The organism is Streptomyces sp. NPDC091682, from assembly GCF_044756625.1.
Lineage (GTDB): Bacteria > Actinomycetota > Actinomycetes > Streptomycetales > Streptomycetaceae > Streptomyces.
The window spans coordinates 56,769-111,417 of record NZ_JBIVTH010000018.1; the positions used below are offsets into that span (position 1 = coordinate 56,769).

A 54,649-nucleotide genomic window follows, 5' to 3' on the forward strand; every position below is an offset into this window, starting at 1 on the left:
GTCGGCGACGCCGCCGCCCGCCGATGCCGCTCCCTCGGCACCGGAGGCCCCGCGGTCCTGACCCCGCCGGGGCTCCGCCCCCGGACCTCGCGCCTCAAACGCCGGCGGGGCTGAAGGATCGGGGATCCGCCCCGGACCCGCGCCTCAAGCGCCGGCGAGGCTGGGAGAGCCGGGCTTCGCCCCGTGCCCGCGCCTCAAACGCCGGCAGGGCTAGTTCTGACGGGCGATCGGGGCCAAGGTGGCCGAGGTGAGGGTGGTCAGGTCCGACGGGGAGAGTTCGATCTCCAGGCCGCGGCGCCCCGCCGAGCAGCAGATCGTGGGGTGCGCCGAGGCCGAGGCGTCGATCACCGTGCGCAGCCGCTTGCGCTGCCCCAACGGGGAGATGCCGCCGAGGACGTAGCCCGTGGTGCGCTCCGCCAGGGTCGGGTCGGCCATCGCCGCACGCTTGCCGCCGACCGCCGTCGCCAGGGCCTTCAGGTCCAGTGACCCCGAGACCGGGACCACCGCCACCGTCAGGACCCCGTCCACGTCCGCGACCAGGGTCTTGAAGACCTGCGCGGGCGAGACGCCGAGCGCCTGCGCCGCCTCCTCCCCGTACGAGGGATGGGCCGGGTCGTGCTCGTACGCGTGCGTGGTGAACGGCACGCCCGCAGCCGTCAGGGCGACGATCGCCGGGGTGCCCGCCGCCTGCTTGGACTTCTTCGCCATGTGTGTGCTCAGTTCGGGCTCGTCGGGGCACGGGTCAGGTCCACCGCCGGAAGGGACGGGAGGTGACGGATCACCGCCGTCTCCGTACGCAGCAACTTCAGCTCCTCCGCCAGCCGGGTCGCGGTGTCCGGGGCCTGGAGCAGCCGCTGCTTCGCCGGGATGTCCAGCACCGCCGCCGCAGCCACCAGGTAGGAGACCACCGAGGGCTCGTCGGGGAGCTCCGCGCCCGTCAGGGACCGCTCGCGGGCCCCTGCCAGCCGCTTCTGGTAGTTGCGGAAGGCCCGCAGCACGCCCTCGGCCAGGACGCCCGCGCCGTCGCCCGCGTCCTCCGGGAGCTCTTCCAGCTCAGCCGTCAGGAAGGGGCCCGAGGCGTCGACCGAGACCAGGCGGACCCGCGTCGTACCGGTCGCCAGGACCTCGAAGCTGCCGTCCTCCCGCTCCCGGACGGTCGCCGCGTCGGCGATGCAGCCCACCCGGTGGAAGGCCTGGATCGGGTCGGGGCCGAAGCCCGCCGCCGGGCCCCGCTCGGGCAGGGACGTCTGGTCCGGCAGGCCGGGCGCGGTCGGCGCGACCTCCCGGCCGTCGCGGATCGCGACGACCGCGAAACGGCGCGGCTCGTCCTCACCCGCCTTCAACAGCTCGCGCATCATGGCGCGATAACGCTCCTCGAAGATGTTCAGCGGGAGGACGAGTCCCGGGAACAGCACCGAATTCAGCGGGAAGAGGGGCAGGCGAACGGTGGTCACGACGCACAGGGTAATCGCCCGGGCCACCGAGGGTGTCCGGCGTTTGAGGGGCGGACGGCGTCACGTGCCCCGTCCGCCGGACGACCCCCGCCCCCGTCACCCCCGCCGCAGGAGCCGGGAAGCCCCCGCCGCCACCGTCGTGGCCAGGATCCAGCCCATGACGACCAAGCCCGCCGCCCCCCACTGCCAGCCGCCCTCCAGCTTCCACTGACCCTGCTGACCGAGGTCGATCACCGGAAGCAGCAGGTCCAGCGCGTACAGGGCGGCGCTCCACTGCGGATGCTCGTCCTCCTTGATCGCCGGCGGGTGGAGCTGCGAGAACAGCAGCGCCCCCGCCGCCCAGAGCACCGCCATCCACAGCGCGGCCCGGCCCGGCCGGTAGCCGTAGACCACCGTCCAGTCCTGGAGGTACCCCCACGCCTTCGGCCCCAGCGGCAGCGTGGCCCGGCGCCGCCGCTGCTTGGCCAGCAGCACCTCGCGGGCGTCCTGGTCCTCGCCGCTCGCCCGCAGTACGGCGGCCAGCCGCTCGTACGGCTCCGGCGAGTACTCGGGAGTGGCGGCCTCCAGCCACTCCAGGCGGCGGGAGAGCGGGAAGTGCCCCCGGGGCGCGAGGTTCTCGTAGACGAAGCCCTCGATGGACAGCCCGCCCGGGCCCGGCCAGCTCGTGGACGTGTCGACCAGCTTGACCACCTTGGCCCCGGACACCACCACCCGGCCCTGCTCCGGCCGCTCGCCGACGAACCGGAACTCGGGGGTCTGGATCCGGCGCAGCGATATCTCCTGCTCGGGCGTGAGCGTGAACCGCGCCCCGTAGAAGTCGATGGCGTCACCGAAGCGGCCGTCGTCCAGCCGCAACCCGCCCCGGCACTCGAAGTGCTGGGCCCGCCGGCCCCGGGTGGGCGTCGGCCCCAGCCCGTACGGGGGAGTGGAGGAACCCCCGTACGCCGCGTAGTCCAACGCGATGGAGGTCAGGTACAGGGTCCGCTCGACGGTCAGCTGCGGGGCGTTCAGCGCGAACCGTCCCTGCGGGTTGCGCAGGCGGGCCCCCCGCAGGTTCATCGACACGCCGACCTTCGCGCCGCGCAGGCTCACCTCCCCGTACGTCTCCAGCAGCTCCCCCTGTAAGTCCTGCGCCACCGACATCCCGTCCGCGGAGATCGCCCGGCCCTTGTTGTCGCGCTGCACCACGGCCTGGCTGACCAGCAGGTCGGTGCCGATCTGCGCGTCGGTCAGCCGGATCCCGCGCGCCACCCGGCAGCGCGGCAGGTGCAGATCGCCCTCGGTGTGCAGCCGGGCCGCCTCCAGCCGCGGTATCGCGCAGTTGATCAGGCGCAGCGTGCCGAAGCGGGCCTCGGACAGCTGGATCTCGCTGTCGAAGCGGCAGGACTGGAGCTCCACGTACGGGGCCACCGCGCCACCGGACAGTTCCAGCCGCCCGCTGATCCGCACCCCGCGCAGCTTGAGGGAGGCCACCCGGCCCGGCACGGGCGGCGGACCGTGCAGCAGCAGCCGGGCGACCACCCGGGCGCGGACGCTGCGCTCGGGCCCCCAGACGTGCTCGGCGTGCGGATCGTCGCGGTCGGCGGCGCGGGCGCTGAGATCGCAGACGCTGCCCGTGCGGTAGGCGTCCCACATGCGGCGTTCGGAAGCGGTGAGATCCGCCGGTTCCTCGTCCGTGCGCGCCTCGGTCACGGCGGCCCCCCTCCGCTGTCATCTCCGTGTACGGGGAAAGCTATCGGGCGCCTGTGACATCCGGGGCCCGTATCAGCCAGTGATACGGGCGAACGGTGGCGCGAAGCGGTCTGAGAGAATTGTGGGGTGATCTCTCGTATCGACCTGCGCGGTGACGCCCTCCCCGAGGGCGGCGCCCTGCGCTCCCTGCTGCCCCGTGCCGAGTTCGACGTAGAAGCCGCCCTGGAGAAGGTGCGGCCCATCTGCGAGGACGTCCATCATCGTGGCACGGCGGCGCTGATCGAGTACGCGCAGAAGTTCGACGGCGTCGAGCTCTCGCAGGTCCGGGTACCCGCGGAGGCCATCAAGGCCGCCCTGGAACAGCTGGACCCGGCCGTCCGCGCCGCCCTGGAGGAGTCGATCCGGCGCGCCCGGATCGTGCACCGCAATCAGCGCCGCACCGAGCACACCACCCAGGTGGTCCCCGGCGGCACCGTGACCGAGAAGTGGGTTCCCGTGGAACGCGTGGGGCTCTACGCCCCGGGCGGCCGCTCGGTCTACCCGTCCTCCGTCGTCATGAACGTCGTACCGGCCCAGGAGGCGGGCGTCGAGTCGATCGCGCTCGCGTCCCCGCCGCAGCGTGAGTTCGGCGGACTGCCGCACCCGACGATCCTCGCCGCGTGCGCGCTGCTCGGCGTGGACGAGGTGTACGCGGCCGGCGGCGCCGTGGCCGTCGCGATGTTCGCGTACGGCACGGAGGACTGCCTGCCGGTCAACATGGTGACCGGCCCCGGCAACATCTGGGTCGCCGCCGCCAAGCGCTACTTCACCGGGAAGATCGGCATCGACACCGAAGCCGGCCCGACCGAGATCGCCGTCCTCGCCGACTCCACGGCCGACCCGGTGCACGTCGCCGCCGACCTGATCAGCCAGGCCGAGCACGACCCGCTGGCCGCCGCCGTGCTCGTCACGGACTCCGCGGAGCTCGCGGACGCCGTCGAGCAGGAGCTGGCGCCGCAGGTCGCCGCGACCAAGCACGTCGAGGACCGGATCAAGCCGGCGCTGGCCGGTAAGCAGTCCGCGATCGTGCTGGTCGACAGCCTGGAGGACGGCCTCAAGGTCGTCGACGCGTACGGCGCCGAGCACCTGGAGATCCAGACCGCCGACGCCGCCTCCTGGGCCGCCCGCGTCCGCAACGCCGGCGCCGTCTTCGTCGGCCCGTGGGCCCCGGTCTCCCTGGGCGACTACTGCGCCGGCTCGAACCACGTGCTGCCCACCGGCGGCTGCGCCTGCCACTCCTCCGGCCTGTCCGTGCAGTCCTTCCTGCGCGGCATCCACATCGTCGACTACACGCGCGACGCCCTCGCCGAGGTCACCCACCACGTGGTGACGCTGGCCGAGGCCGAGGACCTGCCCGCGCACGGCGCCGCCCTGAAGGCACGCTTCGGATGGAAGGTCCCGAACCAGTGAGCATCGGAATCGACGACCTCCCCATCCGGGACGAGCTGCGCGGCAAGTCTCCGTACGGAGCCCCGCAGCTCGACGTGCCCGTCCAGCTGAACACCAACGAGAACCCGTACGAGCTGCCCGAGGAGCTCGTGCGGCGCATCGCCGAGCGCGTCTCCGAGGCGGCCCGCACCCTCAACCGCTACCCCGACCGGGACGCGGTCGAGCTGCGCACCGAGCTCGCCGCCTACCTCACCCGTACCGGCAAGCACCCGGTCGCACGGGAGAACGTCTGGGCCGCCAACGGCTCCAACGAGGTCATCCAGCAGCTGCTGCAGACCTTCGGCGGACCCGGCCGCACCGCGCTCGGCTTCGAGCCCTCCTACTCGATGCACGCGCTGATCTCCCGCGGCACCGGCACCGGCTGGATCTCCGGGCCGCGCCGCGAGGACTTCACGATCGACGTGGAGGCGGCCGAGCAGGCGATCACCGAGAACGCCCCCGACGTCGTCTTCATCACCTCGCCCAACAACCCCACGGGCACCGCGGTCGACGCCGAGACGGTCCTCGCCCTCTACGAGGCGGCGCAGGCGGCCAAGCCTTCCCTGGTGATCGTCGACGAGGCGTACGTGGAGTTCAGCCACCGCGACTCGCTGCTGCCCCTCATCGAGGGCCGCCCGAACCTGGTGGTCTCCCGGACCATGTCCAAGGCCTTCGGCGCGGCCGGCCTGCGCCTGGGCTACCTGGCGGCGCACCCCGCCGTCGTCGACGCCGTCCAGCTGGTGCGCCTGCCGTACCACCTGTCGGCCGTCACCCAGGCCACCGCACTGGCCGCCCTGGAACACACCGACACCCTGCTCGGCTACGTCGAGCAGCTCAAGGCCGAACGCGACCGCCTGGTCGCCGAACTGCGGGCCATCGGATTCGAGGTCACCGATTCCGACGCGAACTTCATCCAGTTCGGGAAGTTCGCGGACTCGCACACCGCCTGGCAGAAGATCCTCGACCAGGGCGTCCTGGTCCGCGACAACGGCGTACCGGGATGGCTGCGGGTCACCGCCGGCACCCCGGCGGAGAACGACGCGTTCCTGGGAGCGGTTCGCGCACTGAAGAAGGAGCAGCACGCATGAGCCGCATCGGACGGGTCGAACGGACCACCAAGGAGACTTCGGTCGTCGTCGAGATAAACCTCGACGGCACCGGCCAGGTCGACGTCTCGACGGGCGTGGGCTTCTACGACCACATGCTCGACCAGCTCGGCCGCCACGGCCTCTTCGACCTCACCGTCAAGACCGAGGGCGACCTGCACATCGACAGCCACCACACCATCGAGGACAGCGCGCTCGCGCTGGGCGCCGCCTTCAAGCAGGCCCTCGGTGACAAGGTCGGCATCTACCGCTTCGGCAACTGCACCGTGCCGCTCGACGAGTCCCTCGCCCAGGTGACCGTCGACCTGTCCGGCCGCCCCTACCTCGTGCACACCGAGCCCGAGAACATGGCGCCGATGATCGGCACGTACGACACGACGATGACCCGGCACATCTTCGAGTCCTTCGTCGCGCAGGCCCAGATCGCCCTGCACGTCCACGTCCCGTACGGCCGCAACGCCCACCACATCGTGGAGTGCCAGTTCAAGGCCCTCGCCCGGGCGCTGCGCTACGCCGCCGAGTTCGACCCGCGCGCGGCCGGCATCCTGCCCTCCACGAAGGGCGCCCTCTAGCCGTGAACGGCCTGAACACCATCCTGATCGTCCTCGGCCTGTTCCTGGCCGGGGGCGTCTACTCCTTCCAGAAGCAGAAGATGCCCAAGTCGGTCATCATCCTGCTGGCTCTGGCCTCCGCGATGTGTCTGGCCGCCGGAGTCCTGCGAATCCAGGGAATTTGGGAATGAGCGCAGTCCGCCCCACCAAGAACGTCGTCGTCTTCGACTACGGCTTCGGAAACGTCCGCTCCGCCGAGCGGGCCCTCGCCCGCGTCGGCGCGAACGTCGAGATCACCCGCGACTACGACAAGGCCATGGACGCCGACGGACTCCTCGTCCCCGGCGTCGGCGCCTTCTCCGCCTGCATGCAGGGCCTCAAGGACGCCCGCGGTGACTGGATCATCGGCCGCCGGCTCTCCGGCGGCCGCCCGGTCATGGGCATCTGCGTCGGCATGCAGATCCTCTTCGAACGCGGCATCGAGCACGGCGTCGAGACCGAGGGCCTCGACGAGTGGCCCGGCACGGTCGGCCCGCTCAAGGCCCCGATCGTCCCCCACATGGGCTGGAACACCGTCGAAGCCCCGGCCGACAGCCAGGCCTTCAAGGGAATGGACGCCGACGCCCGGTTCTACTTCGTGCACTCCTACGCGGCGCACGACTGGAGCCTCGAAATCACCAACCCGGCGATCCGCGCCCCCAAGGTCACCTGGGCCACCCACGGCGAGCGCTTCGTGGCGGCGGTGGAGAACCGGGCCCTGTGGGCCACGCAGTTCCACCCCGAGAAGTCCGGCGACGCCGGCGCCCAGCTCCTCACCAACTGGATCGAGACCCTGTGATGACCGCACCCACGCTCGAACTCCTGCCCGCGGTCGACGTCCGCGACGGACAGGCCGTCCGCCTCGTGCACGGGGTCTCCGGCAGCGAGACCTCCTACGGCTCCCCGCTGGACGCGGCCCTCGCCTGGCAGCGCTCCGGCGCCGAATGGCTGCACCTGGTCGACCTGGACGCCGCCTTCGGCACCGGCGACAACCGCGCCCTGGTCGCCGAGATCACCCGCGCCATGGACATCAAGGTCGAGCTCTCCGGCGGCATCCGCGACGACGCCTCGCTCGCCGCGGCCCTCGCCACCGGCTGCACCCGCGTCAACCTGGGCACCGCCGCCCTGGAGACCCCCGAGTGGGCCGCCAAGGCCATCGCCGAGCACGGCGACAAGATCGCGATCGGCCTCGACGTGCGCGGCACCACCCTCAAGGGCCGCGGCTGGACCAGCGAGGGCGGCGACCTCTACGAGACCCTCGCCCGCCTGGACTCCGAGGGCTGCGCCCGGTACGTCGTCACCGACATCGGCAAGGACGGCACGCTGACCGGCCCCAACCTGGAGCTGCTGAAGAACGTCTGCGCCGCCACCGACCGGCCCGTCGTCGCCTCCGGCGGCATCTCCTCCCTCGACGACCTGCGGGCGCTGTCCGAACTGGTTCCGCTGGGCGTCGAGGGCGCGATCGTCGGCAAGGCCCTGTACGCCAAGGCCTTCACCCTGGAAGAAGCCCTGAAGGTGGTATCCGCATGAGTTCCGACGCCGTACGCCGCATCTCCTCCGGCGGCCCCTATGAGGACGTCATCGCGTACTCCCGCGCCGTGCAGCTGCCGAACGGCCTGGTCCTGGTCTCCGGCTGCACCGCGGCCGACGCGGGTGGCCCGTACGACCAGACCGTCGCCGCCTTCGGCGTCGCCTTCAAGGCGCTCGCCCAGGCCGGCCTCGGCCCCGAGGACGTCGTGCGCACCCGCATGTACCTGACGCACGCCCGGGACGTGGACGAGGTGGGCCGCGCCCACAAGGAACTCTTCGACGCGGTCCGCCCGGCCGCGACCATGCTCATCGTCTCCGGCTTCGTCGACCCCAGCATGGTCGTCGAGGTGGAGGTCGAGGCGTTCAAGGCGGTGGCGGAATGACCCTCGCCGTACGCGTGATCCCCTGCCTGGACGTGGACAACGGCCGGGTCGTCAAGGGCGTCAACTTCCAGAACCTGCGCGACGCGGGCGACCCGGTGGAGATGGCCAAGCTGTACGACGCCGAGGGCGCCGACGAGCTGACCTTCCTCGACATCACCGCGTCCTCCGGGAACCGCGAAACCACCTACGACGTGGTGCGCCGCACCGCCGAGCAGGTCTTCATCCCGCTCACGGTGGGCGGCGGCGTCCGCACGGCCGACGACGTCGACAAGCTGCTGCGGGCCGGCGCGGACAAGGTCGGCGTGAACACCGCCGCCATCGTCCGCCCCGAGCTGATCCAGGAGATCGCGGAGCGCTTCGGCCGGCAGGTCCTCGTCCTGTCCGTCGACGCGCGCCGCACCGCTGCCGGAACCTTCGAGGTCACCACGCACGGCGGCCGGCAGGGCACCGGCATCGACGCGGTCGAGTGGGCGCACCGGGCGGCCGAACTGGGTGCGGGCGAGATCCTGCTCAACTCGATGGACGCGGACGGCACCAAGGACGGCTACGACGTCGAGATGATCGCGGCGGTCCGCAAGCACGTCACGGTCCCGGTGATCGCCTCGGGCGGCGCGGGCCGCCTCGCCGATTTCGCCCCGGCGATCGAGGCGGGTGCCGATGCGGTGCTCGCGGCGTCGGTCTTCCACTTCGGCGACCTGCGCATCTCGGAGGTCAAGTCGGCCCTCCGCGAAGCGGGCCACCCGGTCCGCTGATCCCGCCCGGGGGTTGCGGTTCCGGGTGCGGGCCGGTGGCCGCGCCTCAATCGCCGGCGGGGCTGGGTTTGGCTTCGGGTGGGGCGGGGCCCCTCCGGGGGCTCTCCTCGGCTCGCGCCAGGCGGCCGTGGTCCTGCCGTTCGGCCTGGGTTGCGCGCTCGTCCTGCGGGGAGCCCCCGGAGTGTCCCCGCCCCACGGCCCGGTGTGAGGCGGCCGGGGTGGGGGTGTGGGGACGGTGGGGGTGTCCCCGCAGGACGAGCGCGCAACCGCCGGGTACGGCCGAGATGGCCCGTCAGGCGCGAGCCGAGGAGACACCCCCCGGCGGCCCCGCATTCCCACCCCCCGGTCCCGACCCCGCCCAGGGGGCCAAACCCAGCCCCGCCGGCGTTTGAGGCGCAACCACCGGCCCGCACCAGCCCGGCCCGGCCCGCACCAGCCCGGCCCGGCCCGGCCCGGCCCGGCCCGGCCCGGCCAGGGCAACGGCAGGCACCGGGCCGCACCCGGAGGGGACCCGCACCGCCCGGCCAGGGCAACGGCAACCACCGGCCCGCACCAGCCAGGCCTGGCCAGGGGACTGGTTGAATGGGTGGGTGATCGAGATCGTGGGGGTCGTCGCCGGCGGCGTGGTGGCCGGGTGGCTGCTGCGGCGCAAGCACCGTGCGCGGGTGGCCGCCGGGCCCGCGGCCGGGATTCCCTGCATGGGCAGGACACCGGCCGGTGAGGGCCGCTGGCGGGTGGGCCGCGTGTACGCGGACCAGGGCGCGGCCCGGTGGGTTCCGCGGCGCGGGGAGTCCGTGGCGCTGCCCGGCGGGCGGGCCACCGGGATCCGGGTCCCGTCCGTGAAGGAGGGGATCTCCATCAATCCCGGCTCGCGGATCGTCACCTGTTCCTATGACGGCGGCGGGAGCATCGAGATCGCCGTCATGCCGTTCGACGTGCGGGAGCTGCTGGAGGCCGTACCGCAGGCCGAGTCCTGACGGCCGCGCTCAGCCGTTGAGCTCCGCCAGGACGCGCAGGGTGTGGGGGTCCGGGGCCGTCAGGAGGAGGTCGGTGACCGGGCCCTTGCGCCAGAGGTCCAGGCGTTCCGCGATCCGTTCCCGGGGGCCGATGAGCGAGATCTCGTCGGCGAAGGCGTCCGGTACGGCCAGGACCGCCTCCTCCTTGCGGCCCGCGAGGAACAGCTCCTGGATGCGGCGGGCCTCCTCCTCGTAGCCCATGCGGGCCATCAGGTCGGCGTGGAAGTTGCGGGCCGCGTGGCCCATGCCGCCGATGTAGAAGCCGAGCATCGCCTTGACCGGGAGCAGTCCCTCCGCGACGTCGTCACAGACCTTGGCGCGGGCCATCGGCGCGATCATGAAGCCCTCGGGGAGGTCGGTGAGGGAGGCCCGGTAGACGTCGGTGCGGGTCGGGGACCAGTACAGGGGGAGCCAGCCGTCTGCGATCCGGGTGGTCTGGGCGATGTTCTTCGGGCCCTCCGCGCCGAGCAGCACCGGCAGGTCCGCCCGCAGCGGGTGGGTGATGGGCTTCAGGGGTTTGCCGATTCCGGTGGCGTCGGCGCCCCGGTACGGGTGGCCGTGGAAGCGGCCGTCGAGCTCCACCGGGGCCTCGCGGCGCAGTACCTGGCGGATGACGTCCACGTACTCGCGGGTGGCGGTGAGCGGTGAGGAGGGGAAGGGGCGCCCGTACCAGCCCTCGACGACCTGCGGTCCGGACAGGCCGAGGCCGAGCATCATCCGGCCGCCGGAGAGGTGGTCCAGGGTCAGGGCGTGCATGGCCGTGGCGGTCGGGGTGCGGGCGGCCATCTGCGCGATGGCCGTGCCGAGGCGGATCCGCGAGGTGTGCGCGGCGATCCAGGTCAGCGGGGTGAAGGCGTCGGAGCCCCAGGCTTCGGCGGTCCACACCGAGTGGTAGCCGAGGTTCTCGGCCTCGGTGGCGAGGTCGAGGTGGGCGGGGGAGGGGCCGCGGCCCCAGTAGCCGAGTGCGAGTCCGAGGCGCATGTACGGTCCCTCCAGAATCTGACAAGGCGTCAGGTGACTGTAGGGCAACGGCCCCCCGCCCGGAAGGGCGGGGGGCCGTCGGTGCGGGTCCGGGCGGCGGTCAGCCGCGCTGGATGCCCGAGGTGTCGTTCAGCACGCCGCGGCGGCCGTCCTGGGTCTGGGCGATCAGGGTGGCCGCGCCACGCTGCTCGACGGCCAGGTACCAGGTGCCCGGGGCGAGTTCCGCGATCGGGGTCGGGGAGCCGTCCTCCGCGTACAGCGGGCGGGCCACCGGCACCGCGAACCAGAACGGCGTGAAGTCCGCCGCCGGGGCCGGGGCCGGGGTGTGCTGGGAGTCCTGCGGACCGGGACCCGGGGTCGGGTTCGGCGTGCCGCCGTACGGCGGGACCGGCTGCGGCGTGGAACCGTACGGGGTCTGCTGCGCGCCGGGGTAGCCGTACCCGGCACCCGGCTGGGGCTGGCCCGGCTGGCCGCCGTACGGCGGGACGGCGGCGGGACGCGGCTCCGGAACGAGCTGGCCGGCGAGCGCCGGGATCTTCGCGCCGGCGACGGCCACGCCGGCCAGGGCCAGCGTGCCCAGGAAGGCGAGGATGGAGCCCGCGCCCAGGTCGAGCACGTCCGGGCAGGCGATGAGCGCCCACAGCGACGACCAGGCGGCGGAGACGGCGAGCACGGTGCCCCACGCCGTCAGCGGCAGGCCGGCCAGCTTGCGCTCCGGCTGGAAGCGGGACGCGATCAGCAGGCCGGCGGCGATGAAGGCGAGCAGGAAGATGCTGGGGAGCGCCAGGTAGTTGGAGTCGAGGTCCCACACGCTCGGCCGGTCGATACCGGTCGCGGAGTAGAAATCGAGGAACGAGGCGATGAACAGCAGCGCCGCTGCTCCGATCACCACGCCGTCGCCTCGAGTGAGGGAGCGGATGTTCACGTCTTAGGTGTCCTTCTCGGTCTCGGTCGTCGTCTCGTGGTGCCGCGGTCGCAGAACGTGCCTGCAGCAGGGCGGGCGGCACCATGGTACGGAGGTTTCCCACGGCCGAGATGATCGGGGCGGCGGGTGGTCCCGCCGGACTCCCGAGGGGTACTACCCGCCGAGGAATCCGACGATGCCGTCCGCGATGCCCTGAGCCGCCTTCTGCCGCCACTCCGGACTCGTCAGTTGCGCCGCGTCCTTGGCGTCACGCATGTTGCCGCATTCGATGAACACCTTGGGCTGGGTTGACAGGTTCAGTCCGCCGAGGTCGTCACGGACGACCAAACCGGTACCGCTGCCCAGGTAGTTGGCGGGCGCGGAGCCGGTGGTGCGGGCGAAGTTCCCGGCGATCCGCTCGCCCAGCTCCCGGGACGGTCCGACGATCTTCGCGGTGTCCGCGGCGCCGCCCTTGACCTTGGCCGGGAGGATGACGTGGAAGCCCCGGTTGCCCGCCGAGACCCCGTCGGCGTGGACGGACACGACGGCGTCGGCCTTCGCCTCGTTGCCGATGCGGGCGCGCTCGGTGATGCAGGGCCCCCACGGGCGGTCGGCCTGGTGGGTGAGGACCACCTTGGCCCCCTGGGCCTCAAGGGCGGTCCGCAGGCGCCGGGAGACGTCGAGGGTGAAGTCGGCCTCCTTGTAACCGGCGTTCGTGGTGGTGCCGGTCGTGTCGCACTCCTTGCGGCCCGTGCCGATGTCGACCTGCTGGTCGATCTCGTCGGTGTGCTCGAAGTTCCCGGCGTTGTGACCGGGGTCGACGACCACGGTCTTGCCGGCGAGCGGGCCCCTGGCGGGTGCGGGTGCGGCCGCGGTGGTGCTCTGACTGGCGCTGGGGCTCGTGCTCGCGCTGGTACTTGCGCTCGCGCCCTCGGCGGGCGCGGAGCCCGGCTTCGAGTCCCGCTGGCCCGGCGACAGGGTCGAGTGCGAGGCGGACGGCGGCGTCGAGCGGGACGGTCCGTCGGACCCCGTCCCGGCGAACGCCTGGGTCAGGACCCAGCCCGCCAGAGTGGCCGGGGCGAGCGCGGCAACCCCGACGACGAGCGTGGCGCGTCGGGTGAACCAGGACCGGTCCGGGTCGATGGAGGAGCCGGACTCGGGGGGCGGGGGGCTGTTGTCGTTGCGCACGCCGCGATGCTAGACCCGCCTCCCGCCGCTCGTCCGGACCGTAGGCCATCCGAAGGCGTGGTGCGATGGTATGCCCGGCGTTCATAGGGGCGGATCAGGTCCGGCGTTCACGCCCGCGCGCCGAGCGCACCCACTCCCACGCCGTGTGCCCCACGAGAGCCAGGGCGGCGAGGACGGCGATCACACGGATCGTGCTCCAGGTCATTTCGACGAATCTTCCCGCGGTGGCCGCTTCCACTTCCAGCCGGGTAGACGTTTCGAAGTAGACGATGAGCGGAACGAGGAGGCGGAACGGAAGCCCGCCGATTCCGGGGATCCGCGCCAGATTTCCGAACAGGCCCAGCGGGGCGCCGAATAAGAAAGCGGCAATTCCCCAGAACAGGATTCCCGACGAGACGCCGTCCCCGACCGTCCCGTCGGCCGTCATCCCGATGGGCGCGACGGGACTCAGCCATTTGAGCAGGTAGTAGACGACCACACCGACGGCCAATGCCGAAGACGCCAGACAGGCGGACTCCACCTTCGATTTCCTGGTGTACCCGACGAGGAAGGCGAAACACGCCCACGACCATCCTCCGGAGAACACGATGTTCACCACGTGAAAGATCGGGCCGTCGAGTTTGCCGGCGAGGGCGCCGAGGGCGCCGATCAGCGCACCCGCTCCGAGAGTCAAAAATGCGGACATGGTGCGAGTGCGCAGAACATTCACGTCATGCTCCCCTGTCTGCGGGTCACCGGTAGAAGAGATCTGAAGGGCTCCGAAGGGAGCGACCTAGAAAGGCGGCCAGTCGGATCCCGGAGGCGGGGCGGGAGAGACCCTGTTGTCGTTCCGCATGTCGAGGGGCCAGCGCTCGTCGATGACCGCAACGGCCTCCTTGCACGCCTCACAGGCATTCGGCCACTTGGCCACGAACGGGTACGGCGAGGCGTCGAGGCCCTCGTGGGCAATGCCGCACAGCGTCGCACCGACGCCATCGGCGGAGTACGCGTACGCCGCGTCGTACGCGTGGGCGACGTCCTCCGGGAGCTGCGGGGATTCCGCCCGCCCCCACGATATGTAGCCGTACTGCGGTCGCGAGACTTCGCGCGGGTCGTATCCGAATTCGGTCCAGGCGTAGCACCAGGGGCAGAACCAGCGTTCCTTCACCTTCATGTCCCACCGCGTCGGCGGTTCATTCACCGGTATTCGGCGCATCTCATGGTCGCAGACATCACAGATCACACCGCATAGTGCCTCGTTGCGCGCGGTGCCGGGAAGTCCGGGTCCGGCAAGAGCCGGAAGACAAGGCCTAGATTCCGGCGCCCGTGCGCCGCAGGACGCGCAGCGAGTCGGTGACGGAGATCTCCTCGAAGGCGCCGGAGGCCAGGGCCCGCAGGTAGATCCGGTACGGGGCCTGGCCGCCGTCGGCCGGGTCAGGGAAGACGTCGTGGATGACGAGCGTGCCGCCCTCCGCGACGTGCGGGGCCCAGCCCTCGTAGTCGCCGCTCGCGTGCTCGTCCGTGTGGCCGCCGTCGATGAAGACGAAGCCGAGCTTGCCGCCCCAGGTGGCCGCGACCTGCGGGGACCGGCCGACGATCGCGATCACGTGGTCCTCCAGCCCGGCCTTGTGCAGGGTCCGGCGGAAGGTCGGCAGCGTGTCCATCAGCCCGACCTCCGGGTCCACGACCGTCGGGTCGTGGTACTCCCAGCCCGGCTGCTGCTCCTCGCTGCCCCGGTGGTGGTCGACGGTGATCGCCGCCACGCCGGCCTCGCGCGCGGCGTCGGCCAGCAGGATGGTGGAGCGGCCGCAGTACGTGCCGACCTCCAGCAGCGGCAGCCCGAGCGCCCCGGCGGCGGTGGCCGCCTCGTACAGGGCGAGGCCCTCGCGTACGGGCATGAACCCCTTGGCGGCCTCGAAGGCGGCGAGGGTCTCCGGCTTGGGGGTGGCCATGGTTCCTCCGGCGGTGATCGTGTGTGGCGGCCCATGGTGCCCTACCCGCTGGTAGGACGCTACGGCCGGGGTGGGGCTCGTACGCCGCCGCCCGGTCAGCGGCCGAACAGCCGGGACAGGCCGCCCGTCCCGCCGCCCGTCCCCTCCGCCCGCCGCTGCTCCCGTACGGCCCGCCGGAAGTCCGCCCGGGTGTCGGAGACCTCGTCGGCCAGGTCCTGCATGCCGGGGAGGAAGGGGAGCCGGCGCAGCAACGGGTTCAGGTGTGCCAGGGCGGCCGCCGGATCGCCCGCCTCGCCGATGGCGCGGAGCACCCGGTGGGCCACCTCCGGATTCCCGCGTTCGGCGAGCTCGGCGAGGTCGGGGAAGAGCCGCCAGTACAGGAGCGCGGCTCCGGCGGCGTCACCGACCAGCCAGGCGTCGTGGGCCAGCCTGCGCCGCACGTCCAGCAGGACGGGACTGTCGGCCGTCAGGGCCCATTCCAGGTCGGGCAGCAGCGGCCCCAGCCAGGCGCGCTCGCTCAGCGCGCGCTCCCGGCTGCGCGCGTCCCACTGGGCGTCGCGGGGGTGGGCGCCCCGGTGCATGGCCGACGCCAGGTGGTAGCGGGCGGTCAGCGTGACCAGGTCGTGCGAGCCGAGCACCCGCGTCGCCTGCTCGATGATCTCGCGCAGCTCCTGCTCGCTGCGGCGGCCGTCCCCCGAACCGAAGGCCGCCGCCTCGCCGACCCAGGCGGCGCGCCCGGTGATCGTGTCCGGATGCTCCAGGCCCAGGACCCGCACCATGCGCGGCAGCAGGCGTTCCAGATCGGTCGTCCTGGACCGCCCCGGGAGCCGCATCACGCGGTGGTAGGCGGCCCGCACGGTCAGGGCGTCCTGCGCGCCGAGCTCCTCGGCCAGGTCGCCGGTCAGCATGCGCAGCCGTTCCACGACGTCGGCCGGTTCGTCCTCCAGCAGCTGCGTCAGCCTGCGCTCCAGCAGCGTGCGGACCGGATCGCCGGCCGCGGTGTGCACGGTGGGGGCGTACGACGGCGGGGGCGGGAAGGCGGCCGCCGGTGCGGGCGGCTCGGGTACGGGTACGGGGGCCTCGCTCCGGGCGATCTCCGCCAGCCGCCGGGACACCTCGACGGCGTCCCCGGGCCGGTCCGCCGGGTCCTTCGCGAGCAGCTCCAGTACGAGGGAGTCCAGCGCGTCCGGCAGCCCCGCGCGCAGCGAACTCGGCGCGGGCGGCGCGGTCGTGAGGTGCTGGGCGAGCAGCTCGTGCATCTCGCGCGCGGCGGCGAAGGGGCGGGAGCCGGTCGTCAGCTCCATCAGCACGCAGCCCAGGGCGTACAGGTCGGCCCGCCCGTCGACGGGCACGCCGTTCGCCCCGCCGGTCCACCGCTCGGGGGCCATGTAAGGGAAGGAGCCGATGACCATGCCGGTGGCCGTCAGCCCCGTCGTGGTGGTGGCGGCGCCGGTGCCGCCACCGGCCTTGGCGATGCCGAAGTCGAGCACCTTCGTCAGCCCGCCGTCGGTGACCATCACGTTGGCCGGCTTGACGTCCCGGTGGACGATCCCGGCCTCGTGGGCCGCCCCCAGCGCGTCCGCGATCCGTCCGGCCCATTCCAGGGCGTCCGCGAGCGGCGGAACTCCGGCTTCCAGCACCTCGGCCAGACTGCGGCCGCGGAGCAGCTCCATGACGAGGTAGACGGCGTCGCGCCCCTCGCGTTCGGTGCGCCCGAAGTCGTGGATGGTGGCGATGTTGGGGTGCGCGAGGTTCCCGGCGAGGCTGGCCTCCCGCTCGAAGCGGCGGGTGTCCTCCGGCGTCTGCGGATAGCCGATCTTGACGGCGACCTGGCGGCCCACCCGGCTGTCCTCGGCCCGCCACACCTCGCCGAAGCCGCCCCGGCCGAGCAACTCGGCCAGCGCGTACCGGCCTTCGATCACTTCCCGCACCTGCCAGGCCCCCGTCACCACAAGATCAGTCCGGCAGAGCATTATCCCCGCACGTGAGCGGACCGGCTGCCGACTGCTTCTGACCGACCGTGACCGAGTGTGTGATTCACCCCACCGGAGCGCATGCGGCTGATTACGCTCGGCTACAGGGCGAAACGAACGCCGAACAGCGTGAACTTGGGGGGCGACCACCTCATGGTCAAGATCCGCGAACTCGATCCCAGCGCCTCGCCGCTGGACTACTACGGCTACGAACTGCGACGGCTGCGAGAGGCCGCCGGGCTGAAGCAGGCGCAGCTGGGCGAGATCATCTTCTGTACGGGCTCCCTGATCGGCCAGATCGAGACGACGAAGCGGGTCCCGACCCGGGACTTCTCGGAGCGGGTGGACGCGGCGCTGGGCACGGACGGGTTCTTCTCCCGGCTGGTGGGACTGGTCCTGCGGAGCGTGCTGCCGACGTGGTTCCAGCCGTACGCGGAGATGGAGGCCAGGGCCTCGTACATCTCCACCTTCCAGGCCCAGTTGGTCTACGGGCTGCTCCAGACCCCCGCCTACGCGCGGGCCGTGCTCGGGGTGCGGACCGAGGGAGACCTCGACGCGAAGGTGGCCGCACGGATGGAGCGGCAGCGGATCCTCGACCGCGAAGACCCGCCACTGATGTGGGTGGTGATGAGCGAGGCCGTACTGCACCAGGAGATCGGCGGGCGCGAGGTGATGAGGAATCAGCTCGCCCACTTGCTGGAGCTACAGCGGCGGGAGTGGGTGAAGGTGCAGATCCTGCCGTTCGAGGCGGGCGCCCATGCGGGGCTGCCTGGCACGTTCAACCTCCTGCGGTTCGAGGACGAGCCCGACCTCGTCTACACCGAGGACTTCGTGCAGGGCCATATGACGGCCAATCCGCAAGCTCTCAGGGAGGGTTCGCTCCGATACGATCATTTGCAGGCAGCCGCCCTGTCCCTGGAGGACTCGGTGGCACGGATCGCCCGCGTAATGGAGGAGCGTTATGGACACCATCCGGAACCTGACGGGCGCGCAGTGGCGTAAGTCCTCGTACAGCTCCGACACCGGCGGCGACTGCATCGAGTGCGCCCCGCTCGGTGACACCGGCTGGCTCAAGGCCTCGTACAGCGGCGACACCGGTGGCCAGTGCGTCGAGGTCGCCGCCCAGCCCTGCCTCGTCGCCGTCCGGGATTCCAAGAACCCCGAGGGGCCCGTCTTCACCGTTCAACCGGCCGTGTTCCAGGCCTTCGTGAAGTCCCTCTCTGTATGATCCGCCCCTGACGACGGGGAGGGAGTCGGGGGGACATGGAGCGCGTAGGACCGGCCGGTCCGACGCACGTGGGGCCGTTCAAGGTGGCCGGCGTGCTCGGGCAAGGGGGCATGGGACGGGTACTGCTGTGCGCGGGGCCTGACGGGCGGCTCGTCGCCGTCAAGCAGGTGCTCGCGCACTTCGCCGACGACGAGGGCTTCCGGGCCCGCTTCCGGCGCGAGGTCGCGGCCTCGCGCAAGGTCTCCGGTGCGTACACGGCGGCCGTCATGGACGCCGACCCGGACGCGCCGACGCCATGGCTGGCCTCGGTGTTCGTGTCCGGGCCCTCGCTCGGGGACGTGGTCAAGGCGGACGGGGTGCTGGAGGAGGCCGTCGGCCACCGGCTGGCGGCCGGGCTGGCGTCGGCGCTCGTGGAGATCCACCGGGCGGGGCTGATCCACCGGGACCTCAAGCCCGACAACGTGCTCCTGACCGAGGACGGGGTCCGTGTCATCGACCTCGGCATCGCGCGGGCCACGGAGGGCGAGGTCGAGGGCGACACCGGGCTGACGCGCACCGGCTGGGTGATCGGTTCGCCCTCCTTCATGTCGCCCGAGCAGGCGGAGAGCAAGCCGCTGACCCCGGCGAGCGACGTGTTCTCGCTCGGATCGATGCTGGTCATGGCGTTCACCGGCAGCAGCCCCTTCACCGGGGCCTCGACCCTCAAGACGCTCTACGACGTCGTGCACTCCGCCCCCGACCTGAGCGCGGTGCCCGACGGGCTGCGCGGGATCGTGGAGCGCTGCCTGGCCAAGGACCCTGCGGCCAGGCCCACCCCGGCGCAGCTGCTCGAACTCCTCGGGCCGGTCGCTCCCGCGGGCATGCAGTGGCCGCCCGCCGTGTACCGGATGCTGGCCGAGCAGCGGGCGGACATCGACCGGCTGCTGTCCGGCGACACGGTGGACGTGGAGGTGCCGCAGGAACCGCAGCCGGAGCCGGAGCAGGTTCCGGCGCCCGATGCGGTGGTGGAGCGGGCGGCCGAGGTCGCGGAGCCCGTCGCGCCGACCGAGTCGGCGTCGACCCCGCCGCCCCGGAGGCGGTCGCGGGCGGTGGCCCTGGCGGCCGCCGGGGTGCTGGTGGCGACGGGTGTCGGCGTGGCCGCGTACACCCTGGACCGGCGGTCGGCGGAAGGCTCCGGTCCCGCGGCCTACACCGATGTACCGGCCTGCCAGAAGGCCACCCAGGACCTCCCCCTGACCGGGCGGGACGCCAAGGAGGACTCCCACAGCGCGAGCAGGACCGAGGTGCGCACGAGCTGCACGTGGTCCGACGCGCTGGCCGGCCGGCGGACCGCGCTGGTCCGGTGGGACGTCAAGCGGGGCGGTGAGGACAGCGCCAACGCGAAGCTCCAGCAGGCCGGTTTCGCCGCGAGCGCGGCCGGGGGGAAGCGGGTGAACAACCTCGGGTTCGGCGACGGGGCGTACTGGGAGTCCCCCGGCACCACCGAGTGGACCTGTGCGCTCTCCGTCCGGCACGGCAATCTGGTCGTCTGGGTCGGCCTGTACCAGCCCGGGGGCTGTGAGCAGAAGGCCAAGGAGATCGCCAAGGCCGCACTGAAGCCCGTACCGGTCAAGTCCGGCTGAGACCCGTCCCGGTCCCGCACCCGCTGACCGTGATGCGGGCGGAGGACCGGCGACTCGGATCCGTGGCGGTGGCCTCGGAGGATGACGGTGGTTTCCCCCATGCGGGGGAGGCCGCCGTCCCGCTCTCGTTCCACAGGGCCGTCCGAGTAGGCCGCGCAGGCTGATGAAGCCGGTCGGGCGGCGCATGACGATGTGTGGCATGAGCTTTCAACCGAGCGACTCGACGGTCATCTCCGCGGCGGCGCCGCCCCGCTGGGCCGTCTGCGCTGCGCACCTGACGACATGGGTGGTCCTGCCGAGCGGACTGTGGCGTATCGCGCTGGTGCTCGGGTACCCCGCCGGTTACACCGACGTCGGCTTCGAGAGCTTCCATACGATCGGCGCGAAGGTATGGATGCTGTCACTCAGCGTCCTCTGCGAGCTCGCGGCGTTCCTCACGATCGGTCTGGTACGGCCGTGGGGCGAGGTCGTGCCCCGCTGGATACCGCTGATCGGAGGGCGAAGAGTCCGCCCCATGGCAGCCGTGGTCCCCGCCGCCCTCGGCGCGGCGGCCCTGACCGCACTCTGGGCCTTCACCCCGTGGTGGTGGACCTTTCCGCACGACGACATGACGCCCACCGGAAGCCTCGTGGTCGGCATCCTGTACCTACCGCTGTTCCTCTGGGGGCCGCTCCTCGCCGCCGTCACCGTCTCCTACCACCGCCGTCATCGCACCCGCGCCGCCCGGCGGTGATCCGGTGACCGACTCGGTCAGCCGGAGTCGGCCCCGGTGCAGGACACTGGCGCTCCCTCAATTTCCGGCGGCACGGTCGAGTTCAGTGACCGGGAACGGGGTCCGCTTGCTTTCGGACAGCAGCCGGTGGTGGAACCCGTCCAGGACCACGGTGGCCCGGGCATGCCGTTCGACGACCGCCGCGATCTCGGGCGGGACGCCAGCGGGCCTTCGCCCTTCGGTCCACCCCCGCAGGAACGCGTCCGTAGGCGTATCGCCCCGGAGGCTATCGACGAGGTGGTGGTGGATCAGATGGCTCGCCGTGTAGTGGCGGTCGTAGGCGAGATGGTCCGAGAGGAACTGCTCCTCAACCGCGGAGAGCTCGAAACCCGAGCTCAGGGCCAGCCCGAAGTCCGCGAAGTAGATCAGCCGGCCGTCGGTCAGGAGGTTGCGGAAGTGGGCATCGAAGTGCACGAGCCCGCGGGACCTTATGAACGCGGTTCCCTGCGCCAAGCCGTCCTCCACCCACGAGTACGGGACGTCACCGCCGGGCCCCGCGGCCTCCCGACGCCCGTGCAGCCACGCGCCGAGCGTCTGCGGCACGTACTCCAGGAAGAGCACCAGGCTGCGGGAGGACCGGCCGATGGCCTCCAGCCACTCGCGCACGGCAGGTGAGCCGTCCCAGTGCGCGACCGCCCCGTCGATGCCCCCGAACTCGTCCACGAAGCCCTCGGGAGGGGAGTCGGGCAACACGCGCCAGTGGTACATCAGTGGAAAGCCCGCGTGCTCCCCGCCCAGGACCCAGTTGGTGGTCATGGTGTGTACGGCCAGTTCCCGCCAAGCGCCGAAGCCGGCCGAGCCCACGCCGTACTGGTAGAACATCGGCAGGCCGAAGAGGTTCGCGGTTGACCGCACGTTCTCCGGCCGGGTCTCGACGTCCGTCAGCGGCACCCTCTTGACGAAGACCCGCGTCCCGTCGACGTCCAGCTCCGCGGACCTGCCGCCGATGCCGGACCCGACCGCGGAAGCAGCCGCCACGACGTCGCCGAGCCGCCGGTCGCTCAGCAGGGACAGGTGGGTGGACACGCTCCCGTAGGCGACGAGCCGCGTGCCGTGCAGGGGGTCGGGGTCGTGCATCGACAACTCCTCGGTGCCCCTAACCAGGGCCTCAGCGACCGTACGAACCCGATCGACCCTATCCGCCGGGGTCAGCCCGCCCCTCGTGAACGACCCCCTCTGGGGTGCGAGGTCGGGAAGGGTCACGCGGGTGGTACCAGGCGGGGGAAGTGGATGGCGAGGAAGTCACGCATGATCTGCAGGGCCTGCGCCGGGGGTACCTCGGCGCTCGGATCGGCGGGGAGCCCCTCGATGCGGAGGTCGTGATGCTCCGCGAAGCTGCGGATCCCGTCAAAAGCCGCCCTGCCCAGGGTGGAGAGGCTCTTGCCCACGAGCAGGGCGTCCACGACGTACTGGGGCACGGGACGCGGGGTCGGCACGGGCCAGGTGCCCGGGTCCCTCGGGGTGTCGAGGGTGAAGACGTGGGAGATGGTCCGGGCGACGGCGTCGCGCGCGGTGAACGGGGCGCCGAGGTCCCACCGCTCGCGCAGGGTCGCGATCAGCGAGGTGTGGCGGTGTTCCTCGTTGAACACCTGGCCTTCGGCCACCCAGGGGGAGACCACGACGGCCGGAACCCGGTAGCCCGAGCGGTCGGACGCGAAGCCGAGCTGTCCGGCCGGAGCGGACGGGTCGGGCGGCGGCACCGGGCCGGGGGGAACGTGGTCGTAGGTGCCGCCGGGTTCGTCCCAGCCGATCAGCAGGGTCGTGTTCCACACGTTCGACCCGGTCGGCGACCGCATCGCCCGGTAGGCGTCGTAGATCCGGGCCAGGAACGCCTCGCCGCCCAGGATCGAGGACGGCGGGTCGGCGCCGCCGATCACGATGCCGTGGCCGAGGACGCGCGAGAACGCCGGGTGGTAGTCCCCGTGCCCGAGCACCAGGCTCGGTTCGATGAACGAGAAGTCGGGCAGGTGGCCGTCGGCGGCGTCGGTCTCGAACTCGGAGAACGGCACGAAGTGCGTGTCGAAGCGGTCCTTGAGCCGCGGGTAGTGGATCAGGCCGGTCATGGAGAACCGGTCCGGCTCGGCGACGTACACCTTCCACGTTCGACCGTGCCGCTCGAGCCTGTTGAAGATCGTCTCGGCGTCGTTCTCGAGCACCCAGTTCTTGACCGGCGAGTTCACCACGAACCCCGAGGCCGTCGCCGCGGTCCAGAACGACCGGTTGGTGAACGTCTGCGAGGGCACTTCGCTGAACCGGTTCGCCCGTGGCCGGGCCGACGGACGCCGCTCCGTCTCCCCACGTGTGGGCGGAGACGGTCGACCACCGTTCCGGGGCTCGCCCACCCGTCGGCGTGCCCCCACCTTCCAGGGTGCCTCCACGCGCGCGCAGGTGCACACCACCGACCCGGCCGGTCTACTGGCCGGCCGCCGCCTTCGCGGCGGACATGATTTTCTGTTTGGTGAGCAGCGGCCCCGCCAAAGCGGCCGAATTCGACTCGATCAGGAACTGCTGGTATTCGCTCTCGGCGTCGGACCATGCACCGATCAGGTTCACCTTCTGCTTGCACAGTACGTCGGCGAGTGCCACGTCCTTCTCGCGGGTTCCCGGGGTTTCGGCGCCGAATTCTTTGTCGTTGATCGCGGCGAGGGGGTCGGGGTAGGCGTGCCCGGACTCCCTCATGCAGTTCGACCACTGTGCGGTGGCTTTCATCACCGCGGGCGCCTTCTGCGACTTCTGGTAGCTTTCCACGTTGAGCTTTTGGGGAAGGTCCAAGGCGTCTTGCAGTTCGGCCTCGTGAAGTTCCCTCCGCGCCTCTCCGAAGCATCCGCCCTCCGGTACGGGCACGCCGTTGTACGTGGGCACCTCGCCCCTGACGAGCGGCATGATCGACGATGGGTAGTCTTCGGTCGGTTTTTTCACGTCTGGCACGTGATATCCGTGTTGTTTCGCGAGCTCCGCATCGGCCAGGCCGTAGCGCCGCTCGTTCGTTTCGATATCGGCGCTTCCCAGGGCTTTGGGGGTATATGGGGCACCCAATCCGGTGAGGCATCGCTGCATGAGGGAATCGCGCCCCCGGGCGAGAGTGCCCGCGTCGACCGTGGTCATGAGGTAGTCGTCCAGGGGCAGCTTGAGGGCCTTGCTGTCGGCGAGCTGGCTCGCCGCCGTCCGGCGCGGGGTTTCGCGGGGGCCGGCGGTGTCGGCCGAGCACGCGGACAGGAGCGGGAGCAGCAGCACCGCCATGCCGGCGCACGCTCTGGCGGACGGGGTGGTCGCGTTCACTGGATTCCTCTACGGGTGTCAAGGAAGGGTGCACAAGGAAGGGTGCTCCGCAATCGCGATGGCGGTTGCGGAGCACCCTTCCCCGGTTCAGGTGTCGATGCTCAGCAGATCCAGTCCCGGACGGAAGCGTTGTTGTTGTACGTGTTCACGAGGTTCCGGGAGGAGTGGGCGTGAACGGTGTCGTACGGGCCGGCGTAGTTCGAGTTGTAGTAGACCCGGTAGCACCAGTTCGAGGCGTTCTCGGTCGACGCGGCATTGTTCTTCACCAGCTGACCCTCGCCGTTGGCCCACGTGGTGAACACTTCCCCGGCGAGATTGGGTACGTCGACGTCCGTGAACCATCGGGCGCCGTTCTGGTTGGAGTTGTAGTAGAGGCAGAAAAAGCCGGTCGGGCACGCGTATGCGCTGGCCGGGGTGGCCATTCCCATCGTGACACCAGCTGCGGCGACCAAGAGTGCCATGGTCCGCTTCATGCGCATGGTTCATCCCCCTACGTAGTGGTGCTCTCGCCGGTACCAAATCGGGCACCACGAAGGGGAGTTGCTTCCCAAATGAGGCATGCCCGGACCCAGCCCGGCCGTGTCCGTGCCGACTATAGTGAACGGTTCACCTGCGCTCAATAGCCTTTATATGAGACGGAGTTGGCGTGAAGTGATCTCCGTGGGCCCCCTATGTGCGGGTGTACTCATATATGAAACTCGGGCGGGAAGTCGGTCCAGCGCAGTTCGGCCGGAAGGTGTCGCATGTCATTGGAGAAGAGGACGGAGGCGGGCCGGTCCGGCGCATAGCGGATGACGGTCAGGGCGGCGTTGCAGTGGTTGAGGCCGAGCCAGCGCCACTTCGGTGCGTACATGGCCTCCCGGACGAGCCAGGCGACGAGGAAGTTGTGCGTGACGACCAGTTCGTGCCGGTCCTCCTCGCCGTCCACCGGCCCGGTGAACAGGTCCAGTGCCCGCCGGGCCAGTGCGGGGCCGTGCTCCCGCTCCTCGGCGCTGGCGCCGGAGAGGAAGCGGAGGAACAAGTCGGCCGAGTCCGGCGGGAGTTCCTCCCGCTGCGGCATATGGGGGACGTAGTCGCCCGCGACCTCCGAACGGTGCAGGGGGTCGCCGCTCAATTGGTCGCCGATCAGGCGTGCCGTCTGCTCCGCCCGGGGCAGCGGGCCGTGGTGGACGGCCGCGAGCGGGGCGTCCCGGAGGCGCCGGCCCAGGAGGACGGCCTGCTGGCGGCCGTTCTCCGTGAGCTCGCTCTCGTCCGGTGTTGCCTCGCCGTGCCGGGCTAGATAGAGGTATCGGGTGGCCGTGCCGGTCATGGAGGGCTCCTTCGAAGCGTCAGTCGATCTTGTGCATCGATGGACGCCACTCCCTTCTGCGTCGGTTGCACGACCGGTGATGCGTCAGGAGCCGGGACGATGTGGAGCGACCGGAGGTCAGCGGGGGGTGAGCAGGCAGAACTCGTTGCCTTCCGGGTCGGCGAGAACCGTCCAGGAGATGGCGGACTGGTCGATGCCGGGGTCGGTGGCTCCCAGGGCGCGCAGTCGGGCCGCCTCTGCTGCCAGGTCGTCGCCGGGGTAGGGGCAGATGTCGAGGTGGACGCGGTTCCACACGCTCTTGGTGTCGGGGGTGCGGACGAACTCCAGGTAGGGACCGACGCCCTTGGCGGAACGCAGGGTCGCGTGCTCGTCGGTGACCTCGTGCAGCGTCCAGTCCATCGCCCCGTCCCAGAACCGGCCCATTGCCCGGGGGTCGGTGCAGTCGACCACCACCGCGGCGATCGGCCCGGTGTCCCGGTAGATCGGACGGGGCTCCAGGACGCAGAACTCGTTGCCCTCCGGGTCGGCCATGACCGTCCAGGGGACGTCGCCCTGGCCCACGTCGGCGAGGGTCGCGCCGAGCTCCTTCAGGCGCTCGACCAGCTCCGTCTGGTGCGCGGTCGAGGTGGTGGCCAGATCGAGGTGCACCCGGTTCTTGACCGTTTTGGGTTCCGGGCGGGCGATGATGTCGATGCAGACGGCCACGGGGTCGGGGTAGGAGAACCCCACGGGTTCGAGGTTGGTCACGCCGGGTCCCTCGGTGTCGACGCCCCAGCCGAGCGCCTCCGCCCAGAACCGGCCGAGCGCGGAGTCGTCCTGGGCCTTCATGTTGATCTGTACGAGTCGTGTTGCCATGCCGCAGATCCTAGAAGCCGCCGGCCGGGCCGCCGCGATCGGATCCGGCGCCGATCGCGGTCGTCCCCGTCCGGGCGGTGCGTGACCCGCCACCGCCAAGACGCCTGCCCGTTCAGGCTTGTTGCGGCACGGCGTCTCAGTCTGCGTCTCCGTGGCCGTCTTTGTGGCCGGGCTTGTCACCGTGGTCGTGACCGGGCCTCTCGCCGTGGCCGTGGCCGTCGCCGTGGCCGGGCTTGTCACCGTGGTCGTGGTCGTGGTCGTGGCCGTGGCCGGGCTTGTCGCAGTCTTCGTGGTCGTGCTTCTTCTTGACGTGGACGGTGACGGTGCAGGCGCGCGAGGTCGCGCAGGTGCCGCCGGGCGCGGTGGGCGCCGCGTAGTTGACCAGGGCGTGGTCGCCCTTGTCCGGGGAGTTCACCTCGACCTTGTACGTGACGGTCGCGGTGCTGCCGGGCGCCAGGGTGCCGGTCCAGGTCAGCGTGTTCCCGGTGAGGGACGCGGAGCCGGTGGTGGAGGTGAGCGAGCCCGGCACGAAGGTGGCGTCGTCCAGGACATCGCTCAGGTCGTCGGTGAAGTCGCCGTTCGCGGCGACGGCGCCGGTGTTCTTGACGGTGAGGCGGTAGGTGATGGTGTTGCCCTCGTTCACCGGTCCTCTCGGCGATGCCGACTTCGCCAGCGTGTAGGCGGGCACGACGCAGTTGCCGCCGTCCTGAGCGGAGCTGGCACCGTAGAAGCCGCGGCCGGTCGCTTCGACGGTCGTGACCGGGAGCGGCGCGGTCGACGCCGTGGTGGGCAGGCCGGTCAGCAGGTTGATGTCGCCGTTGGAGGCGAACGCGTAGACGGATCCCGCGGACTTGGCCGCACCGAAGGTCTGGGGAACCGTGCCGATCTGGACGATGGTGTTGTCGGGACGGATCCGGAAGACCGGGGACGGGCCCCCGGTGACCTGGGTGCCGAAGGCCAGGATGTCGCCGTCGTCCAGGGTGATGAAGTCGCCCGCCGAGACGACGTCGGCCGGGAAGGAGACGGGGAACAGCGTGGAGACCCCCGTGGCGGGGTCGATCAGGAAGATCTGGTTCGTGAGGAACGAGCCGGCGATCAGCATGCCGTCCGCGCGGGCGGTCAGGCCGTTGACGGCGGGCGACGGCGTGACCGCTGCGAGCGGTCCGGAGACCGGCTGGCTCGCCGTCTCCGCTCCGGTGATCGGGTCGATGGTGTAGAGCGTGGTCGAGCCGGCGGATCCGGGGAAGTCGACCCCGTACAGGGTTGATCCGTCGGGGCTGAACGCGATGTCGCCGTAGTCGCGGACCAGTGGAGCGGTGCTGAGCGTGTTGCCCGCCGTGTCGTACTGGATGAGCCTTTGGTCGTTTCCTCCGGTGTTCGCCCACAGCGGCGCCGGCGGGCACACCGCGCGCGCCTTCGACGCGGCGACACCGGCGGAGGTCGAAGCCGCACCCGCCCGCGCGAGTCCGGCAGGACCCGTGACGGCCAGAACGAGGCCGATCGCCGCACTCGTCAGCACCCGTCGCAGAACGGGCCGCCGGTGGTTCACCATGAAGGTTCCTCGCTTCTTCCGGCTCCCGCGGGAACACGGATCGTGTGGTGCCGCCAGCTCGGACGCACCAGCGGCTGACCGGGCACCCGACCCGGTCGGGACGAACAGTCCGATGCCCACCGACTCCCCGGACCACAATGCGCAACGGGGGGATGCCACCCTTCCGGGCCATCAGCACCACTCGGACGGCCCGTCGACCGCCCCTCGGGCCCACCCGGCCCGCCGAACGACTTCCGCCCCGGCGCCGCCCTCGACCGCACCGGCCCCGCGCCCCGGCGGTCTCCGTGCGGCCGGACCTCGAGATCCCTCCGTCGCCGATGCGGACACCCGCGGGGACCTGACCGACGTGCTCGCCGACCACTGACGTCTCGTGCCGTCTCCTTCGGCGCTGCGGGACAGGACCCGCGAGGGGCGGTGCCCGCTCCGAATCATCCGCAATCTGACCTTCCGTCAGATTGAAACGTGTTCTAGTCTGCCGCGCATGGGCATCGGAATCACGCAGGAGCAGCGCGAGTTGGCCGAGGCGGTGCGCGGCTGGATCGCGCGGGCCGTGCCTCCCGAGGAGGTCCGCAAGCTGCTCGACACCCCGCCGCAGACCGGGGCGCGGCCCGCCTACTGGGACGCGCTGACCGCGCAGGGGCTGCTCGACCCGCATCTGGACGGCGGCACCCTGCTCGACCTGGCCGTCGTCGTCGAGGAGGCGGCCCGGGCCGTGCTGCCCGGCGCGTACCTGCCGAGCGCGCTGGCCTCCGTACTGCTGGAGCGGGCCGGCGCCGAGCCGCTCGAAGGCCGGGTCGGGGCGGTCGCGCTCGGGCCGGGAACCCTGACGGCCGTTGCCGTCGAGGGCGGCGGCCACCTGCTCGACGGACTCGCCCCGCCCGTCCTCGGCGCGGGCGAGGCCGACCTGGTACTGCTCGCCGCCGACTCCGCGCAGGGCACCCGCTGGTTCGCCGTGGACGCCGTCGCGCTGGACATCCGTACGCACGACAGCGCCGACCCCACCCGTCCCACCGCCGAGGTGCGGGCGCGCGGGGTCGCCATCGCCCCGGAGCGGCTGCTGGAACTGGACGCGGCCCTGGTCCGCGACCTGGCCTGCACGCTCTTCGCCGCCGATGCCTGCGGCACCGCCGCCCGGGCGCTGCACACGGCCGCCGAGTACGCGAAGGTGCGCGAGCAGTTCGGCCGGCCCATCGGGCAGTTCCAGGGCGTCAAGCACCTGTGCGCCGACATGCTGGTCCGGCTGGAACAGGCCCGGGCGCTGGCCTGGGACGCCGCGCAGGCGATGGACGAGCCCGCCGACGTGCGCTCGCTGGTGGCTGCCCTCGCCGCCGGGACCGCCCTGGACGCCGCCCACTCCTGCGCCAAGGACTGCATCCAGCTCCTCGGCGGGATCGGCTTCACCTGGGAGCACGACGCCCACATCTACCTGCGACGGGCGCTCGTCGCCCGCCAGCTGATGGGGCCCGGCGACGGGCACCGCGTACGGGCCGTGCGGTGTGCGGCGGGCGGTGCGCGGCGCGAACTGCGCCTGGAACTGCCCGCGGAGGCCGAGACCTACCGGGCGAAGGCCCGGACCGCCATCGCGGACGCGCGCGGGCAGGGCCCGGCCGCCGCCCGCCGGATCCTGGCCGCCACCGGCTACGCGGCTCCGTACCTGCCGCCGCCCTACGGGATCGGCGCGGGCCCCGTCGAGCAGCTCGTCGTCCAGCAGGAGCTGAGCGCGGCCGGCGTGAAGCTCGCCGACCTCGGGATCGCCACCTGGGTGGTGCCCTCGCTGCTCGCCTACGGGACGCCCGCCCAGCGGGAGGCCCACCTCCTGCCGACCCTGCGCGGCGACGTCACCTGGTGCCAGCTCTTCTCGGAGCCGGGCGCCGGCTCCGACCTGGCCTCGCTGCGGACCCGGGCCGAGCGCCGGGAGGACGGCTCCTGGAAGGTCAACGGCCAGAAGGTGTGGACGAGTTCCGCCCACAGCGCCGACTTCGGGATCCTGTTGGCCCGCACCGACCCGGACGCGCCCAAGCACAAGGGGCTCGGCTACTTCGTCGTCGACATGAAGAACACCCCCGGCATCGACGTCCGGCCGCTGAAGGAGATCACCGGCGAGGCCCTCTTCAACGAGGTGTACCTCGACGACGTCGAGCTCCCGGCGGACGCGCTGGTGGGCGCGGCGGACGGCGGCTGGAAGGTGGCCCGCAACACCCTCGGCAACGAACGCGTCCACATGGCCGACCAGATGACCTTCGACACCGGCCTGGAGGCGCTCCTCGCGCGCGCCGCCGACCTCGACGGCACCTACCGGGCCCGGATCGGTGCACTCGCCGCCGAGGCGCACGCCCTGGCCTGCATCGGACTGCGCACCACGCTCTCGCAGGTGTCGGGGCTGGAGCCGGGCGCGGGCGCGTCCGTGCGCAAGCTCGTCCAGACCCCGCACCAGCAGCGGACCGCCGAGCTCGCGCTCGAACTGCTCGGGCCGGCGGGCGCGGTGCGGGAGGGAGCGGGGGAGCGGGCGGTCCACGGGATGCTCATGTCCCGCTGCCTGACCATCGCCGGAGGCACCACGCAGGTCCAGCTCAACGTCGTCGCCGAGCGGATCCTCGGCCTACCCAGGGACTAGGAGTTGTCGGGCATGAAGTCGTACATCGTGGGCGTCGGCATGACGAAGTTCGAGAAGCCGGAGTCGCGGGACTGGCAGTACTGGGACATGGCGCAGGAGGCCGGATCGGCGGCGCTCGCGGACGCGGGCATCGGCTACGACCTGGTCGAGCAGGTCCCGGTGGGGTACTGCTTCCAGGCCTCCACGGCCGGCCAGCGGGCCGTGTACGAGCTGGGGCTCTCCGGAGTGCCGGTCTACAACGTCAACAACAACTGCGCGACGGGCTCGACGGCGCTGATGATGGCGCGCCAGTTCGTGCAGGGCGGGATCAGCGACTGCGTGCTGGCGCTGGGCTTCGAGAAGATGAAGCGCGGCGCGCTGGGCGGGGGCGCGGACGGGGGTGCCCGCGGCGGAGCCGCTAATGAATCCTTCAAGACCTCGCCGGTGGCCCGGCACTACGGGATCATGGCCGCCGGCCACGGCTTCGAGATGTCCCCGCCCACGGCGCAGATCTTCGGCAACGCGGCGCGCGAGCACATGGAGCGGTACGGCACCACGGCCGCGCAGCTCGCGGCGGTCGGCGCGAAGAACCACCGGCACTCGGCGAACAACCCGAACGCGCAGTTCCAGGACGTGTACTCGGTCGAGGAGGTCCTGGCGGCCAAGGAGATCCACGCGCCGCTGACGAAGCTCCAGTGTTCGCCGACCTCGGACGGCGCGGCGGCGGCGCTGGTGGTGTCCGAGCGGTTCCTGGTGCGGCACGGGCTGCACGACAAGGCGGTGGAGATCGTCGGTCAGTCGATGACGACGGACACCGGGGCCTCCTTCGCCTCGGGCTCCTGCATCGACGTGGTCGGCAAGCCGATGACGGCGGCCGCGGCCCGACAGGCGTACGAGGTCTCGGGGCTCGGCATCGAGGACGTGGACGTGGTGGAGCTGCACGACTGCTTCTCCATCAACGAGCTGCTGACCTACGAGGCGCTGGGCATGTGCGAGGACGGCGCCGCCGGGAAGCTGGTGGAGTCGGGTGCGACCACGTACGGCGGGCGGTGGGTGGTCAACCCGTCCGGGGGGCTGATCTCCAAGGGTCATCCGCTGGGGGCGACGGGGCTGGCGCAGGCCGCGGAGCTGGTGTGGCAGTTGCGCGGCGAGGCCGGTCCGCGGCAGGTCGCGGGGGCGCGGGTGGGGCTCGCGCACAACATCGGGCTGGGCGGTGCGGCGGTGGTGACGCTGCTTCGGAGCTAGCGGGCCGGCCGGGCCGCCGCTTCCGGGGCTCCGCCCCGGACCCCCGCGCCTCAAACTCCCCCAGCTACCGCTGGGAGGTGCCCCCGGGCGGGGCTGAAAGGGCTCACGCGCCGCGGGGGCGGAGCGCTAGGCTCCGCTCCCGTGAGCGAGATACACGAGCTGTCCTTCAGTGCCACCGGCAGCCTGAGCAGGGACGAGTACGACGAGGCCGCCAAGGCGGCGGGGCTGTTCCGGCGGGGCCGGGTCCTGGCCGCCGCCACTACGATTCTCCTCGCCGCGGCGAGCCTGAAGCTGTCGTCCGACGGCCTCACCGTGTACCCCGTCCCGCTCGGGATCGCGGTGGCGTACGGCCTCGTCGTGCTGCTGCTCCTGCCGCGGTGGGCGGTGGGCCGGGGCTTCCGCAGCGGCCGGGCCGCCGAGGAGAAGCGGGTCGTGGTGGACGGCACGGGCATCGAGGTGTTCCGCGGCGGGGAGTCGCAGCGGATCGTGTGGGACGAGATGCGCTACTACTACGAGACGCCCCGGCTGCACGTGTTCGTGGGCCGCTCGCGCCGCCGGACGTGTCTCGTGGCGGTGCCCAAGCGGCTGTTCGCCGACCCGGGCGAGAGCGAGCTCCTCGCCGCCTACGGGCACGAGCAGGCCGGCGACGGCTCGTAGCACCCCGGCCCGGCCCGGACACCGTTACCACCCCGCCCCGGTCAGAGCTTCTGGATGTCCTTGTGCACCACGTCGGAGCCGAGGTGGTCGGCGGCCAGGCGCACCTTGAGCGGGTGGCCGACCGGTGCCTTGATGATGATGTCGGGGTTCTCCCCCATGGTCCCGCCGTTGCAGGAGGGCTCGGTGGTCAGGTTGGTCCAGCCGTTGAAGTTGTGCGGGTCGTTCCACGACACCCAGGCGCAGTCGCGCTCGCCGCTGGTAATGGACACCGAGATGATCCTGACCGCGTTCGCCGCGCCGTCGACGCGCTCGTAGATCACTGTCCCCATGTTGTGGTGCAGGCCCTTGCCTGCGTCCAGGTCGACCTGGAGGACCTCGCCGGCCGGGGTGTCGGCAGCGGCCGGGGCCGCGCCTCCGGCAAGGGTCGCGAGTACGAGCACGGCGGTGGCGGACAGGGCGGATAAGCGCATGGTTCCGTCTCCACGAAGCTAGGTTGAAGGAGGTCCCATCCTGGTCCAGTACGGGGGCGCGCGCTGCTGCGGAACCCGTCAATCGGTGGCCGGGACCGCGTGGTTGACCCTGAGTTCGCAGCGGCCCTCCGTGCCGCACTCCCGGCGCAACCGGCCCCGGGAGAGCGTCTGGGCCAGCCCGATCGCCCAGCACATCGGGCAGCCGCGCAGGGCCACCAGGCCGACGGGGGCCAGGGCCAGGGTGATCGGTCCGTAGAGCGGGAGGAGCGCGAAGGCGCCGACCAGGGCGCCGAGGCCGACCGCGCCGCGGAGCAGGTGCCGGGGCAGGGAGGAACTCGCGAAGTCGGGGCCGTCAGTGATCGCCATCGTTGCCTCCGGGAACCGGGTACAGGGTGTGCCGCAGGGCCGCGCGGGCCCGGTGCAGCCGTGATTTCATCGCGGCGGGGCTGAGCCCGAGCGCGTCCGCCGCCATCCGCCCGCTGTAGCCCTGGACGTCCCGCATGATCAGGACCTGCCGCTGGTCGGCGGGGAGGGCGGCGATCGCCCGCGCCACCCGGGCGGCCTCCAGGCGTTCCAGTACCTCGTCCTCGGCCGACATCACGGCGGAGTCGGGCAGCGGGGCGCGCTCGCGGGGCACCAGCCGGGCCCGGCGCAGGCACTCGTTGCGGACGATGCGGAACATCCACGAGGCCAGGGCACCGGAAGCGCGCAGCATGCCGATCTTCCGGTAGAGGATGATCAGCGCCTCCTGGGCCGCGTCCTCGGCGTCCTCGGGGGAGGCGCACAACGAGTACGCGAACCTGCGCACGTTCGGGTGCGATCCGCAGACCAGCGCGGTGACGGCATCGAGGTCCCCGCCCTGCGCGGCGAGGACCAGCGGCTCGGCGGGCCAGGTCGACTCAGCCACGGGAACGGCTCCGGCGGCGCGCCACGAGGACGGTGCACGTGCAGAGCAGGAGCAGTACGACGGCGCCGACGGCGACGGCAGTGATCACGACAACCTCCAGGTCAGGTGCCGACCTCTGCGCCGGCACATGCATAAGAGGCGTGGGAGCCGCGAAAGGATTCACCGGGATTCACCGGGATTCACCCCAGGGCCGGGTCCACCACCGTCTCGCCCATCGACGCGCGCCGGACGCTGTCCGCCAGGTCCTCGACCGGGCCGTCCCGCAGCACCAGACCCACCGCGCCCGCGGCGAGGGCGGCCTCCGCGAGGCCGGGGTGCGCCGAGCCCGTCAGGACGAGCACCCGGCACTCGGGGTCGTCGGCCAGCAGGGCGGTCACGGCCGCGAGCTCCTCCACCAGGGCCACCGCGGGCCGGGCCATGGGGTCCCGGACGACCTCGATGTCCGGCTGGAGGCCGAGTTGGAGCGCCAGGGCCGGATTCGGCGGCTCCAGCAGGATGCGCAGGGCGCGGCCCGCACGGTGATCAACAGGCATTTCTTCCACGCGGGCAGGGTATTGCCCCGCCTCCCGCGGGGCGTGCAACACGCCCCGCACGCAGCAGATCTGACGTCAAGTCAAGAGTCTTCCCAAGTGTGGGGGCGTGCGTTATACATTCCCTCACCGGCCGTGCCTAGAACGCGTTCTAGAACCGGCCCCCGCATGCGACCTCGGTGCGGCCGACGGTGCGGACGGCCGCGCCGAGGTCTTCCACGGCCCCGGTTCTCCAACGACAGGGAGCAGCACCCCCATGCCGATCGATGCCGCCAAGGCCCTCGCCGCCGACCCCCGCCTGGGGGACATCGGCTGGGACCACAAGGACGTCCAGCTCTACCACCTCGGCCTCGGCGCGGGCCGGCCGGCCACCGACCCGGACGAGCTGCGCTACACCCTCGAATCCAAGCTCCACGTCCTGCCCAGCTTCGCGACCGTCGCCGGCGCCGGCATGGCCATGCTGGGCGGCCTCGCCGCACCCGGGATCGACGTCAACCTCGCCGCCGTCCTGCACGGCGGCCACTCCATCGAGCTGCACCGGCCCATCCCCGTCAAGGGGCGGGCCACCTCCCGCTCGAAGGTCGCCGCCGTCTACGACAAGGGCAAGGCGGCCGTGATCGTGCTGCGCTCGGAGGTCGCGGACGCCGACGGGCCGCTGTGGACGAGCGACGCGCAGATCTTCGTACGCGGGGAGGGCGGCTTCGGCGGTGAGCGCGGGCCCTCCGCCAAGGAGGAGCTCCCCGGGCGCGCGCCCGACCGTACCGAGGAGCGGCACATCCGTGAGGACCAGGCGCTCCTCTACCGCCTCTCCGGCGACTGGAACCCGCTGCACGCCGACCCCGAGTTCGCCAAGACGGCCGGCTTCGATCAGCCGATCCTGCACGGCCTGTGCTCGTACGGGATGACCCTCAAGGCCGTCGTCGACACGGCCCTGGGCGGGGACGTCTCCCGGGTCCGCGCCTACCGCACGCGCTTCGCCGGGATCGTCTACCCGGGCGAGACCCTGCGGATCCGGATGTGGCAGGAGCCGGGCCGGGTCCAGGTCTCGGTGACCGCCGCAGAACGCGACGACGCGCCGGTCCTCGCCGACACCGTCGTCGAACACGCCTAGTGCTGTGGCCGGAAAGGTTCACCGGCTCACGACGCCCGGTACGGCACCTCATCCCCCAGACTTCGTCCGGGGGGACCCCCAGGTTGTCGGACCGCGCAAGTACGTCCAGTGCGAGCCGCGGCCTTCCGCCTTGCGATGCACCGCACCGAACGCCGCGAACCGGCAAACCTTTCCGGCCGCAGCACTAGGGAATTCCCGCCGGTCGGGCCGGGCTCGCGGCCCGACCGGCGGGGCACCCCCTCACGCCCGACCACACAAGGAGCCGCACCGTGCGCGCAGCACTGCAGAGCGAGATCGGCCAGGACAAGCTCGAGGTCGTCGACGACATGGAGGCCGTCGGCCTCGGCCCCGGCAAGGTGAAGATCCGGATCAAGGCCACCGGCCTGTGCCACTCGGACCTGTCCGCGATGAGCGGCGTCCTGCCGCAGCCCGCTCCCTTCATCCCGGGCCACGAGGGCTCCGGGGTGATCTCCGACGTCGGTGACGGGGTGACCGCCCTCAAGCAGGGCGACCGGGTCCTGGTCTGCTGGCTGCCGCCGTGCGGCCACTGCCCGTCCTGCAAGCGCGGCCAGGGCCACCTGTGCCTGGCGAGCCTGGTCAACGCGGGCACCCCCAACTTCCGCCGAGCGGGCGGTGACATCTTCGGCTTCGCCGCCACCGGCACCTTCGCCGAGGAGCTCGTGATCGACGCCGCGTGCGCCGTCCCGATCCCCGACGACGTGCCCTTCGACATCGCCGCGCTCATCGGCTGCGGGGTCACCACCGGCCTCGGCGCCGCCATCAACACCGCCAAGGTGGAGGCCGGATCCTCGGTGGCCGTCATCGGCTGCGGCGGCGTCGGCATCTCCGTCATCCAGGGCGCCAAGGTCCAGGGCGCGGCCCAGATCATCGCCGTCGACCCGGTGGAGTCGCGGCGCGAGGCGGCCCTGCGGTTCGGGGCCACCGAGGCGGTGGGGCCGGAGGCCTTCGACGACGCCAAGAACCGGATCACCGGCGGCGAGGGCTTCGACTACGTCTTCGAGGTCGTCGGCAAGTCCGCCACCGCGCAGACCGCCTACAAGATGACCCGCCGCGGCGGCAGCGTGGTGATCGTCGGCGCCGGTGCGCTGGACGACAACTTCCAGATCGACATGTTCTCGCTCTTCTTCGACGAGAAGAAGATCCTGCCGTCGATGTACGGCGGCGGGGACGTGCTCCGCTCCTACGAGCGCACCATCGCGCTGTGGCGGGCCGGCCGGGTGGACCTGGCGGGCCTGATCACGCACCGGGTGCAGCTCGCCGAGATCAACGACGCGCTCGACCAGATGCGTACGGGCGTCGCCCTGCGCACCTGCATCGAACTCTGACCTGCTCCGAGACCTGCGAGAGGAACGCTACGGATGTCACTCCCACTTGAGGGGCTCTCCGCCATCGTCACGGGTGCGGGCCGCGGGCTCGGCCGGGCCGAGGCGATCGAGCTCGCGCGGCTCGGCGCGAGCGTGGTCGTCAACGACTTCGGCCAGAGCGGCCGGGACGGCTCCGGGGAGGCCTCGGCCGCCCCGGCCGAGGAGGTCGCCGCGGAGATCCGCGCCGCGGGCGGCCGGGCGGTGGCGCACCTGGGCGACGTGGCCGACTTCGAGCAGGCGCGGGAACTGGTCGAGCTGGCGGTGTCCAGCTTCGGGAAGCTGGACGTCCTGGTCAACAACGCGGGCATCCTGCGCGACCGGATGGTCTTCTCGATGTCGGAGGAGGAGTGGGACTCGGTGATCCGGGTCCACCTCAAGGGCCACTTCAACACCACGCACTTCGCGTCCGTGCACTGGCGCGAGCGCTCGAAGGCGGCGGGCGGCCCGGTCTACGGCCGGATCGTGAACACCTCCTCTGAGGCCTTCCTCGGCGGTTCGGCCGGCCAGCCGAACTACGCGGCGGCCAAGGGCGGCATCGTGGGCCTCACCACCTCGACCGCCCTCGCGCTCGCGAAGTACGGGGTGACGGCCAACGCCATCTGCCCGCGCGCCCGCACCCGGATGACCGAGGACGTCTTCGCCGGCTTCCAGGTCCCCGAGGAGGGCAAGCTGGACGCCCTCGCCCCCGAGCACGTCGCACCGCTCGTCGGGTACCTGGCCTCGCCCGCTTCCGCCCGGGCCAACGGCCAGCTGTTCGTCGTGCACGGCGGGATCGTGGTCGTGATGGAACGCCCCAAGGTGGCCGCCAAGTTCGACACGGCCAAGGAGTCCTTCTCCTTCGAGGAGCTCGACGAGCTCCTGACCCCGCACTACGCGTCCCGCCCGGCGAACGAGACCTTCGCCGCGACGGAGGTACTGGGCCTCAAGCACGCCTAGGCCCCGTCGTGGGAGGCGAGCGCCCTCCGTCCCTACCGCCCGGCCAGCGGCGCCTGCTGGAGGGGGACCGGACGGGGGGCGGTCGGCGCGGTCTGAGCCAGGACCACTGGCGGGGGCGGGGCGGCCGGCAGGTTGAGGCCGACGATCCCGCAGGGCACCTCGGGCGTCGCGTACGGGAGGTGCAGGCGGCCCTGCGGGCTCCACAGGCCGGCCCCGCCGAGCCAGCCCGCCGGGGCGCCGAGCCGGAAGACGCGCCGGTCGGCGGGGCGCCACAGGCCGATGTCGCCCTCGGGTAGCCGCAGCGCCACCCCGCAGGTCTCCGGCATCAGGGACTGGCCGGGCTGGACCGCGAACGGGTACGCGTCCCCCAGCCTGGCCAGGCACTCCGGGAAGCGGACCGGCAGGGAGCTGCCCGACACCCCCCAGCCCAGGCGCGAGGTGCCCGGGGCGTCGGAGCGGATCAGTAGCAGCCCGCTGTCCGGGTCGGCCAGCAGCAGCCGGTCGTCGCTGTCCTCGGTGATCTGCAGCAGCGGGGACACCTCGGCGCGCCCCAGGTCCACGGCGACGGCCTTGGAGGTGCCGTCCAGCTCGCGGTCCAGGGCCAGCAGCCGGCCCGCCCGGTCCAGCCAGACGCCGCCCGAGCAGCGCCCCGGGATCCGGGCGACGGGCCGCGGCCCCGAGAGGCCACCGGCCACCTGCCAGACCGTGCTCACGGTCTCCTCCGCGGCCAGGACGAAGGCAGCGGATCCCGCCGGACACGGCGGGAGCAGGCGGACCCGTACGTCCTCCCGCACGGCCACCCCGCCCAGCTGGAGCTCCCCGGTGCTCGGCCCGGCACCGGCCCCCGTCGGGTACAGCAGCGCGAAGGCGTGGCGCTCCGCCACCCGCCGGTGGATCAGCACCCGCCCGTCGGCCAGCGGCAGCACCTCGCTGTCCGCCTCCTCGGGCTGCGCGAGCGGCAGCGGCACCGCGTACGGCTCGGGCCCGGCGAGGGTCCAGCGCTCCGCATAGAGAGCGTCGCCCTCCCCGGCCAGCCGGGCGGCGTACGACCCGTCCGCGGCGATGCGGAACGCGGCCGTGGTCGTCATTTCGATGGCACAGACGGTCATCCGTGGTCACCTCCGGGGGGGAAGCTAGTTTTCGGGGTTCCCGGCGAACAACACCACCAACACCGCTTCACACATACGGGTGTCCGCGCGGCGATTCGCGCGTGCTGGACGAGGCGGTTGTGCTGGGCGACGGCCGTCAGCCCTTCGACGCCCTGCGCGGCGGGGCCGGAGCGGGCCCGGGGCCGCTCCGGAGCGGGGTCGTGCCCGAGTCCCGCGGGCGTCGCGCCCTCGGCTTCCTGGGCGCACCCCCCGGGGGGGAGTACGGGCCGGACCGCCGCCCGGGCGGGGTCAGGCGCCAGTGGGTATCCGCCAGTTTGTCCGAACCGGAAGGGTGGGGCCCCGTCCGGCAGGGCTGGCCTGACCGGGACGGTCGCCCCGGACGGTAGCCTTGGCCCGTGCCCCGTCTCTCTGAAGTCATCGCCGCGCTGGACGCTCTCTGGCCCCCCTCGCGGGCCGAGCAGTGGGACGCCGTCGGAACCGTCTGCGGCGACCCGGACGCCGAGGTCACCCGGGTCCTGTTCGCGGTCGACCCCGTCCAGGAGATCGCCGACGAGGCGGTGAAGCTGGGCGCCGACCTGATCATCACCCACCACCCCCTCTACCTGCGGGGCACCACCACCGTCGAGGCCGGCACCTTCAAGGGCCGCGTCGTGCACACGCTGATCAAGAACGACATCGCGCTGCACGTCGCCCACACCAACGCCGACACCGCCGACCCCGGGGTTTCCGACGCCCTCGCCGGCGCCCTCGGCCTGCGGATCACCGGCCCGCTGGTGGCGGACCCGAGCGACCCTGACGGCCGCCGGGGCCTCGGCCGGATCTGCGAACTGGACCACCCCGAGACGCTGCGCGAGTTCGCCGCCCGCGCCGCGGCCTGGCTGCCGCCGACCGCCCAGGGCATCCGCGTGGCCGGCGACCCGGACGCACTGGTCCGCCGCGTCGCCGTCAGCGGCGGCTCCGGCGACAGCCTCTTCGAGCAGGTCCGCGCCGCCGGTGTGGACGTGTTCCTGACCGCCGACCTGCGCCACCACCCGGCCTCCGAGGCCCGCGAGACGAGCCGCCCGCTCGCCCTCGTCGACGCCGCCCACTGGGCCACCGAGTGGCCCTGGTGCGAGCAGGCCGCGGCCCAGCTCGACGCGATCTCCGAGCGCCACGGCTGGGGTCTGCGCACCCACGTCTCGCGCACGGTCACCGACCCCTGGACGGCGCACGCGCCGTCCGTCACACCCCCTTCTATCTCTGGAGCCCCCAACTGAACGCCGAGCCCGCCGACCAGATCCGACTTCTCGACGTCCAGGCGCTGGACGTCCGGCTGTCTCAGCTCGCCCACAAGCGCAAGTCGCTGCCCGAGCACGCCGAGCTCGACTCGCTCACCAAGGACCTGGCGCAGCAGCGCGACCTGCTCGTCGCCGCCCAGACCCAGGCGAGCGACACCGCGCGCGAGCAGACCAAGGCGGAGCAGGACGTGGACCAGGTGCGCCAGCGCGCCGTCCGCGACCAGCAGCGGCTCGACTCGGGCGTGGGCATCTCGGCCCGGGACCTGGCGAACCTGCAGAGCGAGGTCGTCTCCCTCGCCAAGCGCCAGGGCGACCTGGAGGACGTGGTCCTGGAGGTCATGGAGCGTCTGGAGGGTGCGCAGGAGCGCGTCACCGGGCTGACCGAGCGCGTCTCGGCCCTGGAGGCCAAGACCGCGGACGCCACCGCCCGCCGGGACGCGGCGACCACCGAGATCGACACCGAGGTCGCGAAGGTCACCAAGGACCGCGAGGTCATCGTCGCGTCCATGCCGACCGACCTGATGGCGCTGTACGAGAAGATCCGCGTCAAGCAGGGCGGGGTCGGCGCGGCCCGCCTCTACCAGCGCCGCTGCGAGGGCTGCCGGCTGGAGCTCGACATGGCCGAGGTCAACGAGATCAAGTCCGCGGCCCGTGACCAGGTCGTCCGTCACGAGAACTGCGGCCGCATCCTGGTCCGTACGGCCGACTCGGGCATCTGATGCCGCAGTTTGTCGTGGAGGCGGACGGCGGGTCCCGGGGCAACCCGGGGCCGGCCGGCTACGGCGCGGTGGTGCTCGACCCGGCGACCGGCGAGACGCTGGCCGAGCGCGCCGAGTACATCGGCGTCGCGACGAACAACGTGGCCGAGTACAAGGGCCTGATCGCCGGGCTCGCGGCGGCCCGTGACCTGGCGTCAGACGCGCAGGTCCTGGTCCGCATGGACTCGAAGCTGGTCGTCGAGCAGATGTCGGGCCGCTGGAAGATCAAGCACCCGGACATGAAGCCGCTCGCGGCCGAGGCCGCCCGGATCCTGCCGCGCGCGCAGGTGACGTACGAGTGGATCCCGCGCGAGCGGAACAAGCACGCTGACCGGCTCGCGAACGAGGCGATGGACGCGGGCAAGCGCGGCCAGCAGTGGGAGCCGTCGGCGTCCACGGCCGCCCTCGACCACGGCGCGGCGCGCGCCCTGGCCACCCCGCCGGCGCCGGCGGGCCCGCCGGGGGACGCGGCGAAGGGGGCCGCGGCCGTCCGCGCGGCCCTGCTCGCCTCCTCCGGAGCGGCGGCCACGGCCGCCCAGGAGGCCGCCGACTCGCTGTTCGCCGACGCCGAGGCCCTGGCGGACGCCATCGAGCCCTGCCTCGACGCCGATGCCCCCGCGGTCGCCGCGGGCAGCCACGGTTGGGGCCCGGACATGGGGGCGCCGGCCACCTTCGTACTGCTGCGGCACGGCGAGACCGCCCTCACCCCGCAGAAGCGCTTCTCCGGCAGCGGCGGCAGCGACCCCGAACTGTCCCCGGCGGGCCTGCGGCAGGCCGCCGCGGTGGCCGAGGCGCTCGCCGTACGCGGCACCATCCAGAACGTCATCAGCTCCCCGCTGCGCCGCTGCCGGGAGACCGCCCAGGCCGTCGCGGACCGTCTCGGCCTCACGGTGACGGTCGAAGAGGGCCTGCGCGAGGTGGACTTCGGGGCGTGGGAGGGTCTGACCTTCGCCGAGGTGCAGCAGCGCTTCCCGGACGACCTCCAGGCCTGGCTGGACTCCCCGAAGGCGGCCCCCACGGGCGGCGGCGAGAGCTTCATGTCCGCCACCCGCCGGATCTCGGCCACCCGTGACCGCCTGCTGTCCGCCCACGCGGGCCGCACGGTCCTGCTGGTCACCCATGTGACCCCGGTCAAGATCCTGGTCCGCCTCGCCCTGGGCGCCCCGCCGGAAGCCCTGTTCCGCATGGAGCTCTCGGCGGCCTCCCTCTCGGCGGTGGCCTACTACGCGGACGGCAACGCCTCGGTCCGCCTCCTGAACGAGACGTCCCACCTGCGGTAGCCCTGGCGGGGGGCCGGGCGGGGTCCGGGCTCGGTGCGGTACCCCTGGCGGGATCTAGGCCGGTGCGGGTTGGTGCGCGGGGCCGGGGAGGGGTGTCTCCTCGGCTCGGCGCGTGCGGGCGTGTCTCGGCTGTGTGCGGTGGTTGCGCGCTCGTCCTGCGGGGACACCCCTCCCCGTCCCCGCTCCCCACGCGTCGGGGTGGCTTCGGGGGTGCTGTCGGAGCCCTGCCGTGGGGTGGGGACACGGCGGAGTGTCCCCGCAGGACGAGCGCGCACCACCGGGTACAGCCGCGACATGCCGTACCGCGCGAGCCGAGGAGACACTCCGGCGGGGCACCGCCCCACACCACCCAGCCCCGCCGGCGATTGAGGCGCGGGGCCCGGGGCAGCGCCCCAGGACCACCGACCGGCCGGAGCCGGACACCCCGGACCGGGGGAGAGAGAACCGCTGGCCCCCGAACGGGAGTGGAAGCGGCAGACGAGCCGGCCTGTACGCCGGGTTCTGTCGCCCGGTGACCTCGCGGTCGCCGGGGAGACGGCCATCCATCTAGGACCGGTGTTGCCACCGGCCTCGTGCGGTCTACCCGCGAACTCGGGCGGGCAGCCCTCGAGCGTTCGCGCAGACCCGTCCGGGGACGGATCCTCTTGACCTTGCTCCGGGTGGGGTTTACCTAGCCGCCTGAGTCACCTCAGGCGCTGGTGGTCTCTTACACCACCGTTTCACCCTTACCGAGGGCCGAAGCCCCCGGCGGTCTGTTTTCTGTGGCACTGTCCCGCGGGTCACCCCGGGTGGCCGTTAGCCACCACCCTGCCCTGTGGAGCCCGGACGTTCCTCGGCGGGATCCGAGGATCCCGACGCGGCCGCCCGGCCGACTCGTCTGCCGTGGCGACCATGTTACCCGGGGCGACGACCCCGCCCGACCCCACCCGACCGCGCTTGACCTTGACGCAGCGGCAAGGTTTCTACTGGGGGCATGCGGATCGGAGAGATCGCCGCGGTCGTCGGGATCACCACCCGGGCGATCCGGCACTACCACCACGTCGGGCTGCTCCCGGAACCGGAGCGGCGCCCCAACGGCTACCGCGCCTACAGCCTCCGTGACGCCGTCCTGCTGGCCCGCGTACGCCGGCTCACCGAGCTCGGGCTCGGTCTCGACGAGGTGCGGGACGTCCTCGCGGACGACGCCGGGCGCGAACTCGCCGACGTCCTCACGGAACTCGACGCCGACCTCGCCCGCCAGGAGGCCGAGATCCAGGAGCGGCGGCGCCGGCTCGCCGTGCTGCTCGCCGCCGGGCCCGGGGAGGCCGAACCGCTCTCGCCCGGGCTCGCCGAGCTGCTGGCGAAGGCGCCGCCGACCGACTCGCCGGCCGCCGCGAAGGACCGCGAACACCTGACCCTGCTCGACGCGACGGGCGCGGCCGGTCAGGAGGTGTACGCCGCACTCGGGCCGCTGGCCGCCGATCCCGCCGTGCTCGCGCTGTACGTGCGCCTCGACGAGCTCGCCGACGCGCCCGTGGACGACCCGCGGATCCCGCCCCTGGCGGCGGAGCTGGTGGCGGCCGTCCCCGACGAGGTGTTCGCCGCGATCCCCACCGACGGGGTGGTCGTGACCGGGTTCAAGGAGGCGCTGCTCGCCGAGTACGCGCCCGCGCAGGCCGAAGTCGTCCGCCTCGTCATGGAGGCGTTCATCGAGAGGGGGCGGGGATGACCCGCATACGGGCGGCACGGATCGCCGTCACCGCCGTCGTCCCGGCGGAGCTGGCGCTCGTGGTGTGCCTGGCGGCCGGGGTGCGCCCGCCCGGGTGGGTGCTCGCCGCCACCGAGGCGCTCCTCGTCGGCGTGTTGTTGTTGGAGGCCCGGGTGCTGTACGGCCTCTACGCCGCCGAGCGGGCCCGCGGCGCGGACTCCCGGGCCGCCCGCCGCGCGGCGGTCCGCGCCGTGGTCCCGGTGCAGGTGCGGCGACTGGTGCGGCACGAGGTGCGCGCCCTCGCCTCGCTCGGCCGGTGGGCCGTGCGCGGGAAGCACGGGGTGCGCACCGGGGACCTCGCGGCCGCGTACACCGGACCGCAGACGGCCATGATGTACGGGATGCTCTTCGTGTCGGTGATCGAGACGGTCGGTCTGGCCCTGCTCATCCCCTGGCCGACGGTGCACCGGATCGTGCTCGTGCTGGACGTGTACGCGATCCTGCTCGTCCTCGCCCTGCACGCCGCGTGCGTCACCCGGCCGCACGTGGTCCGCCCCGACGGGTCCCTGCGGATCCGCTACGGGGCCCTGTTCGACCTGGCCGTACCGGCGGACGCGGTGGCCTCGGTCCGGGTGGACCGGCGCTATCCCGAGGGCCGGCTGGTCACGCTGTCCGAGGACGGGGTGCTCGACCTCATCGTCGGGAGCCAGACCTCCGTCACCCTGGAACTGAACCGGCCGCTCCCCTTCACCCGGCCGCTCGGCGCCACGGGCGCGGCCCGGACCGTCCGCTTCCACGCCGACGACCCGCGCGCGCTGGTCACCGCCCTGCGCCGCCAGCCGGCCTAGACGGGCGCGAAGAGGATCTTCGACGTGCCCGGGTCGGCCTCCGTGAGCCGGACCCGGATCCGTTCGCCCAGGGGCAGGTCGAGCGCGGTGGACCGGACGCGGCCGACCACCGCCGGGTCCTCCAGGTGCACCGTGCCCACCAGTGGCTCCCGGTCCTTGACGTCGATGACCGTGGCCTCGAAGGTCTCCCCGACGCGGTCCTTCAGCACGGCGGCCTCGACCAGGTCCACGGACTCCCGTTCCACCGTGTTCGCCAGCCGGCCACCCGCCGCCATCTCGTCCGGGAGCGCGGGGAGCGCGGCCGTGACCCACTCCGGCGGTTCGGCCCCTGCCACCGCCGCCACGCACAGCTCCCCGGAGTACCGGTCGACGAGGCGGCGCAGCGGCGCCGTGCAGTGCGTGTACGGGGCCGCCACCGCGGAATGGATCGCCGGGTCGGGGCGCTCGCCGCCGGTGAACGCGGTGTAGCCCGCGCCGCGCAGCAGGGCCGTGCACTCCTGGAGGAAGGCGGCGTGGGCGGGGCGGTGCGGGTCGAGGGAGCGCACGAGTTCGGCGTACGGCACGTGGTGCGGCCAGTCGATCCGCAGGGCCTTCGCCGTCCGCCGGAGCCTGCCGACCGCGCCGTCGGGGGCGCTGGGCAGCGTGCGCAGGATGCCGGTGCCGGTGGCCAGCATCAGATCGGCCGCGGCCATGCCGGTCATCAGGGAGAGCTGTGCGTTCCAGCCGTCGGCGGGCAGCGGGGCGCGGTAGGCCAGGGAGTACGTGCCGTCGTGCGCGGCGACCTCTTGTTCGGGCACGTTGAGGGAGATGCCGCCGCGCGCCTGTTCCAGGGCCTCGCGGAGCCGGCCGATGTCCTTCAGGAGGGCGAGCGGTTCCTCCGCCGTTCCGGTGTCGATGGCCTTCTGGACCCGGTCGTAGTCGAGTCGGGCCCGGCTGCGGATCAGGGCGCGGCGGACGTCGACGGTCTCGACGCGGCCGTCGGGGTCCAGGTCGAAGCGCCACACCAGGGCCGGGCGGACCTGGTCGGGCAGCAGGCTGGCCGCGCCCTCCGAGAGGACGGCCGGGTGCAGCGGGACCTTCCCGTCGGGGAAGTAGAGGGTGGTCACGCGCCGGTGGGCCTCGGCGTCGAGCGCGCCGCCGGGGGTGACGAACGCGGCGACGTCGGCGATGGCGTAGTGCACCCGGTACCCGCCGCCGGAGCGCTTCGCCAAGTGCACGGCCTGGTCGAGGTCGACGGAGGCCGGCGGGTCGATCGTGAAGAAGGGGACGTCCGTACTGTCCAGGTCCGGGAGGCGGGGGTGCGCCGCCGCGTGTTCGGCCTCGGCGAGGGCTGCGGCCGGGAACTCCCCGGGCACCTCCAGCTCCGTCCGCAGTTCGCGCAGCGCGGCCCGCAGAGCAGCCCCGTCTGCGCCGGTCATGTGCATCTGACGGCGTGGCATGGACCGAGCCTATGGTCGGGGGGCGCGGACGGCGCGGCGAGCGGGGGCGGCGGACGTCTACCCTGGCTCGGGGGCCGCGCCCCCTGCGACGTCGTACCGAAGGAGAACCACCGTGCTCGTGCTGCTGCCGCCGTCCGAGGGAAAGGCCGCCGGCGGCTCCGGCGCACCCCTGAAGCCGGAGGCGCTGTCGCTGCCCGGTCTGGCCCCGGCCCGTGCGGCGGTGCTGGAGGAGCTCGTCGAGCTGTGCGCGGCGGACGAGACGAAGGCGCGCGAGGTGCTGGGCCTGAGCGAGGGCCTGCGCGGCGAGGTCGCCAAGAACGCGGAGCTGCGTACGGCGGGGGCCCGTCCGGCGGGCGAGGTCTACACGGGCGTGCTCTACGACGCGCTGGGCCTGGCCGACCTGCCCGCGGCGGCGCGGGCGTCGGCCGAGGACGCGCTGCTCGTCTTCTCGGGGCTGTGGGGTGCGGTGCGGGTCGGCGACGCGATCCCCTCGTACCGCTGCTCGATGGGGGTGAAGCTGCCCGGGCTGGGCGCGCTGGGCGCGCACTGGCGGGGGCCGATGGCGGAGGTCATGCCGGAGGCGGCCGGGGACGGGCTGGTGCTGGACCTGCGGTCGGCGGCGTACGGGGCCGCGTGGAAGCCGAAGGGTGAGGTGGCGACGCGGACCGCGACCGTCCGGGTGCTGCACGCGCAGCTCGTGGACGGGGTGGAGAAGAGGTCGGTGGTGAGCCACTTCAACAAGGCGACGAAGGGGCGGCTGGTACGGGACCTGCTGCTGGCGGGGGCCGCTCCGGCTTCGCCCGCCGAGCTGGTCACGGCCCTGCGGGACCTGGGCTACGTCGTCGAGGCCGAAGCCCCTGCGAAGGCGGGCAAGGCCTGGTCCCTCGACGTGGTCGTGACGCAGATCCACCACTGACGCGCCGTACCGGGGGCTCCGCCCCCGCACCCCCGCGCCCCCGCGCCCCAAACGCCGGCGGGGCTGAATTTTGGCTGAGCTGCGCCGGTACGTGCCGCCCGGCGGGCCGGATCGCCCACCGGGGCTACTGGCTCAGGGGCCAGGCCGCCGTGGCCGGGCTGCGGTCGGCGGCGCCCGCGTAGGCGGCGCAGGCGTCGGTGAGGGTTTCGAGGAGGGTGAGCGGGTCCGGGAGGGGGTGCTCCATGCCCCGGATCCAGGTCACCGCCCGGTCACCGGGGAGGGCGGCCGGCGGGACCAGGACGTAGCTGCCGCGGCAGTGCCAGCGCAGGCCCGGGTGTTCGTCCATCGTCTCGGGGTGGCAGTCCAGTGCGCAGGGCCACCACTCGTCCTCGTCCTCGGGGGTGCCGCGGGTGGCGGTGAAGAAGAGCATCCGGGCCTGGTCACCGGTGCCGCCCGACTCGGCGACGGGGCCGACCTTGATGCCGGCGAGCAGGAGTCGGTCGAGGGCGTCGGTGCCGGCTTCCAGCGGGACGTCGAGCACGTCGTGGACCATGCCGGTCGCGGTGATGAAGTTGGCCTGGGGTTGGTTGCGCGCCCAGCGCTCGACCTGTGAGCGGTCGGTGGTCGACTGGGTCTGCCAGGCGAAGGAGATGGGGTGCCGTGCGGGCGTCGGACAGCCGATCCGGTCGCACGAACATCGGTAACCGGCGGGATGGGCGGCGGGGGCGAGCGGCAGGCCCGCGGCGGCGACGGCCAGGAGGAGCGCCTCGCGCTCCGCTCCCGGGTCCTCGGCGGTGGGCTTCTGCCGCCGGCGCAACCACTGGGAAATCCTGCTCTGCTCGCCGCGTTTGACGCGGCCGGACTCAGACCCCATCTATCCCCTCACCTCACCGTAATCTCCGGCGGACCCGTCCATGGTCCCACCATCCTGAGCCCCGGGTGACCGCTCTTGGCAACCGGGGGGTTGGAGATGCGTGACCGGAAACCCCCACATAACCATAGAATCAGGCCAAATGCTCTCGGCCGATCTTCGATTCTCTGCCCGCTAGCGGGCGGTGACGTTGGCCACCCCGCCTCAGGGGGTGTCTTGCCGATCAGGCAAGACACCCCCCAGCACCCGGTCCACGAGCGCGTCGGTGTACGCGTGCGTCAGGGGCGCGGTGCGCATCAGCCAGCGGTAGGTGAGCGGTCCGACGAGCATCTCGACCGTGAGGCGCAGGTCCGCGTCCGGCGCGAGCCGGCCGGCCTCCCGGGCCGCGCGCAACCGCTCCTCGTACAGGGCGAGCTGGGGCTCTAGCAGCTGTTCGGTGAAGCGGGCGCCGAGCTCGGGGTCGGTGGCCCCGGCGGCGGTCAGGGCGCGCGTGGGGGCGTCGTACTTCTCGTCGTTGAACTGGTCGACGGTCGCCCGCAGGACGTGCTTCAGGTCGGCGGCGAGGTCCCCGGTGTCGGGGAAGCCGGTCCATTCGACCTCCGTCTCCGCGTCGCCGAAGAGGGCCAGCGAGGCGTCGAGGAGGACGGTGGCCTTCGACGACCACCAGCGGTAGATGGTCTGCTTGCCGACGCCCGCGCGGGCGGCGATGGCCTCGATGGTCAGCTTGTCGTAGCCGACCTCCCCGACGAGGGCGAGCGCGGCGTCGAGGATGGCGCGCCGGGAGCGGTCGCTGCGGCGGGTGGCGTCAGGGGTCTTGGGCATGGCCCGAAACTATCAAAGCGAGACGTCTCGTCTTTCCATAGGTTTGCGTAAACCACCCAATCAGTTCACTGTGCTGTCCAGGTGTTGGAGAGACGATTCTCTCCAGCACCCGTCCAGAGTCGTGTAAGTCGTGAGGAGCCTTCTTTGCGCAGAGACGCCACACCCCGGCGCTACCTGATGTGCCCACCCGCACACTTCAAGGTCACGTACTCCATCAATCCGTGGATGGACCCCACGAAACCGGTGGACCTGCCCCTCGCACTGGCCCAGTGGGAAGACCTGAGGGACCGCTACCGCTCCCTCGGGCACATCGTCGAAACCCTCGAACCTGACCCCGAACTGCCCGACATGGTCTTCGCGGCGAACGGGGCCCTCGTGGTCGACGGCAGGGTCCTCGGGGCCCGGTTCGCCTACCCGGAACGGGCCGCCGAAGCCGAGATCCACCTCGACTGGTTCCGTACCCACGGCTACCCCGACATCCACGAGCCGTCCCACGTCAACGAGGGCGAGGGGGACTTCGCGGTCACCGACCGCTACATCCTCGCCGGCCGGGGCTTCCGCTCCAGTCCGCTCTCGCACGACGAGGCCCAGGAGTTCTTCGGCCGCCCGGTCATCGGCCTCGACCTGGTGGACCCGCGCTACTACCACCTGGACACGGCGCTCAGCGTCCTCGACGGCGACGAGATCATGTACTACCCGGGCGCCTTCTCGCCCGGCAGCCAGGGAGTGCTCAGGCGGCTCTTCCCGGACGCCCTGATTGCCGACGCCCGGGACGCGGCCGCCCTCGGTCTGAACGCGGTCTCCGACGGCCTGCACGTCCTGCTCCCGCAGGCGGCGACCGGACTGCTGGAGCCGCTGCGGGACCGGGGGTTCGAGCCGGTCCCGATGGACCTCGGCGAGCTGCTCAAGGGCGGCGGCAGCGTGAAGTGCTGCACCCAGGAGCTGCGGGCCTAGGCCGTTTCCGGGGACCGGCTACGGTGCCGGAGGCCAGGCCTGGCCCCAGTCGGCGTCCCGGGCGGCCTTGTAGAGGTCTCCGTGGCGCTTGGTCACGTTGACCCGGTTCAGGCCCTCGCTCTCGGGGCCGCACAGCTCCAGTAGGACCAGCCCCTTCCGGATCTGCGGTTTCCGTGTGATCCGGGAGGCGGCCGGCTCCGCCCTGAAGCGGGTCGCGGCGACGTAGCTGAACTTCTCGTCCTCGTAGGGCAGCGAGCCGCCCTTGACCTGCCGGTGCAGGGAGGACCGGCTGACCCGAGCCGAGAAGTGGCACCAGTCCTTGCCGACCTCGATCGGACAGGTTCCGTCGTGCGGGCACGGCGCGGCGATCTGCAGCCCGGCCGCGATCAGCTGGTCACGGGCCTCGCGGATGCGCAGGTACCCCTCCGGCGTGCCCGGCTCGATCAGCACCACGGCCCGGCCGGCCCGGGCCGCCTCGGCGACGACGGCCGTGCGCGCCTGCGGGGTCAGTTCACCGAGGACGTAGGACACCGTCACCAGGTCCGCCTCGGGGAGGCTCAGCCCCGAACCGATGACGGCCCGCCGCCACGCGGCCCCGCGCAGCACCTCGGAGGTCGAGGCAGCCGCCAGTTCCCGGCCGAGGGCCAGGGCCGGCTCCGCCCAGTCCAGCACCGTGGTCTCCCGCGGGCCGTCCCAGGTGGCGTCCACCGCCCAGGTCGCGGCGCCCGTGCCGCCGCCCACGTCCACGTGCGAGCCCGGCGCCCAGCCGGGTGCAGCCTCGGCCAGTTCGTCTAGGGCGCTCCGGACGGCCTCGAAGGTGGCGGGCATCCGGTACGCCGCGTACGCCGCCACGTCGGAGCGGTCGCGCAGTACGGGCGCGTCGGTCGGGGTCTGCCCCCGGTAGTTGGCGATGAGCCGCTCGACGGCGGCCGTGGCCTGCTTCGGCGGGAGCCCGTCGAGCAGCCCGCCGAGCGTGCGGCGGAGGGTCTCGGCGGAGGTGGGGGCGGAGGCGTTCACCTGCGAAGTTTATGCCGCCGGTCGGGGGCGGGGCCGCCACTCCCGGGCGGGGCCGCCGGGTCCGGTGCGGCCGCCGGTCCGGTGCGGCTCAAGGATCGGGGCTCCGCCCCGGGCCCCGCGCTTCAAACGCCGGCGGGGCTGGAGTCGCCGGTGGGGTCGGACAGGGTGGACGCGCTCTGCCAGGGGCGGCACAGGCCGAGGAAGGCGCTGACCGCGAGCAGTGCGCACACCAGCTGGACCACGGCCATGGGGACGGCCGTGTCCTCGCCCGCGATCCCCACCAGCGGCGAGGCGATGGCGCCGATCAGGAACGAGGAGGTGCCGAGCAGCGCGGAGGCCGATCCGGCCGCGTGCGGGGTCCGCATCAGGGCCTGCGCGTTGGTGTTCGGCAGCACGATGCCCATCGCCGACATGAGGACGAACAGCGCGGTGGCGATCGGGGTCAGCCCGACTTCGCCGAAGACGCCCGTCGCCATCAGCAGGAGGGACACCGCGGAAGCCAGGACGACCGCGAGGCCGACGGCCAGCACCTTGTCCAGGCGTACCCGGCCGACCAGCAGTTTGCCGTTGATCTGGCCGACGAGGATCAGGCCGACGGAGTTCAGGCCGAAGAGCAGGGAGAAGGTCTGGGGCGAGGCCCCGTAGATCTCCTGCACCACGAAGGGGGAGGCGGAGATGTAGGAGAAGAGGACGGCGAAGGCGAAGCCGCCGGTCAGGGTGTAGCCGGTGAAGACCCGGTCGCCGAGCAGCCCGCGCATGGTCCGCAGCGCGGAGCCGACGCCGCCGGTGTGCCGCCGCTCGGGCGGCAGGGTCTCGCCGAGGCCGCGCCAGACCATCAGGGTGAGCACCGTACCGACAGCGGTGAGGACGACGAAGACGCCCCGCCAGTCGGCGAAGCGCAGCACCTGGCCGCCGATGAGCGGCGCGACGATCGGGGCGGCCCCGGATATGAGCATCAGCGTGGAGAAGAAGCGGGCCATCTCGTCGCCGTCGTACAGGTCGCGCACGACGGCGCGCGCGATGACGACACCGGCGGCCCCGGCCAGCCCCTGGAGCAGCCGGAAGGAGATCAGCAACTCGGCGGTCGGGGCGAGGGCGCAGATCGCGGTGGCCAGGACGTAGACGACCATGCCGACGAGCAGCGGCCGGCGGCGGCCCCACTTGTCGCTCATCGGGCCGATGACGAGCTGGCCGAGGGCCATGCCGGCGAGGCAGGCGGTGAGGGTCAGCTGGATCGTCGCGGCAGGGCTGTTCAGGGCATCGGTGACCTGCGGCAGGGCCGGCAGGTACATGTCCATGGACAGCGGGGGGAGGGCGGTGAGCCCGCCGAGTATGAAGGTGACGAGCAGGCTCGTGCGGCGTGCGCGCGTCAGGGACGCGGTGGCGCTGGAGGCGGAGGGCGATTCGGGCGACGAGTCCTGCGAGGCGGCTGTCGCGGGGCCTCTCTCCGACATGCGGAACTCCAGTCTTCTCATCTGATCTACGCACCCCTGACTGCCCCATGCTCTCAGCAATCGGAACGTCCGGGGAACGGGGCGCCGTGTGACGTACCCTGCGGCCCCATGGACGAAAGTACGAAGAAGATCGCCCTGGTGACCGGCGCCGGCTCCGGGATCGGCCGCTCCGTGGCGCTGACCCTGGCCGCCGCGGGCTGGGACGTGGCCGTGGCCGGCCGCCGGGCCGAACCGCTGGAGGAGACCGCCGCCGCGGCCGGGACCGACGCCGACGTGCTGTGCGCGCCGGCCGACGTGAGCGACCCGGACGACGTGACTCGGCTGTTCGAGTCAGTGCGGGCCCGCTACGGGCGCCTCGACCTGCTCTTCAACAACGCGGGCACCTTCGGACCGGGCGGGGTCCCGCTGGAGGACCTCACCTACGAGGCCTGGCGCTCGGTCGTCGACGTCAACCTCACCGGCGCCTTCCTGTGCGCGCAGGCCGCCTTCCGGCAGATGAAGCGGCAGGACCCGCAGGGCGGCCGCATCATCAACAACGGCTCCATCTCGGCGCACGTGCCGCGCCCGAACTCCATCGCCTACACCGCGACCAAGCACGCGATGACCGGCCTGACCAAGTCCCTGTCGCTGGACGGGCGGCCGTACCGGATCGCCTGCGGCCAGATCGACATCGGCAACGCGGCGACCGAGATGACCGAGCGGATGCAGACCGGCATCCTCCAGGCCAACGGGCAGTTGGCCGTCGAGCCGGTGATGGACGCCGCCGACGTGGCCCGCACGGTCCTGCACATGGCGGAGCTCCCGCTGGGGGCGAACGTGCAGTTCGCGACGGTGATGGCGACCTCGATGCCGTACATCGGCCGCGGCTGAACCGCGCGGGATCCATGGCCGAAACGCATTGCCAGGCCGCGTGAGCGCGGACGATCATGGCGGCATGAACGACACCGAAGTACTGAGCTACACCGCCTTCTCCCACGACCCGGAGGGCGGCAATCCGGCCGGGGTCGTGCTCGACGCCGCCGGACTGGACGAGGGCGCCATGCTGGAGATCGCCGCCGGGCTCGGCTACAGCGAGTCGGCCTTCCTGACGCCCCCGCCCGAGGGGTTCGGCGGCGAGGAGGGCCGTTCCTTCACCGTGCGCTACTTCAGCCCCAAGGCGGAGGTCCCCTTCTGCGGGCACGCCACCGTGGCCACGGCCATCGCGCTGGGGGAGCGGATCGGGCCGGGCGAACTCCTCCTCGCCACCCGAGCCGGGACCGTACCGGTGTCCGTCACCTCCGAGGGCGGGCGGCTGCGGGCCACGCTCACCACCGTCGAGCCGCACACCGAGGAGATCGGCGCGGCGGACCTCGCCGAAGCACTGGCCGCGCTGGACTGGCCGGAGGCCGACCTGGACCCGGCGATCCCGCCGGCGATCGCCTACGCCGGGGCCCGGCACCTGGTGATCGGCGCCGGCACCCGGGCCCGGCTCGCGGACCTGGCCTACGACTTCGCCCGGCTGGAGGCCCTGATGCGGCGCCTGGACCTCACCACGGTCCAGCTGGTGCACCGGGCCGGACCGGCGGAGTTCCACGTACGCGACCCCTTCCCGGTGGGCGGCGTCGTCGAGGACCCCGCCACGGGAGCGGCCGCGGCCGCCTTCGGCGCGTACGCCCGCGAGCGCGGCCTGGTCCCGGCGGACGCGGTGCTCACCCTCCACCAGGGAGCGGACATGGGCCGCCCCGGGGTGCTCACCGTGGAACTGCGCGAGGGCGACCCCCGGGTCAGGGTGAGCGGCGAGGGCGTCCGCATCCCGTGAACGGATCCATCGGCCCGGATTCCCGGGGCTCCGCCCCGGACCCCGCTTCCCGAACCCCGGAGGGGCTGCGACCGTGAGGGTGATCGGATGCGCCGAGGCGGACCTGCCCGCGGGCCCGGCCCGGCAGGTCGCCGAGCTGGAGGCGAGGGCGTGGCCCGGCTCCACCCCCGGCCACGACCCTGCGCTCCACCCGAGGACGATGCTGCTCGTGGACGCGGCCGGCACCGTGACCGCCGCGCTGTCGCTGCTGTACAAGCCGATCCCGCTCGCGGACCGCACGTACCGGGCCGCCGGGCTCAGCTCCGTGGTCGCCCTGCCGGAGCTGCGCGGCCGCGGGCTCGGCGGCCGGCTGGTCGCGGCGGCCCGCGCCGAGCTGGCCGCCGACCCGGCCGTGGACCTGGCGCTGTTCAGCTGCGACCGACCCCTGGCCGCCTTCTACGAGGCGGCCGGCTTCGAAGTGCTGCCCGGCACGGTCCTGGTGGGCGGAACCCCCGAGGATCCCCTGGCCACCGACGAACCCGGCTTCGACAAGGTGGTCCTCGCGGCGTTCTTCACGGTCGACCCGGGCCGTGACCGCGCCGCCTTCACGGGCGTCCGCGTCCCGCTCCACCCCGGAAACACCGACAGGCTGTGGTGACGGGCCCGAAGGCCCTTCACCACAGCCTGTCCGCGGCGGCCGCCCGGCCGCCCGCACTCAGCCCGCGGGCGTGGAGTCCGAGTCCGCCGGCCGCACCTTCGGCGCGGCCGCCGGACGGCCGCGGTCCAGGAGGAACAGCGTCAGCACGGGCACCAGGTACAGCACCCACACCGTGAGCTGGAGGACGGTCGGGTCGGGCTGGAAGTTGAAGACGCCCTTGAGCAGGGTCCCGTACCAGCTGTCCGGCGGGATCGCCTCGCTGATGTCGAAGGCCTTGTCGCCCAGGCCGCCCAGGAAACGGGCCTCCTGGAGGTCGTGCACCCCGTACGCGAGCACACCCGCGGCCACGATCACCAGCATGGCG

General features: G+C 72.5%; 58 protein-coding genes and 1 other RNA gene (2 of these 59 only partly in view). 30 read left to right on the forward strand and 29 right to left on the reverse strand.

Features of this window, described 5'->3' with window-relative positions:
• On the forward strand, window positions 1-61 hold the final stretch of the coding sequence (locus ACIQK6_RS32855) for a hypothetical protein (protein WP_329102946.1). 614 nt of this gene lie to the left of the window's left edge; 61 of the gene's 675 nt are visible here — the last part of the coding sequence; the start codon falls outside the window, past its left edge; its stop codon occupies window positions 59-61.
• A gap of 149 nt (window positions 62-210) precedes the next feature.
• On the opposite strand, the gene ybaK is transcribed toward ACIQK6_RS32855, so the two are convergent.
• From ybaK to ACIQK6_RS32870, 3 genes are all read right to left on the reverse strand, one after another.
• Window positions 211-708, reverse strand: a complete 498-nt coding sequence (gene ybaK, locus ACIQK6_RS32860) for a Cys-tRNA(Pro) deacylase (protein WP_329102949.1) — start codon at window positions 706-708, stop codon at window positions 211-213.
• A gap of 8 nt (window positions 709-716) precedes the next feature.
• On the reverse strand, window positions 717-1,454 hold the full coding sequence (locus tag ACIQK6_RS32865) for an LON peptidase substrate-binding domain-containing protein (protein ID WP_329102951.1): 738 nt from the start codon (window positions 1,452-1,454) through the stop codon (window positions 717-719).
• Between the two features lie 96 nt (window positions 1,455-1,550).
• On the reverse strand, window positions 1,551-3,146 hold the full coding sequence (locus ACIQK6_RS32870) for an oxidoreductase (RefSeq protein ID WP_402696278.1): 1,596 nt from the start codon (window positions 3,144-3,146) through the stop codon (window positions 1,551-1,553).
• A gap of 126 nt (window positions 3,147-3,272) precedes the next feature.
• Here ACIQK6_RS32870 and hisD point away from each other — a divergent pair, with 126 nt between their 5' ends.
• From hisD to ACIQK6_RS32915, 9 genes are all read left to right on the forward strand, one after another.
• Entirely contained in the window at window positions 3,273-4,595 is a 1,323-nt protein-coding gene (gene hisD / locus ACIQK6_RS32875) for a histidinol dehydrogenase (protein ID WP_402696280.1), read from the forward strand.
• Window positions 4,592-5,701, forward strand: a complete 1,110-nt coding sequence (locus ACIQK6_RS32880; protein ID WP_402696281.1) for a histidinol-phosphate transaminase — start codon at window positions 4,592-4,594, stop codon at window positions 5,699-5,701. The genes hisD and ACIQK6_RS32880 overlap by 4 nt, the downstream gene beginning before the upstream one ends.
• Entirely contained in the window at window positions 5,698-6,291 is a 594-nt protein-coding gene (gene hisB / locus ACIQK6_RS32885; protein ID WP_329102957.1) for an imidazoleglycerol-phosphate dehydratase HisB, read from the forward strand. Before ACIQK6_RS32880 ends, hisB begins: the two co-directional genes overlap by 4 nt.
• Before the next feature lie 2 nt (window positions 6,292-6,293).
• Complete coding sequence (locus ACIQK6_RS32890) at window positions 6,294-6,461, forward strand: hypothetical protein (RefSeq protein WP_030009964.1); 168 nt, start codon at window positions 6,294-6,296, stop codon at window positions 6,459-6,461.
• Window positions 6,458-7,108: an imidazole glycerol phosphate synthase subunit HisH gene (gene hisH, locus ACIQK6_RS32895; RefSeq protein WP_329102959.1), complete on the forward strand. Its 651-nt coding sequence runs from the start codon at window positions 6,458-6,460 to the stop codon at window positions 7,106-7,108. Before ACIQK6_RS32890 ends, hisH begins: the two co-directional genes overlap by 4 nt.
• Window positions 7,108-7,839: a bifunctional 1-(5-phosphoribosyl)-5-((5-phosphoribosylamino)methylideneamino)imidazole-4-carboxamide isomerase/phosphoribosylanthranilate isomerase PriA gene (priA, locus tag ACIQK6_RS32900; protein WP_328790836.1), complete on the forward strand. Its 732-nt coding sequence runs from the start codon at window positions 7,108-7,110 to the stop codon at window positions 7,837-7,839. Before hisH ends, priA begins: the two co-directional genes overlap by 1 nt.
• The gene (locus tag ACIQK6_RS32905; RefSeq protein ID WP_328790837.1) at window positions 7,836-8,222 is read left to right on the forward strand and encodes a RidA family protein; all 387 of its coding nucleotides are present in this window, start codon (window positions 7,836-7,838) and stop codon (window positions 8,220-8,222) included. The genes priA and ACIQK6_RS32905 overlap by 4 nt, the downstream gene beginning before the upstream one ends.
• Window positions 8,219-8,974 carry an imidazole glycerol phosphate synthase subunit HisF gene (gene hisF / locus ACIQK6_RS32910; protein WP_161293725.1) on the forward strand — a complete coding sequence of 252 codons (756 nt, stop codon included), beginning with the start codon at window positions 8,219-8,221 and terminating at the stop codon, window positions 8,972-8,974. The genes ACIQK6_RS32905 and hisF overlap by 4 nt, the downstream gene beginning before the upstream one ends.
• 590 nt (window positions 8,975-9,564) lie before the next feature.
• A complete protein-coding gene (locus ACIQK6_RS32915; RefSeq protein ID WP_329102484.1) occupies window positions 9,565-9,951 on the forward strand; it encodes a hypothetical protein in 387 nt (128 codons plus the stop codon).
• Window positions 9,952-9,960: 9 nt separating this feature from the next.
• Here ACIQK6_RS32915 and ACIQK6_RS32920 read toward each other — a convergent pair whose 3' ends face one another.
• From ACIQK6_RS32920 to ACIQK6_RS32950, 7 genes are all read right to left on the reverse strand, one after another.
• The gene (locus tag ACIQK6_RS32920; protein ID WP_329102486.1) at window positions 9,961-10,971 is read right to left on the reverse strand and encodes an LLM class F420-dependent oxidoreductase; all 1,011 of its coding nucleotides are present in this window, start codon (window positions 10,969-10,971) and stop codon (window positions 9,961-9,963) included.
• A gap of 100 nt (window positions 10,972-11,071) precedes the next feature.
• A complete protein-coding gene (locus ACIQK6_RS32925) occupies window positions 11,072-11,896 on the reverse strand; it encodes a hypothetical protein (protein ID WP_329102488.1) in 825 nt (274 codons plus the stop codon).
• Window positions 11,897-12,049: 153 nt separating this feature from the next.
• The gene (locus ACIQK6_RS32930; protein ID WP_329102489.1) at window positions 12,050-13,063 is read right to left on the reverse strand and encodes an N-acetylmuramoyl-L-alanine amidase; all 1,014 of its coding nucleotides are present in this window, start codon (window positions 13,061-13,063) and stop codon (window positions 12,050-12,052) included.
• Window positions 13,064-13,157: 94 nt separating this feature from the next.
• Window positions 13,158-13,772, reverse strand: coding sequence for a hypothetical protein (locus ACIQK6_RS32935; protein ID WP_329102491.1), 615 nt, complete (start codon window positions 13,770-13,772; stop codon window positions 13,158-13,160).
• 63 nt (window positions 13,773-13,835) lie between these two features.
• The gene (locus tag ACIQK6_RS32940; RefSeq protein ID WP_329102493.1) at window positions 13,836-14,216 is read right to left on the reverse strand and encodes a hypothetical protein; all 381 of its coding nucleotides are present in this window, start codon (window positions 14,214-14,216) and stop codon (window positions 13,836-13,838) included.
• Between the two features lie 136 nt (window positions 14,217-14,352).
• Window positions 14,353-14,994 (reverse strand): class I SAM-dependent methyltransferase, encoded by a 642-nt coding sequence (locus tag ACIQK6_RS32945; protein WP_402696285.1) that lies wholly within the window; start codon window positions 14,992-14,994, stop codon window positions 14,353-14,355.
• Window positions 14,995-15,089: 95 nt separating this feature from the next.
• Complete coding sequence (locus tag ACIQK6_RS32950) at window positions 15,090-16,916, reverse strand: protein kinase (protein ID WP_402696287.1); 1,827 nt, start codon at window positions 16,914-16,916, stop codon at window positions 15,090-15,092.
• A 204-nt stretch (window positions 16,917-17,120) separates the two neighbouring features.
• Here ACIQK6_RS32950 and ACIQK6_RS32955 point away from each other — a divergent pair, with 204 nt between their 5' ends.
• The 4 genes from ACIQK6_RS32955 to ACIQK6_RS32970 all read left to right on the forward strand — a co-directional run bounded on the left by ACIQK6_RS32955 (window position 17,121) and on the right by ACIQK6_RS32970 (window position 20,550).
• Window positions 17,121-17,969 (forward strand): helix-turn-helix transcriptional regulator, encoded by an 849-nt coding sequence (locus tag ACIQK6_RS32955; RefSeq protein WP_402696351.1) that lies wholly within the window; start codon window positions 17,121-17,123, stop codon window positions 17,967-17,969.
• Window positions 17,929-18,195 carry a DUF397 domain-containing protein gene (locus ACIQK6_RS32960; protein ID WP_402696289.1) on the forward strand — a complete coding sequence of 89 codons (267 nt, stop codon included), beginning with the start codon at window positions 17,929-17,931 and terminating at the stop codon, window positions 18,193-18,195. The genes ACIQK6_RS32955 and ACIQK6_RS32960 overlap by 41 nt, the downstream gene beginning before the upstream one ends.
• 35 nt (window positions 18,196-18,230) lie before the next feature.
• Window positions 18,231-19,817, forward strand: coding sequence for a serine/threonine-protein kinase (locus ACIQK6_RS32965; RefSeq protein ID WP_402696291.1), 1,587 nt, complete (start codon window positions 18,231-18,233; stop codon window positions 19,815-19,817).
• 199 nt (window positions 19,818-20,016) lie between these two features.
• A complete protein-coding gene (locus ACIQK6_RS32970; protein ID WP_402696293.1) occupies window positions 20,017-20,550 on the forward strand; it encodes a hypothetical protein in 534 nt (177 codons plus the stop codon).
• A 57-nt stretch (window positions 20,551-20,607) separates the two neighbouring features.
• Here ACIQK6_RS32970 and ACIQK6_RS32975 read toward each other — a convergent pair whose 3' ends face one another.
• From ACIQK6_RS32975 to ACIQK6_RS33005, 7 genes are all read right to left on the reverse strand, one after another.
• Window positions 20,608-21,666, reverse strand: a complete 1,059-nt coding sequence (locus ACIQK6_RS32975) for a protein kinase family protein (protein ID WP_402696295.1) — start codon at window positions 21,664-21,666, stop codon at window positions 20,608-20,610.
• Window positions 21,667-21,788: 122 nt separating this feature from the next.
• The gene (locus ACIQK6_RS32980) at window positions 21,789-22,832 is read right to left on the reverse strand and encodes an alkaline phosphatase family protein (protein WP_402696298.1); all 1,044 of its coding nucleotides are present in this window, start codon (window positions 22,830-22,832) and stop codon (window positions 21,789-21,791) included.
• Window positions 22,833-23,001: 169 nt separating this feature from the next.
• Entirely contained in the window at window positions 23,002-23,868 is an 867-nt protein-coding gene (locus ACIQK6_RS32985; protein WP_329102507.1) for a hypothetical protein, read from the reverse strand.
• Window positions 23,869-23,969: 101 nt separating this feature from the next.
• Window positions 23,970-24,329 (reverse strand): peptidase inhibitor family I36 protein, encoded by a 360-nt coding sequence (locus ACIQK6_RS32990; protein ID WP_329102509.1) that lies wholly within the window; start codon window positions 24,327-24,329, stop codon window positions 23,970-23,972.
• Between the two features lie 224 nt (window positions 24,330-24,553).
• Entirely contained in the window at window positions 24,554-25,177 is a 624-nt protein-coding gene (locus tag ACIQK6_RS32995) for a histidine phosphatase family protein (RefSeq protein WP_402696299.1), read from the reverse strand.
• Window positions 25,178-25,294: 117 nt separating this feature from the next.
• Entirely contained in the window at window positions 25,295-26,032 is a 738-nt protein-coding gene (locus ACIQK6_RS33000) for a VOC family protein (protein WP_402696301.1), read from the reverse strand.
• A 136-nt stretch (window positions 26,033-26,168) separates the two neighbouring features.
• The gene (locus ACIQK6_RS33005; RefSeq protein WP_402696303.1) at window positions 26,169-27,584 is read right to left on the reverse strand and encodes a hypothetical protein; all 1,416 of its coding nucleotides are present in this window, start codon (window positions 27,582-27,584) and stop codon (window positions 26,169-26,171) included.
• 481 nt (window positions 27,585-28,065) lie between these two features.
• Here ACIQK6_RS33005 and ACIQK6_RS33010 point away from each other — a divergent pair, with 481 nt between their 5' ends.
• The 3 genes from ACIQK6_RS33010 (at window position 28,066) to ACIQK6_RS33020 (ending at window position 32,079) form a co-directional block, all read left to right on the forward strand.
• Window positions 28,066-30,198, forward strand: coding sequence for an acyl-CoA dehydrogenase family protein (locus ACIQK6_RS33010; RefSeq protein WP_329102519.1), 2,133 nt, complete (start codon window positions 28,066-28,068; stop codon window positions 30,196-30,198).
• A gap of 12 nt (window positions 30,199-30,210) precedes the next feature.
• Window positions 30,211-31,422 carry a lipid-transfer protein gene (locus ACIQK6_RS33015; protein WP_329102521.1) on the forward strand — a complete coding sequence of 404 codons (1,212 nt, stop codon included), beginning with the start codon at window positions 30,211-30,213 and terminating at the stop codon, window positions 31,420-31,422.
• Between the two features lie 141 nt (window positions 31,423-31,563).
• The gene (locus tag ACIQK6_RS33020) at window positions 31,564-32,079 is read left to right on the forward strand and encodes a YcxB family protein (RefSeq protein WP_329102522.1); all 516 of its coding nucleotides are present in this window, start codon (window positions 31,564-31,566) and stop codon (window positions 32,077-32,079) included.
• A 41-nt stretch (window positions 32,080-32,120) separates the two neighbouring features.
• Here ACIQK6_RS33020 and ACIQK6_RS33025 read toward each other — a convergent pair whose 3' ends face one another.
• The 4 genes from ACIQK6_RS33025 to ACIQK6_RS33040 all read right to left on the reverse strand — a co-directional run bounded on the left by ACIQK6_RS33025 (window position 32,121) and on the right by ACIQK6_RS33040 (window position 33,989).
• Entirely contained in the window at window positions 32,121-32,549 is a 429-nt protein-coding gene (locus tag ACIQK6_RS33025; protein ID WP_329102524.1) for a hypothetical protein, read from the reverse strand.
• Window positions 32,550-32,627: 78 nt separating this feature from the next.
• A complete protein-coding gene (locus ACIQK6_RS33030) occupies window positions 32,628-32,915 on the reverse strand; it encodes a hypothetical protein (RefSeq protein WP_329102527.1) in 288 nt (95 codons plus the stop codon).
• Entirely contained in the window at window positions 32,902-33,456 is a 555-nt protein-coding gene (locus tag ACIQK6_RS33035; RefSeq protein WP_329102528.1) for an RNA polymerase sigma factor, read from the reverse strand. Before ACIQK6_RS33035 ends, ACIQK6_RS33030 begins: the two co-directional genes overlap by 14 nt.
• 179 nt (window positions 33,457-33,635) lie before the next feature.
• A complete protein-coding gene (locus ACIQK6_RS33040; RefSeq protein WP_329107977.1) occupies window positions 33,636-33,989 on the reverse strand; it encodes a DNA-binding response regulator in 354 nt (117 codons plus the stop codon).
• A 253-nt stretch (window positions 33,990-34,242) separates the two neighbouring features.
• Here ACIQK6_RS33040 and ACIQK6_RS33045 point away from each other — a divergent pair, with 253 nt between their 5' ends.
• The 3 genes from ACIQK6_RS33045 to ACIQK6_RS33055 all read left to right on the forward strand — a co-directional run bounded on the left by ACIQK6_RS33045 (window position 34,243) and on the right by ACIQK6_RS33055 (window position 37,418).
• Window positions 34,243-35,097, forward strand: a complete 855-nt coding sequence (locus ACIQK6_RS33045) for a MaoC/PaaZ C-terminal domain-containing protein (RefSeq protein ID WP_402696307.1) — start codon at window positions 34,243-34,245, stop codon at window positions 35,095-35,097.
• Between the two features lie 269 nt (window positions 35,098-35,366).
• A complete protein-coding gene (locus ACIQK6_RS33050; protein ID WP_402696308.1) occupies window positions 35,367-36,443 on the forward strand; it encodes a Zn-dependent alcohol dehydrogenase in 1,077 nt (358 codons plus the stop codon).
• Between the two features lie 33 nt (window positions 36,444-36,476).
• Complete coding sequence (locus tag ACIQK6_RS33055) at window positions 36,477-37,418, forward strand: 3-oxoacyl-ACP reductase (RefSeq protein ID WP_329102534.1); 942 nt, start codon at window positions 36,477-36,479, stop codon at window positions 37,416-37,418.
• 32 nt (window positions 37,419-37,450) lie between these two features.
• Here ACIQK6_RS33055 and ACIQK6_RS33060 read toward each other — a convergent pair whose 3' ends face one another.
• Entirely contained in the window at window positions 37,451-38,527 is a 1,077-nt protein-coding gene (locus ACIQK6_RS33060) for a hypothetical protein (protein WP_402696311.1), read from the reverse strand.
• Window positions 38,528-38,922: 395 nt separating this feature from the next.
• Between ACIQK6_RS33060 and ACIQK6_RS33065 the strand changes: the two genes are divergently transcribed.
• Genes ACIQK6_RS33065 through ACIQK6_RS33075 form a run of 3 tightly spaced genes read left to right on the forward strand, consistent with a single transcriptional unit; the run spans window position 38,923 to window position 41,842 of the window.
• Window positions 38,923-39,783: a Nif3-like dinuclear metal center hexameric protein gene (locus tag ACIQK6_RS33065; RefSeq protein WP_329102540.1), complete on the forward strand. Its 861-nt coding sequence runs from the start codon at window positions 38,923-38,925 to the stop codon at window positions 39,781-39,783.
• Window positions 39,780-40,523: a C4-type zinc ribbon domain-containing protein gene (locus tag ACIQK6_RS33070; RefSeq protein WP_329107979.1), complete on the forward strand. Its 744-nt coding sequence runs from the start codon at window positions 39,780-39,782 to the stop codon at window positions 40,521-40,523. The genes ACIQK6_RS33065 and ACIQK6_RS33070 overlap by 4 nt, the downstream gene beginning before the upstream one ends.
• Entirely contained in the window at window positions 40,523-41,842 is a 1,320-nt protein-coding gene (locus ACIQK6_RS33075) for a bifunctional RNase H/acid phosphatase (protein ID WP_329102541.1), read from the forward strand. The genes ACIQK6_RS33070 and ACIQK6_RS33075 overlap by 1 nt, the downstream gene beginning before the upstream one ends.
• 474 nt (window positions 41,843-42,316) lie before the next feature.
• Here the strand turns inward: ACIQK6_RS33075 and rnpB are convergent.
• Window positions 42,317-42,718: RNase P RNA component class A (gene rnpB, locus ACIQK6_RS33080), an RNA gene on the reverse strand.
• A 97-nt stretch (window positions 42,719-42,815) separates the two neighbouring features.
• On the opposite strand from rnpB, the gene ACIQK6_RS33085 reads away from it, so the two are divergent.
• Together ACIQK6_RS33085 and ACIQK6_RS33090 are read left to right on the forward strand one after the other, a co-directional pair.
• Complete coding sequence (locus tag ACIQK6_RS33085) at window positions 42,816-43,550, forward strand: MerR family transcriptional regulator (RefSeq protein ID WP_329102543.1); 735 nt, start codon at window positions 42,816-42,818, stop codon at window positions 43,548-43,550.
• The gene (locus ACIQK6_RS33090; protein WP_329102545.1) at window positions 43,547-44,377 is read left to right on the forward strand and encodes a hypothetical protein; all 831 of its coding nucleotides are present in this window, start codon (window positions 43,547-43,549) and stop codon (window positions 44,375-44,377) included. The genes ACIQK6_RS33085 and ACIQK6_RS33090 overlap by 4 nt, the downstream gene beginning before the upstream one ends.
• On the opposite strand, the gene ACIQK6_RS33095 is transcribed toward ACIQK6_RS33090, so the two are convergent.
• Complete coding sequence (locus tag ACIQK6_RS33095) at window positions 44,374-45,816, reverse strand: RNB domain-containing ribonuclease (protein ID WP_329102547.1); 1,443 nt, start codon at window positions 45,814-45,816, stop codon at window positions 44,374-44,376. The two genes, ACIQK6_RS33090 and ACIQK6_RS33095, sit on opposite strands and share 4 nt — an antisense overlap.
• Window positions 45,817-45,928: 112 nt before the next feature.
• On the opposite strand from ACIQK6_RS33095, the gene yaaA reads away from it, so the two are divergent.
• Window positions 45,929-46,732 (forward strand): peroxide stress protein YaaA, encoded by an 804-nt coding sequence (yaaA, locus tag ACIQK6_RS33100; protein WP_402696314.1) that lies wholly within the window; start codon window positions 45,929-45,931, stop codon window positions 46,730-46,732.
• 124 nt (window positions 46,733-46,856) lie between these two features.
• Here yaaA and ACIQK6_RS33105 read toward each other — a convergent pair whose 3' ends face one another.
• On the reverse strand, window positions 46,857-47,606 hold the full coding sequence (locus tag ACIQK6_RS33105) for a bifunctional DNA primase/polymerase (protein ID WP_329102551.1): 750 nt from the start codon (window positions 47,604-47,606) through the stop codon (window positions 46,857-46,859).
• A gap of 201 nt (window positions 47,607-47,807) precedes the next feature.
• A complete protein-coding gene (locus ACIQK6_RS33110; protein WP_402696316.1) occupies window positions 47,808-48,425 on the reverse strand; it encodes a TetR/AcrR family transcriptional regulator in 618 nt (205 codons plus the stop codon).
• Between the two features lie 84 nt (window positions 48,426-48,509).
• On the opposite strand from ACIQK6_RS33110, the gene ddaH reads away from it, so the two are divergent.
• A complete protein-coding gene (gene ddaH, locus ACIQK6_RS33115; protein ID WP_402696352.1) occupies window positions 48,510-49,379 on the forward strand; it encodes a dimethylargininase in 870 nt (289 codons plus the stop codon).
• Window positions 49,380-49,397: 18 nt separating this feature from the next.
• Here the strand turns inward: ddaH and ACIQK6_RS33120 are convergent, their stop codons facing one another.
• Window positions 49,398-50,396, reverse strand: coding sequence for a small ribosomal subunit Rsm22 family protein (locus tag ACIQK6_RS33120; RefSeq protein ID WP_402696318.1), 999 nt, complete (start codon window positions 50,394-50,396; stop codon window positions 49,398-49,400).
• Window positions 50,397-50,518: 122 nt separating this feature from the next.
• Window positions 50,519-51,850, reverse strand: a complete 1,332-nt coding sequence (locus ACIQK6_RS33125; protein ID WP_329102559.1) for a Bcr/CflA family multidrug efflux MFS transporter — start codon at window positions 51,848-51,850, stop codon at window positions 50,519-50,521.
• 108 nt (window positions 51,851-51,958) lie between these two features.
• Between ACIQK6_RS33125 and ACIQK6_RS33130 the strand changes: the two genes are divergently transcribed.
• The 3 genes from ACIQK6_RS33130 to ACIQK6_RS33140 all read left to right on the forward strand — a co-directional run bounded on the left by ACIQK6_RS33130 (window position 51,959) and on the right by ACIQK6_RS33140 (window position 54,285).
• On the forward strand, window positions 51,959-52,720 hold the full coding sequence (locus ACIQK6_RS33130) for an SDR family oxidoreductase (protein ID WP_402696321.1): 762 nt from the start codon (window positions 51,959-51,961) through the stop codon (window positions 52,718-52,720).
• A 64-nt stretch (window positions 52,721-52,784) separates the two neighbouring features.
• Window positions 52,785-53,648, forward strand: a complete 864-nt coding sequence (locus ACIQK6_RS33135; RefSeq protein ID WP_329102563.1) for a PhzF family phenazine biosynthesis isomerase — start codon at window positions 52,785-52,787, stop codon at window positions 53,646-53,648.
• A gap of 73 nt (window positions 53,649-53,721) precedes the next feature.
• Complete coding sequence (locus ACIQK6_RS33140) at window positions 53,722-54,285, forward strand: GNAT family N-acetyltransferase (protein ID WP_329102565.1); 564 nt, start codon at window positions 53,722-53,724, stop codon at window positions 54,283-54,285.
• Between the two features lie 57 nt (window positions 54,286-54,342).
• Here ACIQK6_RS33140 and efeU read toward each other — a convergent pair whose 3' ends face one another.
• On the reverse strand, window positions 54,343-54,649 hold the 3' end of the coding sequence (gene efeU / locus ACIQK6_RS33145; RefSeq protein ID WP_329102567.1) for an iron uptake transporter permease EfeU. It continues 551 nt past the right edge of the window; 307 of the gene's 858 nt are visible here — the last part of the coding sequence; the start codon falls outside the window, past its right edge — the gene reads right to left on this strand; it ends in the stop codon at window positions 54,343-54,345.

Bases quoted from the DNA above. Each gene is read 5' to 3' on its own strand.
- ybaK (WP_329102949.1), bottom strand. From the start codon at position 708: ATGGCGAAGAAGTCCAAGCAGGCGGCGGGCACCCCGGCGATCGTCGCC.
- hisB (WP_329102957.1), top strand. From the start codon at position 5,698: ATGAGCCGCATCGGACGGGTCGAACGGACCACCAAGGAGACTTCGGTC.
- hisH (WP_329102959.1), top strand. From the start codon at position 6,458: ATGAGCGCAGTCCGCCCCACCAAGAACGTCGTCGTCTTCGACTACGGC.
- priA (WP_328790836.1), top strand. From the start codon at position 7,108: ATGACCGCACCCACGCTCGAACTCCTGCCCGCGGTCGACGTCCGCGAC.
- ACIQK6_RS32905 (WP_328790837.1), top strand. From the start codon at position 7,836: ATGAGTTCCGACGCCGTACGCCGCATCTCCTCCGGCGGCCCCTATGAG.
- hisF (WP_161293725.1), top strand. From the start codon at position 8,219: ATGACCCTCGCCGTACGCGTGATCCCCTGCCTGGACGTGGACAACGGC.
- ACIQK6_RS32920 (WP_329102486.1), bottom strand. From the start codon at position 10,971: ATGCGCCTCGGACTCGCACTCGGCTACTGGGGCCGCGGCCCCTCCCCC.
- ACIQK6_RS32940 (WP_329102493.1), bottom strand. From the start codon at position 14,216: ATGAAGGTGAAGGAACGCTGGTTCTGCCCCTGGTGCTACGCCTGGACC.
- ACIQK6_RS32945 (WP_402696285.1), bottom strand. From the start codon at position 14,994: ATGGCCACCCCCAAGCCGGAGACCCTCGCCGCCTTCGAGGCCGCCAAG.
- ACIQK6_RS32955 (WP_402696351.1), top strand. From the start codon at position 17,121: ATGGTCAAGATCCGCGAACTCGATCCCAGCGCCTCGCCGCTGGACTAC.
- ACIQK6_RS32960 (WP_402696289.1), top strand. From the start codon at position 17,929: ATGGACACCATCCGGAACCTGACGGGCGCGCAGTGGCGTAAGTCCTCG.
- ACIQK6_RS32965 (WP_402696291.1), top strand. From the start codon at position 18,231: ATGGAGCGCGTAGGACCGGCCGGTCCGACGCACGTGGGGCCGTTCAAG.
- ACIQK6_RS32970 (WP_402696293.1), top strand. From the start codon at position 20,017: ATGAGCTTTCAACCGAGCGACTCGACGGTCATCTCCGCGGCGGCGCCG.
- ACIQK6_RS32975 (WP_402696295.1), bottom strand. From the start codon at position 21,666: ATGCACGACCCCGACCCCCTGCACGGCACGCGGCTCGTCGCCTACGGG.
- ACIQK6_RS32990 (WP_329102509.1), bottom strand. From the start codon at position 24,329: ATGGCACTCTTGGTCGCCGCAGCTGGTGTCACGATGGGAATGGCCACC.
- ACIQK6_RS32995 (WP_402696299.1), bottom strand. From the start codon at position 25,177: ATGACCGGCACGGCCACCCGATACCTCTATCTAGCCCGGCACGGCGAG.
- ACIQK6_RS33000 (WP_402696301.1), bottom strand. From the start codon at position 26,032: ATGGCAACACGACTCGTACAGATCAACATGAAGGCCCAGGACGACTCC.
- ACIQK6_RS33005 (WP_402696303.1), bottom strand. From the start codon at position 27,584: ATGGTGAACCACCGGCGGCCCGTTCTGCGACGGGTGCTGACGAGTGCG.
- ACIQK6_RS33010 (WP_329102519.1), top strand. From the start codon at position 28,066: ATGGGCATCGGAATCACGCAGGAGCAGCGCGAGTTGGCCGAGGCGGTG.
- ACIQK6_RS33015 (WP_329102521.1), top strand. From the start codon at position 30,211: ATGAAGTCGTACATCGTGGGCGTCGGCATGACGAAGTTCGAGAAGCCG.
- ACIQK6_RS33025 (WP_329102524.1), bottom strand. From the start codon at position 32,549: ATGCGCTTATCCGCCCTGTCCGCCACCGCCGTGCTCGTACTCGCGACC.
- ACIQK6_RS33030 (WP_329102527.1), bottom strand. From the start codon at position 32,915: ATGGCGATCACTGACGGCCCCGACTTCGCGAGTTCCTCCCTGCCCCGG.
- ACIQK6_RS33040 (WP_329107977.1), bottom strand. From the start codon at position 33,989: ATGCCTGTTGATCACCGTGCGGGCCGCGCCCTGCGCATCCTGCTGGAG.
- ACIQK6_RS33045 (WP_402696307.1), top strand. From the start codon at position 34,243: ATGCCGATCGATGCCGCCAAGGCCCTCGCCGCCGACCCCCGCCTGGGG.
- ACIQK6_RS33055 (WP_329102534.1), top strand. From the start codon at position 36,477: ATGTCACTCCCACTTGAGGGGCTCTCCGCCATCGTCACGGGTGCGGGC.
- ACIQK6_RS33060 (WP_402696311.1), bottom strand. From the start codon at position 38,527: ATGACCGTCTGTGCCATCGAAATGACGACCACGGCCGCGTTCCGCATC.
- ACIQK6_RS33075 (WP_329102541.1), top strand. From the start codon at position 40,523: ATGCCGCAGTTTGTCGTGGAGGCGGACGGCGGGTCCCGGGGCAACCCG.
- ACIQK6_RS33085 (WP_329102543.1), top strand. From the start codon at position 42,816: ATGCGGATCGGAGAGATCGCCGCGGTCGTCGGGATCACCACCCGGGCG.
- ACIQK6_RS33090 (WP_329102545.1), top strand. From the start codon at position 43,547: ATGACCCGCATACGGGCGGCACGGATCGCCGTCACCGCCGTCGTCCCG.
- ACIQK6_RS33095 (WP_329102547.1), bottom strand. From the start codon at position 45,816: ATGCCACGCCGTCAGATGCACATGACCGGCGCAGACGGGGCTGCTCTG.
- ACIQK6_RS33105 (WP_329102551.1), bottom strand. From the start codon at position 47,606: ATGGGGTCTGAGTCCGGCCGCGTCAAACGCGGCGAGCAGAGCAGGATT.
- ACIQK6_RS33110 (WP_402696316.1), bottom strand. From the start codon at position 48,425: ATGCCCAAGACCCCTGACGCCACCCGCCGCAGCGACCGCTCCCGGCGC.
- ACIQK6_RS33125 (WP_329102559.1), bottom strand. From the start codon at position 51,850: ATGTCGGAGAGAGGCCCCGCGACAGCCGCCTCGCAGGACTCGTCGCCC.
- ACIQK6_RS33130 (WP_402696321.1), top strand. From the start codon at position 51,959: ATGGACGAAAGTACGAAGAAGATCGCCCTGGTGACCGGCGCCGGCTCC.
- ACIQK6_RS33135 (WP_329102563.1), top strand. From the start codon at position 52,785: ATGAACGACACCGAAGTACTGAGCTACACCGCCTTCTCCCACGACCCG.